Annotated in this window: 55 protein-coding genes, 1 tRNA gene and 1 pseudogene (1 of these 57 only partly in view); 20 read left to right on the forward strand and 37 right to left on the reverse strand. The window is 70.5% G+C overall.

The features are described 5' to 3' along the window. The 5 genes from istA to KHA85_RS01600 all read right to left on the reverse strand — a co-directional run. Positions 1–1,364, reverse strand: the 5' portion of a protein-coding gene (istA, locus tag KHA85_RS01580) for an IS21 family transposase (protein WP_213184551.1). 202 nt of this gene lie to the left of the window's left edge; 1,364 of the gene's 1,566 nt are visible here — the first part of the coding sequence; it begins with the start codon at positions 1,362–1,364; its stop codon lies beyond the left edge, outside the window. Positions 1,365–1,436: 72 nt separating this feature from the next. Then, positions 1,437–1,658, reverse strand: coding sequence for a VOC family protein (locus KHA85_RS01585; protein ID WP_213184552.1), 222 nt, complete (start codon positions 1,656–1,658; stop codon positions 1,437–1,439). Positions 1,659–2,205: 547 nt separating this feature from the next. Next, complete coding sequence (locus KHA85_RS01590) at positions 2,206–2,883, reverse strand: GIY-YIG nuclease family protein (protein WP_308936820.1); 678 nt, start codon at positions 2,881–2,883, stop codon at positions 2,206–2,208. A gap of 162 nt (positions 2,884–3,045) precedes the next feature. Next, complete coding sequence (locus KHA85_RS01595) at positions 3,046–4,200, reverse strand: DNA cytosine methyltransferase (protein WP_213184554.1); 1,155 nt, start codon at positions 4,198–4,200, stop codon at positions 3,046–3,048. Positions 4,201–4,271: 71 nt separating this feature from the next. Then, complete coding sequence (locus tag KHA85_RS01600) at positions 4,272–5,375, reverse strand: Rv3169 family protein (protein ID WP_213184555.1); 1,104 nt, start codon at positions 5,373–5,375, stop codon at positions 4,272–4,274. Between the two features lie 236 nt (positions 5,376–5,611). Between KHA85_RS01600 and KHA85_RS01605 the strand changes: the two genes are divergently transcribed. Both KHA85_RS01605 and KHA85_RS01610 read left to right on the forward strand, forming a co-directional pair. Further along, positions 5,612–5,797 carry a hypothetical protein gene (locus tag KHA85_RS01605; RefSeq protein WP_061914077.1) on the forward strand — a complete coding sequence of 62 codons (186 nt, stop codon included), beginning with the start codon at positions 5,612–5,614 and terminating at the stop codon, positions 5,795–5,797. Continuing rightward, positions 5,790–6,509 (forward strand): hypothetical protein, encoded by a 720-nt coding sequence (locus KHA85_RS01610; protein ID WP_213184556.1) that lies wholly within the window; start codon positions 5,790–5,792, stop codon positions 6,507–6,509. The genes KHA85_RS01605 and KHA85_RS01610 overlap by 8 nt, the downstream gene beginning before the upstream one ends. A gap of 6 nt (positions 6,510–6,515) precedes the next feature. Here KHA85_RS01610 and KHA85_RS01615 read toward each other — a convergent pair whose 3' ends face one another. Next, on the reverse strand, positions 6,516–7,724 hold the full coding sequence (locus KHA85_RS01615) for a phosphotransferase family protein (RefSeq protein WP_308936821.1): 1,209 nt from the start codon (positions 7,722–7,724) through the stop codon (positions 6,516–6,518). A gap of 257 nt (positions 7,725–7,981) precedes the next feature. On the opposite strand from KHA85_RS01615, the gene KHA85_RS01620 reads away from it, so the two are divergent. The 4 genes from KHA85_RS01620 to KHA85_RS01635 all read left to right on the forward strand — a co-directional run bounded on the left by KHA85_RS01620 (position 7,982) and on the right by KHA85_RS01635 (position 10,493). Further along, positions 7,982–8,962 carry an LLM class flavin-dependent oxidoreductase gene (locus tag KHA85_RS01620; RefSeq protein WP_213184557.1) on the forward strand — a complete coding sequence of 327 codons (981 nt, stop codon included), beginning with the start codon at positions 7,982–7,984 and terminating at the stop codon, positions 8,960–8,962. Between the two features lie 15 nt (positions 8,963–8,977). Then, positions 8,978–9,661, forward strand: a complete 684-nt coding sequence (locus tag KHA85_RS01625) for a trimeric intracellular cation channel family protein (RefSeq protein ID WP_213184558.1) — start codon at positions 8,978–8,980, stop codon at positions 9,659–9,661. 151 nt (positions 9,662–9,812) lie between these two features. Then, on the forward strand, positions 9,813–10,010 hold the full coding sequence (locus KHA85_RS01630; RefSeq protein ID WP_213184559.1) for a hypothetical protein: 198 nt from the start codon (positions 9,813–9,815) through the stop codon (positions 10,008–10,010). Positions 10,011–10,055: 45 nt separating this feature from the next. Beyond that, positions 10,056–10,493: a hypothetical protein gene (locus KHA85_RS01635; protein WP_308936823.1), complete on the forward strand. Its 438-nt coding sequence runs from the start codon at positions 10,056–10,058 to the stop codon at positions 10,491–10,493. A gap of 56 nt (positions 10,494–10,549) precedes the next feature. On the opposite strand, the gene KHA85_RS17780 is transcribed toward KHA85_RS01635, so the two are convergent. The 3 genes and pseudogenes from KHA85_RS17780 to arsB all read right to left on the reverse strand — a co-directional run bounded on the left by KHA85_RS17780 (position 10,550) and on the right by arsB (position 12,495). Beyond that, positions 10,550–10,942 carry an arsenate reductase ArsC gene (locus tag KHA85_RS17780; RefSeq protein ID WP_438802037.1) on the reverse strand — a complete coding sequence of 131 codons (393 nt, stop codon included), beginning with the start codon at positions 10,940–10,942 and terminating at the stop codon, positions 10,550–10,552. A gap of 24 nt (positions 10,943–10,966) precedes the next feature. Then, positions 10,967–11,386: pseudogene (locus tag KHA85_RS17785) on the reverse strand (arsenate-mycothiol transferase ArsC); the annotation flags it as partial. Next, positions 11,383–12,495: an ACR3 family arsenite efflux transporter gene (gene arsB, locus KHA85_RS01645; RefSeq protein WP_213184561.1), complete on the reverse strand. Its 1,113-nt coding sequence runs from the start codon at positions 12,493–12,495 to the stop codon at positions 11,383–11,385. The gene arsB and the pseudogene KHA85_RS17785, both read right to left, overlap by 4 nt. 98 nt (positions 12,496–12,593) lie before the next feature. On the opposite strand from arsB, the gene KHA85_RS01650 reads away from it, so the two are divergent. Next, complete coding sequence (locus KHA85_RS01650; protein WP_061229777.1) at positions 12,594–12,944, forward strand: ArsR/SmtB family transcription factor; 351 nt, start codon at positions 12,594–12,596, stop codon at positions 12,942–12,944. Between the two features lie 49 nt (positions 12,945–12,993). Here the strand turns inward: KHA85_RS01650 and KHA85_RS01655 are convergent, their stop codons facing one another. After that, positions 12,994–13,698 carry a Fic/DOC family protein gene (locus KHA85_RS01655; protein ID WP_213184562.1) on the reverse strand — a complete coding sequence of 235 codons (705 nt, stop codon included), beginning with the start codon at positions 13,696–13,698 and terminating at the stop codon, positions 12,994–12,996. A 16-nt stretch (positions 13,699–13,714) separates the two neighbouring features. Next, complete coding sequence (locus KHA85_RS01660) at positions 13,715–13,903, reverse strand: antitoxin VbhA family protein (protein ID WP_213184563.1); 189 nt, start codon at positions 13,901–13,903, stop codon at positions 13,715–13,717. Positions 13,904–14,180: 277 nt separating this feature from the next. Here KHA85_RS01660 and KHA85_RS01665 point away from each other — a divergent pair, with 277 nt between their 5' ends. Further along, positions 14,181–14,465, forward strand: a complete 285-nt coding sequence (locus KHA85_RS01665; protein WP_131886375.1) for a ribbon-helix-helix domain-containing protein — start codon at positions 14,181–14,183, stop codon at positions 14,463–14,465. Here KHA85_RS01665 and bioD read toward each other — a convergent pair. Genes bioD through bioB form a run of 4 tightly spaced genes read right to left on the reverse strand, consistent with a single transcriptional unit; the run spans position 14,450 to position 18,969 of the window. Next, positions 14,450–15,289: an ATP-dependent dethiobiotin synthetase BioD gene (bioD, locus tag KHA85_RS01670; RefSeq protein ID WP_213184564.1), complete on the reverse strand. Its 840-nt coding sequence runs from the start codon at positions 15,287–15,289 to the stop codon at positions 14,450–14,452. The genes KHA85_RS01665 and bioD overlap by 16 nt on opposite strands. Next, positions 15,286–16,497: an 8-amino-7-oxononanoate synthase gene (locus KHA85_RS01675; protein WP_061229773.1), complete on the reverse strand. Its 1,212-nt coding sequence runs from the start codon at positions 16,495–16,497 to the stop codon at positions 15,286–15,288. Before KHA85_RS01675 ends, bioD begins: the two co-directional genes overlap by 4 nt. Continuing rightward, complete coding sequence (locus tag KHA85_RS01680) at positions 16,494–17,861, reverse strand: adenosylmethionine--8-amino-7-oxononanoate transaminase (RefSeq protein WP_213184565.1); 1,368 nt, start codon at positions 17,859–17,861, stop codon at positions 16,494–16,496. Before KHA85_RS01680 ends, KHA85_RS01675 begins: the two co-directional genes overlap by 4 nt. Position 17,862: 1 nt before the next feature. Continuing rightward, positions 17,863–18,969, reverse strand: a complete 1,107-nt coding sequence (bioB, locus tag KHA85_RS01685; protein WP_213184566.1) for a biotin synthase BioB — start codon at positions 18,967–18,969, stop codon at positions 17,863–17,865. A gap of 106 nt (positions 18,970–19,075) precedes the next feature. On the opposite strand from bioB, the gene KHA85_RS01690 reads away from it, so the two are divergent. After that, positions 19,076–19,612, forward strand: coding sequence for a TetR family transcriptional regulator (locus KHA85_RS01690; protein ID WP_070722334.1), 537 nt, complete (start codon positions 19,076–19,078; stop codon positions 19,610–19,612). 53 nt (positions 19,613–19,665) lie between these two features. On the opposite strand, the gene KHA85_RS01695 is transcribed toward KHA85_RS01690, so the two are convergent. The 4 genes from KHA85_RS01695 to KHA85_RS01710 all read right to left on the reverse strand — a co-directional run bounded on the left by KHA85_RS01695 (position 19,666) and on the right by KHA85_RS01710 (position 23,816). Continuing rightward, entirely contained in the window at positions 19,666–20,235 is a 570-nt protein-coding gene (locus tag KHA85_RS01695; protein WP_213184567.1) for a CAP domain-containing protein, read from the reverse strand. 158 nt (positions 20,236–20,393) lie between these two features. After that, positions 20,394–21,011, reverse strand: coding sequence for a CAP domain-containing protein (locus tag KHA85_RS01700; protein ID WP_213184568.1), 618 nt, complete (start codon positions 21,009–21,011; stop codon positions 20,394–20,396). 254 nt (positions 21,012–21,265) lie between these two features. After that, entirely contained in the window at positions 21,266–21,799 is a 534-nt protein-coding gene (locus KHA85_RS01705; RefSeq protein WP_213184569.1) for a CAP domain-containing protein, read from the reverse strand. 403 nt (positions 21,800–22,202) lie between these two features. Beyond that, positions 22,203–23,816: an MFS transporter gene (locus tag KHA85_RS01710; protein WP_308936824.1), complete on the reverse strand. Its 1,614-nt coding sequence runs from the start codon at positions 23,814–23,816 to the stop codon at positions 22,203–22,205. Between the two features lie 138 nt (positions 23,817–23,954). Here KHA85_RS01710 and KHA85_RS01715 point away from each other — a divergent pair, with 138 nt between their 5' ends. Both KHA85_RS01715 and KHA85_RS01720 read left to right on the forward strand, forming a co-directional pair. Continuing rightward, complete coding sequence (locus KHA85_RS01715; protein ID WP_213184570.1) at positions 23,955–25,094, forward strand: baeRF3 domain-containing protein; 1,140 nt, start codon at positions 23,955–23,957, stop codon at positions 25,092–25,094. Between the two features lie 121 nt (positions 25,095–25,215). After that, complete coding sequence (locus KHA85_RS01720) at positions 25,216–26,010, forward strand: SurA N-terminal domain-containing protein (RefSeq protein ID WP_308936825.1); 795 nt, start codon at positions 25,216–25,218, stop codon at positions 26,008–26,010. Between the two features lie 30 nt (positions 26,011–26,040). Here KHA85_RS01720 and KHA85_RS01725 read toward each other — a convergent pair whose 3' ends face one another. Continuing rightward, a complete protein-coding gene (locus KHA85_RS01725; protein ID WP_165928484.1) occupies positions 26,041–26,193 on the reverse strand; it encodes a hypothetical protein in 153 nt (50 codons plus the stop codon). A 3-nt stretch (positions 26,194–26,196) separates the two neighbouring features. After that, complete coding sequence (locus KHA85_RS01730) at positions 26,197–27,096, reverse strand: class E sortase (protein ID WP_213184571.1); 900 nt, start codon at positions 27,094–27,096, stop codon at positions 26,197–26,199. A gap of 335 nt (positions 27,097–27,431) precedes the next feature. On the opposite strand from KHA85_RS01730, the gene KHA85_RS01735 reads away from it, so the two are divergent. Beyond that, positions 27,432–29,060 carry a hypothetical protein gene (locus tag KHA85_RS01735; RefSeq protein WP_236885003.1) on the forward strand — a complete coding sequence of 543 codons (1,629 nt, stop codon included), beginning with the start codon at positions 27,432–27,434 and terminating at the stop codon, positions 29,058–29,060. Positions 29,061–29,128: 68 nt separating this feature from the next. Here the strand turns inward: KHA85_RS01735 and KHA85_RS01740 are convergent, their stop codons facing one another. Further along, positions 29,129–29,983 carry a universal stress protein gene (locus KHA85_RS01740; RefSeq protein ID WP_213184572.1) on the reverse strand — a complete coding sequence of 285 codons (855 nt, stop codon included), beginning with the start codon at positions 29,981–29,983 and terminating at the stop codon, positions 29,129–29,131. A gap of 197 nt (positions 29,984–30,180) precedes the next feature. On the opposite strand from KHA85_RS01740, the gene KHA85_RS01745 reads away from it, so the two are divergent. The 3 genes from KHA85_RS01745 to KHA85_RS01755 all read left to right on the forward strand — a co-directional run bounded on the left by KHA85_RS01745 (position 30,181) and on the right by KHA85_RS01755 (position 32,776). Further along, positions 30,181–30,618, forward strand: a complete 438-nt coding sequence (locus KHA85_RS01745) for a Fur family transcriptional regulator (RefSeq protein ID WP_061227581.1) — start codon at positions 30,181–30,183, stop codon at positions 30,616–30,618. Positions 30,619–30,673: 55 nt separating this feature from the next. Beyond that, positions 30,674–32,200, forward strand: a complete 1,527-nt coding sequence (locus tag KHA85_RS01750; protein WP_213184573.1) for a catalase — start codon at positions 30,674–30,676, stop codon at positions 32,198–32,200. Between the two features lie 90 nt (positions 32,201–32,290). Then, complete coding sequence (locus KHA85_RS01755; RefSeq protein ID WP_236885004.1) at positions 32,291–32,776, forward strand: Dps family protein; 486 nt, start codon at positions 32,291–32,293, stop codon at positions 32,774–32,776. Positions 32,777–32,933: 157 nt separating this feature from the next. Here KHA85_RS01755 and KHA85_RS01760 read toward each other — a convergent pair whose 3' ends face one another. From KHA85_RS01760 to mbhE, 9 genes are all read right to left on the reverse strand, one after another. Continuing rightward, the gene (locus KHA85_RS01760; RefSeq protein WP_213184574.1) at positions 32,934–33,995 is read right to left on the reverse strand and encodes a phosphotransferase family protein; all 1,062 of its coding nucleotides are present in this window, start codon (positions 33,993–33,995) and stop codon (positions 32,934–32,936) included. Then, entirely contained in the window at positions 33,992–35,188 is a 1,197-nt protein-coding gene (locus KHA85_RS01765) for a TIGR03857 family LLM class F420-dependent oxidoreductase (RefSeq protein WP_236885005.1), read from the reverse strand. Before KHA85_RS01765 ends, KHA85_RS01760 begins: the two co-directional genes overlap by 4 nt. Before the next feature lie 118 nt (positions 35,189–35,306). After that, a complete protein-coding gene (gene mgtE / locus KHA85_RS01770) occupies positions 35,307–36,692 on the reverse strand; it encodes a magnesium transporter (protein ID WP_236885006.1) in 1,386 nt (461 codons plus the stop codon). A gap of 1 nt (position 36,693) precedes the next feature. Further along, positions 36,694–37,044, reverse strand: coding sequence for a cation:proton antiporter (locus KHA85_RS01775; RefSeq protein ID WP_063972202.1), 351 nt, complete (start codon positions 37,042–37,044; stop codon positions 36,694–36,696). Between the two features lie 5 nt (positions 37,045–37,049). Further along, positions 37,050–37,322, reverse strand: coding sequence for a monovalent cation/H+ antiporter complex subunit F (locus tag KHA85_RS17790; RefSeq protein ID WP_197471211.1), 273 nt, complete (start codon positions 37,320–37,322; stop codon positions 37,050–37,052). After that, positions 37,319–37,648 carry a Na+/H+ antiporter subunit E gene (locus KHA85_RS01785; protein WP_063972203.1) on the reverse strand — a complete coding sequence of 110 codons (330 nt, stop codon included), beginning with the start codon at positions 37,646–37,648 and terminating at the stop codon, positions 37,319–37,321. The genes KHA85_RS17790 and KHA85_RS01785 overlap by 4 nt, the downstream gene beginning before the upstream one ends. Further along, a complete protein-coding gene (locus tag KHA85_RS01790) occupies positions 37,648–39,159 on the reverse strand; it encodes a proton-conducting transporter transmembrane domain-containing protein (protein ID WP_213184575.1) in 1,512 nt (503 codons plus the stop codon). Before KHA85_RS01790 ends, KHA85_RS01785 begins: the two co-directional genes overlap by 1 nt. Further along, positions 39,156–39,488 (reverse strand): sodium:proton antiporter, encoded by a 333-nt coding sequence (locus tag KHA85_RS01795; RefSeq protein WP_131885802.1) that lies wholly within the window; start codon positions 39,486–39,488, stop codon positions 39,156–39,158. The genes KHA85_RS01790 and KHA85_RS01795 overlap by 4 nt, the downstream gene beginning before the upstream one ends. Continuing rightward, positions 39,485–42,592, reverse strand: coding sequence for a hydrogen gas-evolving membrane-bound hydrogenase subunit E (gene mbhE, locus KHA85_RS01800; RefSeq protein ID WP_213184576.1), 3,108 nt, complete (start codon positions 42,590–42,592; stop codon positions 39,485–39,487). Before mbhE ends, KHA85_RS01795 begins: the two co-directional genes overlap by 4 nt. A 181-nt stretch (positions 42,593–42,773) precedes the next feature. On the opposite strand from mbhE, the gene KHA85_RS01805 reads away from it, so the two are divergent. Continuing rightward, complete coding sequence (locus KHA85_RS01805) at positions 42,774–44,252, forward strand: hypothetical protein (protein ID WP_213184577.1); 1,479 nt, start codon at positions 42,774–42,776, stop codon at positions 44,250–44,252. A gap of 111 nt (positions 44,253–44,363) precedes the next feature. On the opposite strand, the gene KHA85_RS01810 is transcribed toward KHA85_RS01805, so the two are convergent. The 4 genes from KHA85_RS01810 to KHA85_RS01825 all read right to left on the reverse strand — a co-directional run bounded on the left by KHA85_RS01810 (position 44,364) and on the right by KHA85_RS01825 (position 50,139). Continuing rightward, positions 44,364–46,454, reverse strand: coding sequence for an acyl-CoA dehydrogenase family protein (locus KHA85_RS01810; protein ID WP_213184578.1), 2,091 nt, complete (start codon positions 46,452–46,454; stop codon positions 44,364–44,366). Between the two features lie 110 nt (positions 46,455–46,564). Then, positions 46,565–46,638, reverse strand: a tRNA-Pro gene (locus KHA85_RS01815). A 52-nt stretch (positions 46,639–46,690) separates the two neighbouring features. Further along, positions 46,691–47,674 (reverse strand): metallophosphoesterase, encoded by a 984-nt coding sequence (locus tag KHA85_RS01820; RefSeq protein WP_213184579.1) that lies wholly within the window; start codon positions 47,672–47,674, stop codon positions 46,691–46,693. A gap of 86 nt (positions 47,675–47,760) precedes the next feature. Beyond that, complete coding sequence (locus tag KHA85_RS01825; RefSeq protein WP_213184596.1) at positions 47,761–50,139, reverse strand: transglycosylase domain-containing protein; 2,379 nt, start codon at positions 50,137–50,139, stop codon at positions 47,761–47,763. A 268-nt stretch (positions 50,140–50,407) separates the two neighbouring features. Between KHA85_RS01825 and KHA85_RS01830 the strand changes: the two genes are divergently transcribed. Further along, positions 50,408–50,785 carry a WhiB family transcriptional regulator gene (locus tag KHA85_RS01830; RefSeq protein ID WP_061227537.1) on the forward strand — a complete coding sequence of 126 codons (378 nt, stop codon included), beginning with the start codon at positions 50,408–50,410 and terminating at the stop codon, positions 50,783–50,785. Positions 50,786–50,927: 142 nt separating this feature from the next. Here KHA85_RS01830 and bagB read toward each other — a convergent pair whose 3' ends face one another. After that, positions 50,928–52,082, reverse strand: coding sequence for an ArsA family ATPase (gene bagB / locus KHA85_RS01835; RefSeq protein WP_213184580.1), 1,155 nt, complete (start codon positions 52,080–52,082; stop codon positions 50,928–50,930). A gap of 1 nt (position 52,083) precedes the next feature. Continuing rightward, the gene (gene bagA / locus KHA85_RS01840; RefSeq protein ID WP_213184581.1) at positions 52,084–53,139 is read right to left on the reverse strand and encodes an ATPase BagA; all 1,056 of its coding nucleotides are present in this window, start codon (positions 53,137–53,139) and stop codon (positions 52,084–52,086) included. Positions 53,140–53,204: 65 nt separating this feature from the next. Here bagA and KHA85_RS01845 point away from each other — a divergent pair, with 65 nt between their 5' ends. From KHA85_RS01845 to KHA85_RS01855, 3 genes are read left to right on the forward strand one after another with little or no spacing between them, the layout of a single operon-like run. Continuing rightward, entirely contained in the window at positions 53,205–53,375 is a 171-nt protein-coding gene (locus tag KHA85_RS01845; RefSeq protein WP_007629907.1) for a DUF4177 domain-containing protein, read from the forward strand. Next, positions 53,375–53,854, forward strand: a complete 480-nt coding sequence (locus tag KHA85_RS01850; RefSeq protein ID WP_063972211.1) for a RidA family protein — start codon at positions 53,375–53,377, stop codon at positions 53,852–53,854. Before KHA85_RS01845 ends, KHA85_RS01850 begins: the two co-directional genes overlap by 1 nt. Positions 53,855–53,859: 5 nt before the next feature. Further along, positions 53,860–54,720 (forward strand): MBL fold metallo-hydrolase, encoded by an 861-nt coding sequence (locus tag KHA85_RS01855; RefSeq protein WP_213184582.1) that lies wholly within the window; start codon positions 53,860–53,862, stop codon positions 54,718–54,720. Positions 54,721–54,776 lie beyond the last annotated feature (56 nt).

The raw sequence follows: 54,776 nt of genomic DNA on the forward strand, positions 1-54,776 counted from the left end.
CGAGAAAGGCGCAGCACCGCCAGGGCGGCGTCCAGGCCCTGTTCGTCGACCGGGACGGATTCGAAGACCCGGTTGACCACAATCACCGCCGCCGGCCCCACCCGCTCGGCCCACTGGCGTACCCGAGGTGCGTCCCACTGTTGGTATCGCTCGCCAGCTGGGAGGTCGGCGTCGTTAGTGCGGTACTGCCCTGATGTCTGCTCGGGAAGCAGAAGGTGGCTGGAGATCCGCTCGGTGCCGCGGTAGATCTCCAGCGTTCGGGCGGTGATCCGCACGTCGACCTTGGTGCCGATATGCGCCAGCGGGGCGGAGTAGAAGTTGCGCTCGAACACCACGTGCCCGTTGCGGCCCACGCGGCGGCCGTAGAGCCACCGGCTGATCTCGTACGCCACCGCCGGCAGCGGCGTCAGCAGCGGCTGCTCATCCGCGGTGAACACGCCGAGTCTTGAGCCGGGACGCTTCTGGAACGGTTCGCGATTGTAGGCGTCCATCCGCTCACCGATCGCCTCCGCCAGCTCGGGCAGCGCGTGGAACGTCCGGTCCCGCAGGCCGGCGATCACCCACGTCGCCACATGCAAGACGGTGTTCTCGGCCCCAGATTTGTCCTTAGGACGCCGTATCCGGCCTGGTAAAACGGCTGCCGAGTAATGAGCGGCCATCTCCCGGTAGGCATCATTGAGCACGATCTCCCCCTCGCGGGGATGCTTGACCACCCCGGTCTTGAGGTTGTCACACACGATCCGCGGCACCGAACCACCGAAGAACTCGAACATCGCCACGTGCGCCCGCAGCCACGCGTCCTGCTGCATATCGGTCGCCGGATAGACAAAGGCGTACCGGCTAAACGGCAGGCACCCAACGAACAGGTACACCTTCCGCGTCGCCCCGGTTGCCGGGTCGGTGAGCTCCATCGTGGGGCCGGACCAGTCGACCTCGACCGTTTGGGCGGCCTTGTGGCCGACGCGGGAGGCGGCGCCGGTGACCATCACGTGCCGCTGGTAGGTCTTGCACCACCGGTCATAGCCCATCGCCGGTGCCTTCGAGGCGGCGCACTGGTCGGTGTACTCGCCGTGTAGCAGCTTCAGCGTGACCCCGACCCGCGCCATCTCCCGGTGGACCTGCTCCCAGTCCGGCTGGGCGAACACGCTCTCGTGCTCCCCGCGGCCCGGGAACAGGCGTGTATACACCTGCTCATCGCTGAGCTCGGCGACGTCGTCCCAGCTCGTCTCCGTCGCGTCGGCAGCCTCCAGCACCGCAGTGATGCTCTTGCGGGACATGCCCTGCGAGGCGGCGATCGCCCGCCCCGACAGGCCCTCGGCGCGAAGCTGCAGCACAAGCTTTGCCCTGATCTTCCGTACAGTCACGGATTGCTCCTTCCGCCACGTGCCCTCTACACGCGGCGGAAGGAGCCTAAGGACCGGTGGCCCCCACGGACGCTACTGCCGGCCCCCAAGCGCAATAATCGCGTTTCCGGACACTGGCCCCCGAAGGCAATAGCGATGGCCCCCAGTGAGACGAATATTCACGTGGGCAAGGAGTGGATCGGCGTCGCCGCAGGCACCTTCGCCCAGGTCTACGACGTCGTGGGCGAGGGTGCGCCAGCGGTCGAGGTCGGTGGTGTCGATTGTGAGGTAGCCGAGGGCCCGGATGTCGCCCACGGAGTGTCCTTTGGATGTTGCCAGCGGGAATGGCCCGCAAAGCGCGCACTGACGGCGTCAGCGCGCTGCCCTCTTGGTCGGACGCGGTGTACGGGCGCTGACTGCTACCAACCGAAAACGACGACGACGGCCTGCAGCCCGTGAGGCAGAGAGCTGCCGCTCGGTCGTGTAAGCCAGGAGGCGGCTCTCGCGATTTCGAAGCACAACTTGCGGGAACCGCCAGACTCCGTCCTATTCGGCTAGAGCCAGGCGCGAACCCCATCGTGGTAAGAACATTGTATGGCTCGGATTAGAAAATTAGCTCAGCTGACTCAGAGCATTAGGCCGCACAAGACAGAGGTTGACTGCTATCACCAAGCCCTAGCTGGAGACGACGGTGAAGTGCTACTTCATTTGTCGACTTTCGGTTCTGACGCGCGAAAGAGTCAGCCGAAGGTTAGTCAGACATTGCAGATTGACGCGCGGATTGCTGCCGAGTTGATTGACGTCATATGTGAGACGTTTCCCCACTTACGCAGCGCGGCTGAATGAGCTAGGGCGTGGACCGTTACTCATCACGAAGCGGGAGTGGCACTTCGCTAGAAGACAGGTCAGTTTCGGAGTGTGGCCACACCAAATCCGAACCGGTTTCAATCCCGGGGAGAACATTTCCTACAAGGGCGCTCACGTTGATCGCGTCCTTGCTGGGACCGGGTCTTCCCTCGACGAAGGAGAGCCGCGCAGCCGCAAGGTCGGCAAGGCGGACCGCTTGGATTACTATCACGCGACGCAAGCCGGGGGATACCTCGCCACGTTCGTGCGCTACTGCGGCGACTCGAGCAAGCGTTTCTGCTCGCCTCGCTATTCGGACATCCGGGTGCTCTCGCTCAGCCCGCATAGTCTCGGGGATTAGGTCGAAAGAGTAGGATTTCGGAAGAGTTACTATCTCCGAGACCGGAGGTATCTTCTCGTTGAGGATCGCGTTATATCTGGAGTTTGCAATCGAATCGCAATATACCGAATACTCGAGTTCGTCAACTCTCTTATTCCTCTCGCTCTTTGGCAAGCCTCTGGCCGACTCAAGAGGCCAGAGCCTCATCTCGGCGACTTCGAACGGGTCGAGGATGCGATATGCGATCGTGTCAGACCGCTGTCCTCTTAGGTGTCGTCCGATGCGGGTGCCGAAATCTTCCGTGGTTTGTCCGACATAGATCGGCTCGCCGTCATAGTCGAAGAAGGCGTACACGCCGATGCAGCGATTTAAGATCCGACCACTCTGCTCATCGGTAGTGTTCAGAGCTTCACTAAGTAGGGCCCTGAAGCCCTGAACGAAAGGCGTCGAGAGGGAGCTCTTCGACGGGACTGGCCCGGCCGGGTCGTTTGCGGACGCAATTCCTCGGCTTCCCACTTACGCCCCCTTTGCCTTTGTTAGATCAGTGCGGCCTCGGTTTAGTAGTGGGACCAGGTAGTTCTCTCCGAGCCATTCAACAGCGTCGACGCAAACGGCATCTCCGAATCCAAAAAGAATCTGCTGATCGCGCAGCCCTGAAAGGTTGTACTCTCGGGCACCCATCAAGTTCGCATACTCGCGTGGCGTCATCCACCGGACCTGCACTGATCCGTTTCCCGCTTGGACGACGGCCTGCTTGGAGGATCCGCCGCGGGCGGTCCGTAGACAGCCACTTATGTCATCCGCGCGAATTTCCCAGACGGCGATGCCTTTGCGGGTGCGGCGATAGGCTGTTCGATGGGTTGGGGAACTCCCGTTTCTTAGGATGTCGAGGCGTGCGGCTTGGGCTGGTGAGAGCGACTCGACGAATTTTGAGGTCCGGTCCTCGTTCCACCAGCGAGCATCGTCACTGGGCACAGTTTCGAGATAGCCAGATAGACCGGAGTTGAGCGGTGGAGGAAGGCTGGGTAGCTCCGCGCGATGGGTCCGCAACAGCGGATCGCCGTAGATGGTTTGGAGCCAATCCGGCCGTAACTCAGAGTTTGGTTCAACTACGTCTTCGGGAGGGTCGATTGCGCCGATGAGGAAAAGTCGTGGTCTGGACTGAGGGACGAAACGGCGGGCGTCGATGGAGATGACGTCGACGGAATAGTCGAGGCGATTTAATTCGCGGACTGCGGCGGCCAAATCTTCGCCGCCGTGGCTGCTAGCGAGCGCGGTTACATTTTCCAATGCGATGACGCTGGGCCGATCGTCTTCCATTTCCTCGAGGACTCTTGTGAACTGATAGAACGTCGATGACTGTCGCCCAATGAGTCCCACTCTGTTTCCGGCAAGGGAAAGGTCCGTGCAGGGGAACGAGGACCAAGCGAGGTCGACTATGGGGAGGTCCTTCCCACTCACCTCGCGAATATCTCCAAGGACAAATTCATGGGTGTCGGCGTCGGACTCGAACTGCTGGCGGTACATCTCGTACTTGAATTTCTCGATGTCGTTGGCCCAGGTAACGTTTACGCCGACCTTTGCTAGGCCCATGCGTGCCAACCCGACTCCTGCGAAGAATTCTGCTGCCGTGAAGAATTCTTTACTGTCGGGAACGAGGGTCAATGCCATGTTTCCAGGCTACCGCAGCCCTGCTTGATGGGCGGCATCCTGCTTCGAACGCGCATACGACCCGGGATAGGCTATCGCGCAGCCATATCGCCCCAGTCGGTGAACCCCGAGGGGTCGTGCCGGCCTAAGTTCGCGTGCTCGAACAGGCCCCAGCCTACGTCTCCGTTGCAGGTCGCCCGGGCCACGTGGTCGATGGTGTTGAACGGCAGCATCGCGACCACGTCGGGGGAGGTCATGTCGTAGGTGACGGACTCGCTCCACTCGCGGCTCATCCAGCGGCCGTGCGACCACGCCGGGTCCCCGACGTACCCTGAGCCCATGCTCAGCGGAACGCCACCGAGGGTTTCGACCTCCAGCAGCAGCGGCTCGCCGCGGGGCGTGGTGAGGTGCAGACGCGCGCAGTCGGGGTGGCGGGTCCCGCTGCGGTAGTCGACCTCCATCCGCGGCCAGCCCAGCTGCTCGATCCTCCCGTCGGCGAACACCCGGCTGGCGTGGTTCAGCGTCCGGTGCCCGTCGGGGCTCTCCTGGAGGATCACGACCATCGCGTAGTCGTCAAAGCGCAGCGGAACGTAGGTCCACCAGAAGCCCTCGCGCGGCTCGGCCGCCCACCGGCCGGCGGGGTCCGACTCGCCGCTCGGCCGGATGCCCCACGAGCGATCCCGCGTCCCCAGCCACACGTCGGGATCCACGGCGAAGTCGCGCCCGTCCACCGAGAGCGTGCCCGACCAACTGCCCACCTGCGCGAACCGGCTCGCGTCGAGCATCGCGCGCGTGCCCTCGAGCAGCACGTGCCGGTCCTCGAGCACCGCGTCGAACGACCCCTCCCACGTCATGTCCACCGACAGGTCCGGATGCTCGCACACCAGCCGCAGGGTGCGCAGCGGCTCGATCACCTCGATCCGGAACCCTCCCACTGCGGGCGCGAGCGACCGGGCGTTGAGGGCGTCGGAGAACCGCACCGACCGCTGGGTGTCGCCGTGGCGGACGGTGACGAACGCGTCCACGATCCCGAGGTTGGGATACACGCCGAACCCCGTCACGAGGAACACGTCACCGGTGCGGTCGTGCGCGTTGAAGTAGTAGCGGTCGTAGAAGTTCCGGTCGCTCGTGCCGACCTGGGCCATCGGCAGGGGCGTCTGGTGGACGGGGAACTCGTCGAGCGGCGTCGGCTTCATCGGCAGGCCTGTCGTGTCGGGTCAGGAAGGTGATTCCACTCTGGTGCAGAGAGCCGTTGAATGTCACCGCTTCGTACGTAGTCCCGGCATGGGTGCGCGGGAAGTGAGTCCGCCGTCGTCGCGCTAACAGGGGCGACATCCCGGCAGCCATCTGGGAGCAGTACGGCCGCAACCCGACTCCTGTCGTACCGGCGATGCATACTGAGGGCACGTAGGAGAGGAGGGGGAGGTAAGCCATGACCATTGTGTTCGAAAACCCAACTGAGCCGGAGCTTCGCGAGAAGGAGCGGCTCGCGCTCGCACGGGTCGGCCACAGCTACGAGGAGCTGGCCAAGCTCGCCGAACAGTACCTCTTGACCGACGAAGAGCGGGAAGTCTGGGACGAAGTCAAGACGATTCGTTTCCTCTTATGGGATGACTGACGACTCCGGAAGCGATTTCGGTGAAGACGAAAAGCGCGACGCAGACCTTCAACGCGATGTACGCGACTTCGCGGTGAAGTGCAGTAGCCGCATCGAATCGACGCTGGCCGGCGCCCGATCTGAAGAGCCGTTGAGTGTCGTCAGATCTCCCAAGGGGCCGAGGTTCTCGTTTGAGTTTCGGCGACCACTGAAAGCAGAACGAAATCCTGCCTCGATCGGATTTGTCGAGGTCCACTTCACGGTGGGGCGCGACCGGGCGGGGCGCTACATGGCCGTGTACGAGTCCGCGTTCAAACTCCTTGATATGCGCAAGCGACTGATCTTGCGGATGGAGTATCTGCGCGAGCCGGTGCACGTACCGTCTTCTCACATTCACATACACGCGCAGAGTGGGCCACTAACGCTGTTCCTTGCCAAGACGGGTCACAAGACTCCGGCTGCTGTCGAGTCTCTCCACATCCCGACCGGCGGAGAGCGCTTCCGGCCTTGCGTCGAGGACTTCTTGGAGTTCCTGATCGCCGAATGCGGCGTTGAAGGAAGTGGTGACTGGAGAGAACAGATTGACCAAGGGCGAGCTGAATGGAGGGACTATCAAGCCCGCTCGGTCATACGCGAGCGGCCAGAGGTGGCAGCAGAAGTCCTTCGAGAGCTGGGAGCGAAAGTTGAGCTTCCGGAAGACGGACTTCAGCAGTCACCGCGAAACGCCTTCTGAGTGCGGTCAGCCGGCGATCAGGCGGGCGAGCATCGGGTGGTGGAGGACGTACTCGTCCGGGTGGGAGGGCGCCTCCTGCTCACCGAAGTGGATACGACGACGAGTGATCCGCGACAGGATGATGGCCTGCCGCAGCCCGGCGTAGACGTAGTAGAACGGAAGATCCCGGACGGTGGAGCCGGTCAGCTGCTCGTACTGCTCGACGACCTCGGAGTGGTCGAACACGTCCGGGATCCCGGGGAAGCCGAAGGTTTCCGCGAGGTCCTGGAACAGGTCGTGGAAGTACAGGAACCAGCCCAGGTCCACCTCGGCCGGCGCGATGGCCGCCATCTCCCAGTCCAGGACGGCGGTCGGGGTGGTGCCCTCGTAGAGGATGTTGCCGATGCGGGCGCCGCCCCAGCTCAGCACGTCGGGACCGGTCTCGGCGGGCCATCGCTCCTCGATCCAGTCGAAGGCGCGCTCGATGAGCGGGATCCGCAGCGCATCCTCGTGGGTCGTCCACTCGTAGTAGGCGCGCTGCTCGTCGACGTGCGCTCGTAGCGCGCTCATCCCGGGCGCCGGGGCCAGCGCCGGCAGGAGGTCGGCGGGCGCGGGGATGCGGTGGATCTCCGCGAGCGCCGCCACGGACTCGCGCTGGAGCTCGGCCCGCTGCTCGGGGGTCATCTCGAGTAGCCAGCCGTCGAAGACGTACGGGGGATTGTCGACCGGCGCCTGACCGGAGGCGCGGTCCATCACCAGGAACTGCGCTCCGAGCACGGCCGGATCCTGCTCGAGCCAGCGCACCCGCGGCACCGGCAGGTCGGTGGCCTCGCCGACCACCCGCATCACGTCGAACTGCCGCTGCAGGTCGTAGGCGGGGAACACCGGGAACGCGTCGTCCAGCGGGCACATCCGGGCGACCAGCCGCGCGGTCCGCGGGGCGTCCGAGCCGACCGGCGTCCACGTGGCGTCGAAGAGCACCGAGATGTTGGACATCCCCGAGCTTTCCGGTCGGCTCACCGCCGTGACATCAACCGCGGCCGCGGCGTCGACCTCGTCGCGTTCGGCCAGCCCGGCCGTGAGGCGCTCGCGGAACGCATCGAGATCGGCCTCTCCCGAGGTGACCTGCTGGTGAAGCGGCTCATCGGAGCGTGTCTGCGCTACGTGCTCGGACCCTTCGTGCGGATCTGATGCGCGGGCGGGACTCCGCGACGAGCCCAGTGTGACCCACGACACAGGGGCGGAGGTTCGATACGCCGACGCCCGCAGGCGGCCACGGGGTGTGGGGCGGGAACCTCGTCGTCGTCGTCGTCGTCGTTCCGGTCCGGTCCTGCACGTCGCCAACGCGGTACCGGTGTGACCCACGCCCGTCACGGGGGCGGGCGCGGGTGGCGCCGATCCGTGACCCATCACCGACCTCGTCGCATCGGTAGCCTCGACACACGAGCCGCGGATGTTCGCGGCGGTAACGGTGAGCTACGAAAAGGTGTGTTGTGTCGGTCCCCTTGAGCATTCTCGACCTGGTCTCCATCTCCGAGGGGGCCACCGCGCGTGACGGCATCACCGCGTCGATGGAGTCGGCCCGCCTCGCCGACCGGCTGGGCTACTCGCGGCTGTGGTTCGCCGAACACCACAACACTCCCAACCTCGCCTCGAGCGCCACGTCGCTGCTCATCTCGCAGGCGGCATCGGTGACCGAGCGGATCCGCGTCGGCTCCGGCGGCGTCATGCTGCCCAACCATGCGCCGCTCATGGTGGCCGAGCAGTACGGCACACTCGCCAACATCCACGGCGACCGGATCGACCTCGGCCTGGGCCGCGCCCCCGGCACCGACGGCATGACCGCGCAGGCCCTGAGCCGCTCGTCGGCCGAGCCGCAGGCGTTCGCCCGCCACATCTACGACCTGCAGGGCTGGTTCGGCGAGTCCGGCACCGCCCACAGCATCCCCATCTTCTCCGCCGTCTCGCAGGGGATGGAGGTGCCGATCTGGGTGCTGGGCTCCACCGTCAACGGCGCCTCGATCGCCGGCCAGCTGGGACTGCCGTTCTCGCTGGCTTCGCACTTCGCGCCCGACCAGATCGACGACGCCATCCGCGTGTACCGCGAGACCTTCAGCACCGAGGCGCCCACCGCCCGCATCGAGAAGCCGCAGGTGATGGCCGGGATCAACGTGGTCGTCGCCGACACCGACGAGGCCGCCCAGCGCGAGTTCACCACGCTGCAGCAGATGTTCCTCGACCTGCGCGCCGGCCGCAGCCGCAAGATCCAGCCGCCCGTCGACCCCGCCCAGTTCGCCGGCGCGACCAACCCGATGCTCGACATCAGCGCCGTCGGCTCGCCTGACACGGTCAAGGCGCAGCTGGAGGAGTTCGTCGAGCGCACCGGCGCCGACGAGCTCATCACCGTCACCTACGCCTACGACCCGGCGGTGCGGAACCGTTCGATCGAGCTGCTGGCTGACCTCTGGTTCTAGTCGCGCGCCGGACCCGTGGAGTTCCTCACCGTCCTCTTCCTCATCGGTATCACCGCCGAGGCGATGACCGGTGCGCTGGCCGCCGGTCGCGAGCGCATGGACCTGTTCGGGGTGGTGATCGTCGCGTGCGTCACCGCGATCGGCGGTGGCTCGATCCGGGACGTCCTGCTGGGCCACTATCCGCTCATCTGGGTGGAGAATCCGTCCTACCTCGCACTGGTCGCGCTGGCGGCGGTCGTCACCGTGGTCGTCGCCCCGATCATGCGGCACTTCCGGGTGCTCTTCCTCGGGCTCGACGCACTCGGACTGACGGTCTTCGCGATCATCGGCGCCCGGATCGCTATCGAGATGGGACACGGCGTCATCATCGCCGTCGCCGCCGCGGTCATCACGGGCGTATTCGGAGGAGTCATGCGTGACCTGCTGTGCGACCGGGTACCACTCGTGTTCCGGCAGGAGCTGTACGCCAGTATCGCCATCCTTGCCGCGCTCGTTTTTGTGGGTCTGGTGGCTGCGGGCGTCCCGGAGAACTGGAGCGCGGCGATCACCCTGGTCGTGGGGTTCAGCCTTCGCGTGGCCGCGATCCGCTTCAAGCTCGGCCTACCGGTGTTCGACTACTACCAGGAGACCGAGCGCCCTCTACGTGGACGTCGTCGGCACCGCTGGAGTGTCCGGGGCTGGTCCAAGGACGTGGACTGACACGCCGGGCCGGGTGGTCGTGCGCCGGACGTGGCGGTTTACGTTCGTCTGACGCCAGTTGAGTGAAATGGTGGTGCCGACAATGTCACTTAAGGGGGCCTACAGTGACATTGTCCGCGGGTCCCACCTGTGGTCTGCAACGCCGATCTCTGTGATCGACCTCGCCGTTGCCCATCCGACTTTCGCGGTCCGCGACGTCGAGCAGGCGCTGGGCGTCTCCTATGGCCGGGCCAACAAGGTTGTCAGACAGCTGGGGGAGCTCGGTGTTCTCGCCTTCATCGATCCCGAAGCGTACAAGCGCCGGGTGTACGCCCCCCGCGTACACGACGTGATTCTCGGGAGGGGATAGAGACAGGTCTCGACGCCGCTCAGCCTGCCTGCGTCGACCGCGGAGGTGCGCCCGCTCCAGATTTCCGGCGCCTCGTCCGGCAGCCCCGAGCCGATCCCCGAACCCGGCACGCACGCGCAGACCGTCGAGTTCCGGCTCGGCGACGGCTCGGCCGACGTGCACCTGCTCCTGGCCGGCATGGCCGTCGCGGCCAGGCGCGGGCTCGACGACCCCGGCAGCCTGCAGCAGGCCGAGCGCCTCAACGCCGCCGACGGCGAGGACTTCGAGACCCTGCCCACCTCGTGCGCGGAGTCGGCCGACGTTCTGGAGGCCGAGCGCGAAGTATTCGAGGCCGACGGTGTGTTCCCCGCCGCGCTCATCGACTCGGTGCTCGCGGGGCTACGCGGTGATGACGACGACAACGACGACGACGAGGTGGGCGACTCCGGAAGCGGCGACGCAAACCGGGAGGAGCTCATCCGCCGCCACTGGCACGTCGGCTGAACCCGTCCGGTCGCCCGGGGTGGCCCGGGGGAGCGGGCCTGCCCCCTGCCCGTCCGCTACGACTCGGTCTCGAGCAGTTCGGAGATCAGCGCGGTGACCCGCCGCTTGATCTCGTCGCGGATGGGGCGGACGGCCTCGATTCCCTGGCCTGCCGGGTCCGCCAAGTCCCAGTCCTCGTACCGCTTGCCGGGGAAGATCGGGCACGCGTCGCCGCAGCCCATGGTGATGACCACGTCGGAGGCGCGGACGGTGTCGGTGGTGAGGATCTTCGGGGTCGCCGAGGTGATGTCGACGCCGTCCTCGGCCATCGCCTCGACTGCGACCGGGTTGATCTGATCCTTGGGTGCCGACCCGGCAGACAGGACGTCGATTCGTCCTCCGGCCAGGTGGGACAGGTAGCCGGCGGCCATCTGGGAGCGCCCGGCGTTGTGGACGCAGACGAACAGCACCCGGGGCCTGGAATCGGTCAGCTCTGCGAGCAGGGTGCGGACGCGGCGATCGATGTCGTCGCGGACCAGACGCATCCGCTCCATGCCCTCGATGCCCCGGTGCGACGGCTCGTCGGTGCGCCAGATTTCGAGCGCGCTGACCTCGTCGTCGTCGATCTCCCCGGCGGCCTCGTCGCCCAGGACGATCACCCGGTCCACCTGTCGCAGCAGGTCGGGGTCGACGGCCGTGGGGGTCTCGCCGGACATGTCGGCGCCGACCTCGGCGACCACCTCCGCGGACAGCGCGTTGACGGCCGAGCCGGGCCGGGTCCCCGCCGAGTGCACCTCGATCGCGTCACCGGCGTGCAGGCGCATGAGCGCCGCCGCCATCTGGGACTTGCCGCTGTTCTTCACGCACACGAACAGAACGCTGGGGACGTGGTGCGCCTGCTGCTCCCCGGTCATGAGCGGGTCCCGGTCACCGAACGATCGGGCAGGGTCGGGTCGCCCGGGAAGAGTTTCGGTCCCGCCCACAGGGCGACGTAGACGAGCCCGATCAGAACAGGAACCTCGATCAGCGGGCCGACCACACCCGCCAGGGCCTGGCCCGAGGCGATACCGAAGGTGCCGATCGACACCGCGATCGCGAGTTCGAAGTTGTTGCCCGACGCGGTGAAGGCGACGCTGGTCGACTTGGCGTAGTTCAGCCCCACCGCCTTGGAGACGAACCAGCTGAAGAAGAACATCAGGACGAAATACAGCAGTAGCGGCACGGCCATCCGGGCCACATCCAGCGGCTGCGAGGTGATCGCCTCGCCCTGCATCGCAAACAGCAACACGATGGTGAACAGCAACCCGTACAGCGCCCACGGACCGATCCGGGGAAGGAAGGTCTCCTCGTACCACTGGCGTCCCTTCGCCCTCTCCCCCAGCACGCGGGTGAGGAAACCGGCCAGCAGCGGGATACCGAGGAACACCAGCACCGAGAGCACGATCGCCCACACCGAGAACTCGGCCGTCGTGGTCTCCAGCCCCAGCCAGGAGGGCAGAAGCTGCAGGTAGAACCAGCCCAGGGCGCCGAACGCCACGACCTGGAACACCGAGTTGATCGCGACCAGCACCGCGGCGGCCTCCCGGTCCCCGCAGGCCAGGTCGTTCCAGATGAACACCATCGCGATGCACCGCGCCAGGCCCACGATGATCAACCCGGTACGGAACTCCGGCAGGTCGGGTAGGAAGACCCACGCGAGGGTGAACATGAACGCCGGACCGGCGATCCAGTTGAGGAACAGCGACAGCGTGAGCAGTTTCCGGTCACCGGTCACCCTGTGGGTCTCGTCGTAGCGCACCTTCGCGAGGACCGGGTACATCATCACCAACAGGCCGATGGCGATCGGGACGGAGATCCCGCCGATCTTCACCGAGTCCAGCGCCCGGTCTAGGCCGGGGATGAACCGTCCGAGCAGCAGCCCGACGGCCATCGCCATGAGAATCCAGAGGGCCAGCCAGCGGTCGAGGAACGACATCTTCTTGGCGACCGGTGCCACGCCGGGCCCGGTCATCATGGTGCTCATCCGGGGGAACGTCCTTAGATCGATGATTGTCTATGGGGGAGGCTAGACTGACACATCGGTAAGTGTCAATGTATCTTCGGGGGCAGGTGAGGTGGACGATGACAACAGTGGAACCCGGCCTGTCGGCGCCGGAGCAGGACGCGTGTTGTTCGATGTCGGCGGGGCCGGTGGACGCTTCCACCGCCGAGCGGATGTCGGCGCGACTCAAGGCGCTCGCGGACCCGATGCGGTTGCGCCTGTTGTCGCACATCGCGGCACAGGGGTGCGACTCCGTGTGCGCGTGCGACCTGCTCGAGGTCGTCGACATCAGCCAGCCCACGATCAGCCACCATCTCAAGAAGCTCGTCGAGGCCGGGTTGCTGGTCCGCGAGCAGCGCGGCAAGTGGGCGCACTACTCGGTGGTGCGCGAGTCGTTCAACGACCTGCGTAGCTTCCTCGACCTGTCCTGACCGGGCGCGACGACGCGGTGGGGAGCCCGGTGGGGAGCCCGGTCGTCGGCTACCCGGTGCGACCGTAGGGCGTGATGACCGCGGCCCTGTGGTGCTCGCGCATGGCGCGGAAGTGCGCGGAGGAGTCGAGCAGCGAGCGGTTGCCCAGGGTGGTGGCCAGGCGGCCCTCGGCGAGCTCGGAGGCCGGGTGGACGGCGCGTCTGAGCTGGTCGGCGAGGTGGTCCGGCCGCCCGTACACCGACATGTGGCGGGCTGCGTGCGCCGCTGAGGCGTCGATGCCGGCCCAGTTGACGGCCCACCCGGCGTGGCGGAACATCTGGTCGAAGAAGACTCGCTGCGTGCGGCTGTTCCCATCGCGGAACGGGTGCACGAGGGTGAGCTCGGACCAGTGCTCGGCGATGGTGTCGGTGGCCGCGTCGGGGTCGGTGGTGCTGGGCGGTCGGATGGCGATCTGCCGGAAGACCCGGTCGAGCTCGTCGGGCAGGAACTGCGGGCGGGCATGAGGGATGCCGAGGGCGCGGGTGTCGACGGTGCGGAGCTCGCCGGCCCAGTCGAAGACGTCCTGGAGGATGTAGCGGTGGATCGCGCGGAGGTGCTTGAAATCGAATCGACCCTCCAGCGGGCTGAGTTCCAGTTCCACGACCCGGAAGAAGGCCAGGTCGCGCTCGTATTCCGCCAGCTCGGCGGGGTCGGAGATGCCCAGTCGGTTACGCAGAACCCCCGAGGGTTCCTTGTACGGATCTCGGGGGTTCATGGGCGTGAGGGCAGCGTCAGGGAGCGGTGCGCTCACGCACCGCGGCGCGGATCTCGGCGAGAGCCCGGTCGCGGCTGAGGATCCCGTCGGCGAACCGGCGGGTGATCTCGAGGGCCTCGGGTGAGGGCTCCATGCCGGCCATGCGGTGGCCGGCGGCGGCTCCTGCGAGTGCCTGGTCGGTGGTCGGGCGGATGCGGGTGGCCACACAGTCTCCTTGCGTCGACGTGCAGCCGATTCTACCTGCTCAGCAGGGCGGGGACCGCGACCGGCAAGTGGACCGCCCCGCCCCGCCTCGGTCGTTCTCGTCGCCTCAAACCGTGATACAGTTTTGAATGTGAAAGCGGTGATCTACGCGTCGCCCATGTGTTCCACGCCATGCTGCTGACGGCGGCTGTGGCTCGCGAGGTCCTCGTGGCAACCGGAGGGGCGGTTGATCTGACCGATGAGGTCAGTGCCCGGCAGAGAGCGCGATTGGAGGAATGATGAGTGCTGCCAGTGAACGTGAAGCCCGCTACGAGCGTCTTGCCGACGCGGTGGAGGCCGGCGAGTACGAGATCGACGCCGGGGCTGTCGAAATACGTCCGGACTACCGGCCCGGCCGGCCGCGGACCGGTGATGTCGCAGAAGAGACCCGGCCGTTGGCTGTCCGTTTGACCGAGTCGGACCGCCGAAGGCTTGCGGACTATGCCGAGCGGACCGGGCAGCCGATGAGTGCGGTTATCCGGTCAGCGATCGACGAGTACCTCGGACGTCATCCCGCAGCCTGACAGGCCGGAGATCCGATAACCGTCGACTTCTCACCGTAGTGCGCCCGCCGATCTCCGCTTCGAAGGACGTCGAGCAGGTCGGGGACGAACCACCCCGGTGCGCGCCGCTCGAACTCGTCCCGCTCCACCGCCCCGGCACCCGCGGGCACCCGGCCGAGCACCGGAACCCCGGTCAGGCGGGGCAGATCCTCGAGGTTGCAGCGCTCGGCGAGGTCCGGATCGGCCGGCCAGGACCCGATGACGATCCCCGCGCACCGCAGACCCGCCGCCTCGATCGCGCGGACGGTGAGCTCGGTGTCCGACAGCGTGCCCAGTCCGGCCCTCGCGACCACGATGACCGGGGCGTCGAGCGACCGGGCGAGGTCGAGGACGGTGAGGCCGGTACCGAGCCGGACGAGCACGCCGCCGGCGCCCTCGACCAGATCCAGGCGCCCGCGTGCAGGTCCGGAGGCCGCCGCGGTGTCGGGCGCCGACCCGCCGGACGTGCGGAGCCACGCGCGGATCGGATCGATCAACTCGGGCAGCGTGGACTGCGGCAGGCCGGCGACGCGGGCGGCGGTCTCAGGCGCCAGCGGATCGGGCAGCCGACGGATCTCCAGCATCCGCCGCACCCTGGACAGGCGCGCGGCCTCGTGGGCGTCGCCGGGCTCGCCGGGCGCGAGGCCCGTCTGGATCGGTTTGCAGATCCCCACGTCCAGGCCCGCCGACAGGCCGTGGGCGGCCAGCGCTGCGGTGGCGATGGTCTTGCCCACGTCCGTGCCGGTGCCGGTGATGACGATCGGCGCCGGGGCGGGCGGGGATGCGGAGCCGGAAGACGCGGTCATGCGCGGGCCCCCTCGAGCCGCGCTGCCGCCCCAACCGGGTGCCCGTGCTCGGCCAACACCTGGGCCAGCACGTCGCTCGCCCGCGCGAGGTCGGCGTCGGAGAGGTCCGCCCGGGCGGTGAGGCGCAGCCGCGCGGTGCCCTCGGGAACCGACGGCGGGCGGAAGCACCCCACCCGGACGCCCAGCTCGAGGCACCTGCCGGCGGCGGAGACCGCGCGGGCGGGGTCGCCGAGGATCACCGACACCACCGCCGAGCGTGGCTGCTCGGCGCCGGTGACCGCGGCCAGGTGCTCGGCGACCTCCACCACGCGCGAGGCGAGCGAGGGGTCGCGGCGCAGGACGCCGAGGGCGGCGCGGGCCGCGCCGACCGCGGCGGGGGCGAGGCCGGTGTCGAAGATGAAGGTGCGCGCGCTGCTGATGAGGTGCTCGCGCACCCGCTCGGACGCCAGGACCACCCCGCCCTGCGACCCGAGCGCCTTGGACAGCGTCGCCGTGACCACCACGTCCTCGTGCCTGCTCAACCCCAGTTCGTCCACGAGCCCCCGCCCGCGGTCGCCGCGCACGCCGAGGCCGTGGGCCTCGTCGACCAGCAGGACCGCGCCGTGCGCGCGGCTCGCCCCGTGCAGCGCGAGCAGGGGAGCCAGCTCACCGTCGGCGCTGTACACCGAGTCGGTAACGACCAGCGCGCGCTCCTCGGTGCGCTCGGCCAGGGCGCGTGCCGCCGCCGCGACGTCACCCCGGTCGACGACGACGACACGCGCCCTCGCGAGCCGGCACGCGTCCACCAACGACGCGTGCGAGCCGCCGTCGGAGACGATGAGCGATCCCCGCCCGGACAGCGCCACCACGGCTCCGAGGTTGGCGGTGTACCCGGAGGAGAAGACCAGCGCGGCGGGCTTGCCAGTGAACTCGGCGAGCTCGTCCTCGAGCGCCAGATGCTCCTCCGTCGTGCCCGTGACCAGGCGTGATCCCGTCGCGCCCGCACCCCAACGGCGCGTCGCTGCCACGGCGGCGTCCACGACCTCGGGGTGCCGACCCAGCCCGAGGTAGTCGTTGGAGGCGAGGTCGATCACGCCGTCATCGGCCGCGCGTGGGGCCAGCACCCGCCGCACATGCCGGGCGGCCCGGTCGGCGGCGGCGTCGTCGAGCCAGTCCAGGGCGGGGGAGCGGTCGGGCGCGGGCCCGACCGGTGAGCTCGGCCCGATCATCGGCCCGCTCCCGCCGCTGCAGCCCCGGCCACCGCCGCCGCACAGATCCGATCGATCTCGTCATCCGTAGAGGTGTACGGCGGCATCGTGTAGATGAGATCCCGGAAGGGGCGCAGCCACACGCCGTGCGAGGTGATCGCTGTTGTCGTCGTCGTCATCTCCACCGGCTCGGCCAGCTGGATCACCCCGATCGCCCCGAGCACCCGCACGTCCACCACACCGGGCACGTCGAGCGCGGGCGCCAGCCCGTGGCGCAGGCCCGCCTCGATGCGCGGCACCTGCTCGCGCCACTCGCCGGCCTCGACCAGGTCCAGCGACGCGCACGCCACCGCGCACGCCAGCGGATTGCCCATGAACGTCGGCCCGTGCGCCAGGCCCCCCGCCTCGCCGGCGCTGATGACCTCGGCCACCCGGTCGGTGGTGAGCGTCGCGGCGAGGGTGAGATACCCGCCGGTCAGGGCCTTGCCCACGCACATCACGTCCGGTGCGACGCCCGCGTGGTCTGCGGCCCACAGCTCGCCGGTGCGGCCGAAGCCGGTGGCGATCTCGTCGAAGATGAGCAGCGTGCCCGTCTCGTCGGCCAACCGGCGCAGGTCACGCAGGTACCCGGGGTGGTGGAAGCGCATCCCGCCCGCGCCCTGGACCACCGGCTCGACGATGATCCCCGCCAGCTCGTCGGCGCTCCTCCGGATCACCCGCTCGAGCTCGGCGACGTAAGCGGGGTCGTAGTCGGCGGGCGGAGCGGGCGCGAAGACCTGCTCGGCCACGACGCCGCGCCACATCGCGTGCATGCCGCCCTCCGGGTCGCACACGCTCATGGGCGTCAGGGTGTCGCCGTGGTAGCCGCCGCGCCACGTCGCCAGACGGGTCCGCCCGGGGTGGCCGATCGAGCGCTGGTACTGGATCGCCATCTTCGCCGCGACCTCTACGGACACAGAGCCCGAGTCGGCGAGGAAGACCTTGTTCAGCGCGCCGGGGGCGAGGCGGGCGAGCCGCGTGGCCAGCTCGACTGCCGGTTCGTGCGTGAGCCCACCGAACATCACGTGGCTCATCGTGTCGATCTGCCGGTGCGCGGCCGCGTCGAGGTGTGGGTGCCGGTAGCCGTGTATCGCCGCCCACCACGAGCTCATGCCGTCGATGAGCTCGCGCCCGTCGGCCAGCCGCAGCCGCACACCCTCCGCCGAGACCACCGGCAGTGGCTGGGTGCTCGCGGGGAACCCGCCGTAGGGGTGCCACACGTGCTCGGCGTCGGCGGCGAGGAGCGCGCCGGTGCGCGCCTGCGCGGCGTCGGCGGCGAGGAGGGCGGAGGGGGTGTCGACGACGACGAGGCCCTCGGAGCGGGGGAGGTGGACGGAGGCCGACATGTCAGGCGTTCGCGGGCTCGCTCGTGCCGGCTCCGCGCGTGCGGATGGCCACCTTCTCCTCCCGCCTCCCGGGAGCCGCGGCCGCGGGATCGCCCTGCTCGCCGGCGTGCTCCGGCGGTGCCATCCGCAGGACCTCGAGACCGGCGTCGGCGATCATCTGCAGGTCCTGGGCGCCGGGCTGGCCCTCGCTGGTGAGGTAATCGCCCAGGAACAGCGAGTTCGCCACGTACAGGGCGATGCCCTGCAGATGGCCCAGGTGTCGCTCACGTCCGGCGGCCACGCGGATCTCGGTGTCGGGGGCGACGAAGCGGACCATGGCGAGGATGCGCAGGCAGTCGCGCGGGTTGAGCGTGTCGACGCCCTCGAGCGGGGTGCCGTCGAAGGGCAGGAGGAAGTTCACCGGGATCGAGTCGACCTCCTTCGCCCGCAGGTCGAAGGCCAGCTCCACGAGCTGTTCGGGGGTCTCGCCCATGCCGGCGATGAAGCCCGAGCACGCCGACAGGCCCGCGCCGTGCGCCTGGGCGACGGTGTGCTCGCGGTCGGCGTAGGAGTGGGTGGTGCAGATGTCCTCGTAATGGCTCTCGGCCGTGTTGAGGTTGTGGTTGTAGGCGTCGGCGCCGCTCGCGCACAGCTTCTCGGCCTGGCCGTCCTTCAGTGCGCCCAGGCAGGCGCACACCTCGACGCCCGGGGTGTCGGACTTGATGGCCTCGATGATGTCGGTGACCTTGCCGACCTCGCGGTTGCTGGGGCCGGTGCCGCTGGCGACCAGGCACACGCGCGAGGCGCCGGCCGCGATGCCCGCCTTGGCGGCGGTGACGGCCTCGTCGGTGTTCAGCCACGTGTAGCGCAGGATGCCGGCCGTGGAGTTGAGACGCTGCGAGCAGTAGAAGCAGTCCTCCGGGCACAGGCCGGACTTGAGGTTGACCAGGTAGTTGACCTTGACGGTGTTGCCGAAGTGCTCGAACCGCAGCCGGGACGCCGCGGCCACGACCTCCATGAGCTCGGAGTCCGGCGAGTCGAGGACAGCCAGGGCGTCCGCCGCGGTGACGACTCCGCCGGCGAGGACGTGGTCCGCGAGCTCGTGCCAGCGGGAGGTGGTGACGGGCATGGCTTCCTCCTGAACGCCGTTCATTGAACGGTGTTAAAGCTAGCCGAGCGTCTTCGTCTTGTACAGCGTTCAGGAGGATCGGGGTCGCGCGGTAGGATCGTCGATCATGGCCCTGACAACGACAACGGTCGTCGACACCGCGCTCGACCTGCTCCGCGAGTCCGGGCTGCCCGGGATGTCGATGCGCACGTTGGCGACGCGGTTGGGCGTCCAGCCGAGCGCGCTGTACTGGCACGTGCCGTCCAAGCAGGCGCTGCTCACCGCGGTCGCCGAGCGGATTCTCGCGGCCATGGGCTCGGTGGGCTCGGGTGCGTCTGCGGCCGCCGAGCTGCGGGAGGTGGGTGCGGTGCTGCGCGCGGCGGTCAGGGGCGTGCCGGACGGCGCGGAGATCGTCGCACTCGGCCTCGCGGCCGGTGCGGTGAACCCGGTCGCCGGCGCGGTCGAGGCCACCTGCGTCCGCCACGGCCTGGAGGGTCGGGCCGCGGGCCTGACGACGGCTCTGACCTCCTACGTGGTGGGCCTGAGCCTGGAGGAGCAGACGCACCACAACCTCACCGTCGCCGACCCCGCGACGCCGCCGGTCGAGTTCGAGGCGCGGTTCGAGCAGGGCCTGGACGCGCTGCTCGCGGGCGTGCCCGCCTGACGCTTGCCGCAGCGCGCCACGGGTGGGCCGGCGCCGTCGCGCCGCCGGCCGGATCAGTAGCGGGCGAACACCTGGGTGGCGTAGAGCTTGCCGTCCGCGGCCACGGCGGCGCCCATGCCCATCGAGGTGTGGCCCGGGTTGAGAAGGTTCGCGCGGTGGCTGGGGGAGTTCATCCATTGGTCCACCAGCTGCTGCGGCGTGGCGTGCGCATAGTTCTGCAGCACGTTCTCGCCGAAGTGGCGCCAGCCGCCGGGGATCTCGTCGCGCACGTGCGGGTTGTGGAACATGCGGTTCTGAGCGGCCTGCGTGCCGCTCCAGCGGACCGCCACGTCCGTCAACCCGCCGTGGCTCTGGAGCGGGGCGAGACCGTGCGCGCTGCGAGCGGCATTGGTGGCGTTCTCGAGCTGGGCGCGGTACTCGGCGGAGGCGGGATCCAGGGTGGGCGCACCCCCGGCGGGCGCAGGAGCGGCGAATCCGATCGTCAGGCCGGGCAGGTGGATCTGCGGCAACTGGATCTGGGGCGCCTGAGCCGACGCCTGGGGTCCGGCGCAGAGGGTGACGGTGGCGGACGCCGCGGCGACCAGGATCAGGCCGCGGCGCAGATGGTGGAGGGCTCGGGTCACGAGGGTGGGTACCTTTCGTGTGCTGCGACCCGACGGTCGGATCGCCAGCCGAGACGGTAGGGCCGACCGGTGCCCTAAGCCAGCCGTCATCACCCCGTGACCAGCCTGACCTGCACTCCGCCGGGGGCGAGCACACCCCCGCTGGACGGGTGTTCGTGTCAGTCGCGGGCGAAGTCCTGGACCACGTGCACGGTTCCGTCCTCCGCGGTGACCACTCCTACGCCGACCCGCGTGAACTCGCCGTCGAGCATGCGCTCCCGCATCCCGGTGTCGGTGAGCAGTGCGGACAGAGTGTTCTGCGGCGTCGCGCCGGCGGGCAGGGTCAGCACTGTGCGGTCGCCGGACTCCTCGCCCGCGGGAGCCTTCTCCGAGTCGGCGTCCTCACTCGCCCGGGCGTCGGCGGGAACGGGGACGTCGCCCGTGGCCGGATCGCCTGCGGCGAGTTCGGCCGCGCGCTCACGGGCCGATGCCTCCAGCACCGGGTCGGTGATCAGTCGGTCCGCGCCCACCACGAGACGGGCGTCGTTGACCGCCGCCACCACGCTGCCCTCGAACGCCATCAGCCGTACCTCCTCAGGTAGGAGATCGGCCGTGGCGGGATCGGCTGCCGCGGCGCCGCCGGGCTGGGCGCCGGCGAGCGACGACAGGCCGGGGATCGCCAGGCCGAACGGCAGGGCGAACTCCAGCGATCCCTGGGCGGCCGCGGTGCCCGTGCCGGAGACGAGCAGGAGGGCTGCGGCGCCCGTGGCGACAGCGGAGCGGAAGTGGTGACGCACGCGATGGTCCTTTCCTCGGGCCCCGGCTCGCGCCGGGCTTGCGTGGGCGAAGTGGGCTGGGCGGCGGGCTCGCCGCAAAGTCACTCCTGCAACTATCGCCACTCTAGTCACACGCGTTACAGGTGTGCGATTCGTGCGCCGGGCGTCGCCGTGACGCCGGCGTGACTCCGGCGCGTAGTCGGCTGACGACAACGGCGACGCCCCCGCGTCTGAGCAGGGGCGTCGCCGAGAGTGCGGCCGCACGGGCCGGTGGGTCAGTGCAGACTGACGAAGTTCTGCGTGGAGTACAGCTTCCGGCTGTCGGCCACGTCCGCGCCCACGCCGAGGTGCGTGTGGGCGGGATTGAGAAGGTTGACGCGGTGCGGGGTCGAGTTCATCCACTGACGCACCAGGGTCTCGCCACTGGCGCCGCACCAGTTCTGCAGCACGTTCTCGCCATAGCTGCGCCACTGTCCGGGGTAGGCCGCGGTGACCTGGTCGCGGATTCCGGGGTTGTGGTACATCCGGTCCTCGGTGGCCATCTGTTCGCTCCAGGTCTGGGCGATCCCGTCCAGGCTCTCGAGCCGCTTGACGGGGGCAACCCTCGCGGCGGCGCGCTCGCGGTTGGTGTGTTCGTGGACGTCCTCGATCACCTGCTCGAGCTCCGCGGGGGTCGCGGACTCGCAGGGGGCCGGCGTGGCCATGGTGAATTCGAGAGACTGGGCGGCGGTGACCGGGGCGGTCAGGACGGTGAATGTGGCGGCGGCGATGACGACAGCGCGTATGCGGAGCCGGGCGATAGTTCTCATGAGGGGATCCTGAGGGGATATGGGGATGTGAGGGTGGCGGAGGGGTTGCCACGACCTGAGAATAAGGTCACGTTCCGGCGGCCACGCGAGAATCCACCCCCGCCGGTCCGGGGGCCGGATCGCGAAAAGGCCAGGTCGGCACGACGAGTGTCGCTCCGTCATCTAAACGATCGTCCAAGAGCGCCGAACGCGGCCCGCCGGGTCCACGGATTGCGGCCCTGACCCGGCGCGCGGTGCCCGGGCCGGCGGGATACGGATGAGCGTTTCTCGCCGTTCACACGTTGAGATGATCACCACACGTGGTCGGATCAGCCCCGCGGCCACCCGGCCGGAGGGGGTGGGTCAATTCTCTCCGCTTGAACCGCCCATCCGCGCGGAGGCAGGGTGTCGCGGAGGCAGGGCGTCAGGCGCAGCGCTTCTCGCGGCGGCGATCCACCACGCTGAACGCCAACGCGCCCGCCGCCAGCAGCGCGATGATTCCCAGCGCCGCCCGGAACGCCAGCAGCCAGTCGCCGCGGGACTCGACGATGCCGAAGAGCACCCCGGGCACGATCGCCGTGCCGACCGCCGTGCCCATGCGCTGGCCGAGCGAGATGATGCTGCCCGCGACGCCGCCGTAGGCCGGGTCCACCGCCCGCAGCGTGAGGGTCTGGTTGGGCGAGATGGTCATGCCCTGCGCGATGCCGACGAACGCCGCCGGGACCATGAACACCAGGTAGTGCAGCGCGCCGGATTCGACGAAGCCGGCCAGCACCATGAACGTCACCAGTGCGGTGATCGTGATGGAGAAGCCGGTGATGACCATCCGCCGCCCCAGGCGCAGGACGAACCGCCCCGCGACCTGCGCGGAGATCGCCGCGCAGACCGACGCCGGGAGGCTGATGAACGCCGAGTCGATGGGTGCGTACCCCAGGTGGAACTGTAGGTACAGCGGCATGATGACCCACAGGCTGGTGCCGCCCACGAAGTAGATGGACACGATGATCATGCCGTTGCGGAAGCCCGCGTCGCGGAAGATGTCCGGGTTGACCAGCGGCGGCCGCCCGAGCCGCTCGTAGCGCCGCTCCCACCACGCGAACACCCCGAGCAGGGCCAGCCCGGCGGGCACGAGCGCCCAGTACGCCGGATGCAGGTCGCGGCCGAGGAACGGCAGCATCACCGCGAGCACGGCCACACCGAGCAGCGCGATGCCGATGGGGTCCAGATCGAGCCGCCGACGCCCCGGGGCCGGCCCGGTCGCAGACGGCCCTCGCATGCCCGGGGCGTCCGCTCCAGTGGCGGAGCCGGCGGCGTTGTCGTCGTCGTTGTCGTCGTCACCTAGTCGGGCGGTGGCCCGCTCCGAGCGCGCCATCTCCGCCGCACGGGCCCTCGACCCACCCACGTCCGGACCCTCGTCGGCGGCACGGGGAAGGGCGCGGTCGTCGGCGAGCCAGCGCTGCCCCAGCACCAACGCCAGCACACCCAACGGCACGTTGACCAGGAACATCGCCCGCCAACCCAGGTTCTCACCGAGCGCCTCGATGAGCAACCCGCCCACCAGCGGCCCCGACGCGGTGGCGATCGAGACGGTGGTGGCCATGGTCGCGAAGGCGCGGGCGCGCGCCTCCTTGCGGAAGTACTTCTGGATGAGTCCGAACGTCTGCGGGTTGAGCATCCCCGAACCGACGCCCTGCACCAGGCGCGCGAGGTTGAGCATCTCGATCGACTGCGCGAAGCCCGCGATCAGCGCGCCGACGATGAACACGGTGACGCCGGCCAGGAAGATCCGCTTGCGGCCGGTCGCGTCACCGAGGCGCCCCGACGGCACCAGGAGCAGGCCGAACGCCAGCGCATAGCCCGAGATCACCCACTGCAGGCTGCTGGAGTCGGCCCCGAACGTCGTGCCGATCACCGGCAGGGCCACGTTGATCACCGACAGCGCCAGCAGCGCCATGAACAACGGCACCATCAGCGGCGTGAGGATCCTCGCCGTGCTCACCGGCCGGGGGGTCGCGGTCTCCACACGTTGATCGGTCACTCCCGCGATGGTAACCGCGGCGTGGACGCACACCCCGGGGCCGGACCCGGCACCCGCTGGCGCGCACCGATTGTCACAGCCCCACAACAACCCGGTCACAGCCTTCTCCCGTACAGGCGTCGTCGGTAACGTCAGGTCATGGCTGATCCAATGCGCACCGCAGAAGCAGATCCCATCCCGTACGCCGACCTCACCGAGCTGGGCGGCACCACCGGCCGGGCCGTGTCCATCTTCCTGCCCACGGCCCGCGGGGGCGCGGAGGTCCGGGAGAACCCCATCCGCGCCAAGTCGCTCATCAAGGAGGCCGAGGCCCAGCTCCGCGCCCACGGCGCCTCGGAGGAGGAGACCGGCGAGATCCTCGGGCCGCTGGTCACGCTCCTCGAGGACGACCCCTACTGGAATTCCATGGCCGACGGTCTCGCGCTGTTCGCCGCCAAAGGCATCTGGCGCGCGTACCGCCTGACCACCGACCTGCCGGAGGCGGTCCACGTGAGCGACCGGTTCGCGCTCCGGCCGATCGTGCCCGCAGCGGTCGGCGACCGCACGTTCCTGGTGGTCGCGGTGAGCCAGAACAAGGTCCGGCTCCTCGAGGGAACCGCGTCGACGATTCGCGAGCTCGACCTGGGCTCGATCCCCTCGTCGGTCGACGACATGGCGGGTGACACGCAGCCGCCGCCGCACCAGCAGCAGCGCTTCAGCGCCGGGGCCGGCGCCGGACACGCGGGCAGCACCGCGGGTGGGGGAATCGTGCACAGTCACGGCACCGGCGCCGAGGTCGGCGACGTGCAACTGGAGAAGTTCCTGCGCCAGGTCGCGCACGGGGTCGAGGAGGTGCTCGAGCCCAACGATCGCCGCCTCGTCGTGTTGGCGTCCGTCGCCGAGTACATGCCGCGGTTCCGCGAGTTCCTGAACTACGAGAACCTGGTGGACGAGGTCGCGGCCGGCAACCCCGATGCGCTGTCGCCCGGGGACCTGCACGAGCGGGCCTGGAAGGTCGTGCAGCCCGCGTTCGGCCGTCTCGCCGAGCGCGACGCCGAGCGCTTCGGGGACGCGATCGGCGCCGGCCGGGCGATCGCCGGCGGCGGCTCGGATATCCTCCGCGCCGCGCAGGAGGCCCGGGTCGAGCGGCTCATCCTCACCCGCCGCCGCTGCGCCGCCGACCACGGCCCCGACGACTTGGACTCGGCGATCGGCCAGGTCCTGGCCACGTCGGGGTCGGTGATGGTGGTGGACTCGCTGCCGCAGGACGTGTCGGAGGGCGCGATCCTGCGGTTCTGACGCACCAGGTGGCGGGCGGCGCGGGTGAGGCCCCGCGCCGCCCGCCGCGCGCACAGTTCCTGCTCAACTCGGATGTGTAGCGTCGGCGTCTTCACGCACACGAACAACGTGAGGAGATCGAGTGCGCTCGAGGACATGGCGGGCGGCCGTCGCCGCCGCGGGACTCGCACTGGTGGTCGCGGGGTGCGGCGCCGGGGGCGACGACGACGAGGGCGGCGCCACGGCCGCGCCCGCAGCAGCCGAGCAGTCCGGACAGGCGGCCGGGCCGGAGCAGGGCGGCGAGCAGTCGCCCGACGGGCCCGATACGTCGGACATCCCGGACCCGGTGGCCGAGGTGAACGGGACGGAGATTTCGCGCGACGAGTTCCTGTCGGTGTTCGAGAACCGGTACAAGCAGATGGGCATGCAGGCGCAGATGACGGGCCAGCCCGTCGACGAGGCGCAGCTCAAGAAGCTGACCACCGACGGGCTGGTCGGCACCGAGCTGCTGACCCAGGAGGCCGAGAAGCGGGGCATCGAGGTCTCCGACGAGGAGATTCAGGCGGAGCTCGAGGAGTTCGCCGAGACGAACCAGGTCAGCCCCGACGAGTTCATCGCGGCGATGGGGGAGCAGGGCCTCGACCGCGACGCGGTGATGGAGCAGATCGACAAGCAGCTGCGTGTCGAGAAGCTCATCACGTCCGAGTTCGGCGAGTTCGAGGTGACTGACGCGGAGATCGAGGCCGCCTACGAGCAGATCGGTCAGCAGCAGGCGATGGCCGGCGGCGGCGGTGCGGCCGGTGGTGGCGGACTGCCGCCGCTGGAGCAGGTGCGCGGCGAGGTCTCCGAGCAGGTGCGGGTCCAGAAGGAGGCCGGCGCGATGGAGGAGCTGTCGCAGAAGCTGCGCGCAGGCGCGGACGTGACCGTCCACCTCTGATCGCCCGGCGGCGTGCCCGGCGAGTTGCGCCTATACCGTCACGTCGTTGTGCGGCAGCTGCTGCGAAACCCACGGGAACACCACTTCCATGAGCAGCAGGAAGACCGCCACCAGCAGGGCAAGCGCGATCAGCGCCTTCACCGGCCGCGGGCCGGGCAGGAATCGCCACAGGTAGGCATACATCGGTCAGTCCTCCAACGCGGCCGGGCGGCCGTCGGCCTTGGCGGTGGTCTCGGTGAGCACGGCGTGCACGATCAGCCTCTCGGCGTTCGAGTACATCGGGTGGCAGGTGGTCAGGGTGAGCAGCCGCTCGAGCGCTGCCCCGTCGGCGCCACCTGTCGCGCCGGTCTCCTCCGCCGCACCCGCCGCGCCGGCCCCGCCTTTGTGTCCGGGCACGGGCGCGATCACCTCCACCGCCTCCGGTGTGGTGATGTGCGCGCCCCGGACGTCGGCGTAGTCGCCGGTCGCGATCCGCTCCGACTGCTGCGGCGTGAGGCAGTCCTGCGCAGCGGCCAGGCGTTCGGCGCCGCCGGCCTCTACTGGCAGGAGCCGGTACGTCAGCCACTGCGTGGCGGTCTCGATGACGATCGGTTCGCACGAGGTCAACCGGTCGAGGCGCTCGAACACGGCGCCTGAACCGTTGCGGTGACCGGCCAGCGCCGCGTTGCCCGCCTCGCCCGGCATCTGGGTCCCGGGATAGTGTCCCGGCCCTGTGCGCAGGTCCTCGGCCCGGACGCCCTCGACCACCGCGTAGACCGCGTCGTCACCGAGCGTCGGCAGGTGGATGCGGGCGAACGCCTCGCCCAACGGTGGAGCGGCCAGCGGTACCGGTTCGCCACCGGGCGCGCGAGTTGCCGGGCCCGCGGACTCGTCGGCGATCCCCGCGGCGTCAGCGGCGGCTTCTGAGACCGGGCCGCTCGACCATCGCTGCTCGAGTCCGGCGGTCGCCTCGTTCTGCAGGCGCCGTGAGTCGAGATTGCTCCAGAACGCCTCGTAGAACAGGAAGAGCAGCAGCACCGCGCCCACCGTGAGCAGCAGTTCGCCGACGATCCGGGTGGCGCCGAGCCGGCCGGTTTGTGCGCTCATCGATATCCCCCGTCGTCCTTCTGGTCTGCGTGGCCCGTAGCGCCCGGGCTCGTGTCTGCCCACCCCCTGATCAGTGCCGCTCCGGCGTCCGCGTCGGACCGGAGCCGGCGCGCGCCCGTCCAGCGTCTGCTTTCGCATCGTCCACCGTTGGTGAGATCGTCTCACGACGACTCCCCGGGCCCCCGCACCCCGATGGTCGTACTCATGGCGGAAATGGACGTAGCCATGGCGGCGTCCGGCCCGATTTACCGCCATGGTTACGTCCAAATCGGGGGAGCAAAGTCGGGCGAGCCAACTCGCAGCGGCGGGACCGCCCCGAGTGGTGGAATCTCGGCATGGACGCGTCGCCCCGGACTCTCGCAGTCTTCCTTTCCTCTGCGGTGGTCGCCGCGGGCATCAGCGCGGCGCTGCCCTCTGCGGCCGCCGCTCAGCCGGCTACGCCGCCCGCCCTCGGCCCCGCCGGCACAGCCACCGTCCACGGCGACGCCGCCTCCACCGACACGCTGCCCGGCCGCGGCCCCGGCGCGCACCCCGCGATCGCCTCGGGCCTCACCGGAGCGACCTGCTCCACCGTGTTCGTCGGCACCGACGGCATGCCCGTCGCCCTGTGCACCGCCTACCTGGGACTCACCCCGCCCACCCCGCTCGCGCCGACGGTCAAGCTCTTCCATCCCGACACTGCGGCGGTGCTGGCGGAGGTGCAGCTGACCAAGGGCGCGCTGCTCGGCTGGGTCTACGGGTACCTCGACGCGCAGGACCGGGTGGTGGTCGCGGACGGGGACCGACGGCTCCTCGCCGTCGGGCATCATCGCGCGCCGGACGGCTCCTGGCGCATGACGGTCGACGTCCTGGCCGACCTCGCCCCGGCCGTCCCCGACGGGGACGCGATCACCGGCCTCATGCCCGCCTTCGACGGCCGCGTGTGGTTCGCGACGTCCGGCGGGGTGGTGGGAACCGTGCGGCCCCGCGGCGCGAGTGGCGGCGGTGACGCCGGCGGCCCGGCGACGGTCGGCGCGGAGGAGGGTGCCGGTGTCGACGACGACGAGCTCCGCTACCTCGCCCTGCCCGCAGGGGAGAAGATCTCGAACGGGCTGACCGTCCGGCCGGGAGGCGCGTCGGTGATCACCACCCGCGCGCTCTACGAGATCGACACCTCGGTCGACGGGACGCCGACCGTGCGCTGGCGGCGCGGCTACGAGGTGGGGCCCGCGCGGAAACCGGGCCTGCTGGCCCACGGGTCGGGGACGACGCCCACTTACTTCGGGCCCGATGACTCGCTGGTGGCGATCACCGACGACGCCGAGCACCCCGATCTGATCGTCCTGCGTCGGGACGACGGGTCCGAGGTCTGCCGGATGCCCGCGTTCGCCACCACGGTGCGGCCGGACTCGGTGGCCGCCGACGGTGTCCTCATCGACGGGCCCGCCGCCACGGCGAACTCGATCATCGCGTCCGGGGACGCGTTGGTGCTGGTCAACACTTATGGCTTCGAGTACCCGCCGTTCGCCGTGGACGGCCCCGCGGCGCCGGCGTCGGCGCCGTACACGGGCGGAATGACCCAGATCGACGTGCGGCCCGACGGGCCGGGGGACCCGGGCCCGAGCTGCTCGCGCGCGTGGACCTCGACCGCACGCACCGCGTCCCTGCCCAAGCTGACGACGGGTGACGGGCTCATCCACGCGCTGGCGTACGGTCCGCGACGCGACGGGGGACCGGACGCGCTCGGCCCGGCGGCCGGCTCGGCGGGGCTGCCGCTCGATCAGGGGCCGGCGCAGAAGGTCGGCCCGGTCGATGTCACCTCGACGGATGTGGAGACCGGCCGCGAGGTCGCCCGGACCTTCGTCGGCCACGCCCCCTTCGACGAGCCGATGGAGCTGACCGGCACGATCGCCTCCCGCGGCGACGCCCCGGGCATCATGTGGCAGCCCGCGCTCACCCGCATGCTGCGCATCGGGCCGGCCTGAGTTCCGATCTCGTGCAGGACCAGCCGGACCCGATGTCGCGGAGGGCATGGGGTCGGACGCGCGAAGGGTCAGTCGGCGGGGCGGACGACCGCGACCGGGCACGGCGCCGTCTGTAGCAGCCGCCGGCTGACCGAGCCCAGCAGCAGGCCGGCGAAGCCGCCGTGGCCCCGTGAGCCGGTGACCAGCAGCGACGCGCCCGCGGCTTCGTCAGCGATCGTGACGGCGGGCTCGCCGACGACGAGGATGAGCTCGACCTCCACGCCCGGATGGCGGGCCTCGTGCGGGGCGAGGGAGTCGAGGACCTCTTTCTCATCCTCGGCGATCACGCTCTCGGCCAGCCGATCGAGGTCGAACAGCGACGCCCCCGGGAGCCGGGGCACCTCCACTGAGTGGACCGCCCGCAGGGTGGTCGCGCGGCGCTCGGCCTCGGCGAACGCGTACGCGACGGCCGCGCTGCTGGCCTCCGAGCCGTCGGCGGCCAGCACGACCGGGCCCCCGGTGGGGTCAGCGGGCGCGTGCGGAGTGATGACGATGACCGGGCAGGTCGCGTGCTCGACGACCCCGGCGGACGTGGAGCCCATCGCGAAGTCCTCACGCACGGTGAGTCCGCGGCTCCCCACGACGATCGCCGACGCGTTGCGGCCGGCCTCGACCAGTGCCCCGACTGGGCTGTCGGCGATCACCCGGTACGTGGTGGGGACCTCGGCGACGAGATCGGCGAGCTGGTCGCGCATCGCGCCCTCGACGTTCGCGCGGGCGGTGTCGTCGAAGGCGACCACGCGACCGACGGCGCGGTCGGCCGAGATCACCTCGAGCGGTGTGCCCAGCTCGCGGGCCCGGGCGGCGGCCCAGGTCACGGCTCGACGGGAGTCCTGCGAGCCGTCGTAGCCGCACACGATCGGTCCGGTGGCGGTCTCCGTCATGGCGTCCTCCTGCGCGTTCTCGGGTCACCCGTCAGCCTAGTCGTCCGCCGCCCGGCCCCGGCCCACTCCTCGGGCGCGCGGCTCCGGCCCACTCGTCTGACCGCCCGCCCCCCGTCGGTCGTTCGATACGAGGACCTCACTTAAGGGAGGAGTTCTGTTTCTGGACTAGTTCCAGAAAGTGGGCTATGGTGGGTGCGATGACGACAGCAGAGGAACAGGGAGCACTGCTCCGACAAGCCGGATTGAGGGTCACCTCGCCGCGCCTTGCGGTCCTCGACGTCGTCGCCGGTCGTCCCCATATCGCGGCGGAGGACGTCGCCTCCCTCGTCCGGGAACGACTGGGCGCGGTGTCCACGCAGACCGTCTACGACGCGCTGCGGGTGTGCACCGAGGTCGGTCTCATGCGCCGTATCGAACCCGCCGGCTCGCCGGCGCGGTACGAGCGACGCACGGGGGACAACCACCACCACCTCGTGTGCCGGCACTGCGGGCGCATCGAGGACGTCGAATGCGCGGTCGGGCACGCACCCTGCCTCTCCGCCGACAGTGACCACGGCTTCCGGATCGACGAAGCAGAGGTCAACTACTGGGGCACATGTCCCGAATGTCGGGCGAAGCAGTCCGCGCTCGTCTAAGACTGAGACCCAGATCACATCCACTCCACACCACTCATCCGAGGAGCATCACGACGTGACCGTTCACCCCGCCGACCGCGGCGTTCGCGAATTCCAGCCCGGCTCGCACACCACCACCGACAGCGGCCAGCCCGTCCCCAGCGACGAGTTCAGCGCCCAGGTCGGCAAGAGCGGCCCGCAGGCGCTGCACGACTTCTACCTCATCGAGAAGCTCGCCCACTTCAACCGCGAGAACATCCCGGAGCGTCTGCCCCACGCCAAGGGCTCGGGCGCGTTCGGCGTCTTCGAGACCACCGAGGACGTCTCGGACATCACCTGCGCCGGCCTGTTCCAGAAGGGCGTCAAGACGCCGATGCTGGCCCGCTTCTCCACCGTCGCCGGTGAGAAGGGCAGCCCGGACACCTGGCGCGACCCGCGTGGCTTCGCCCTGAAGTTCTACACCGAGGAGGGCAACTACGACCTCGTCGGCAACAACACCCCGATCTTCTTCATCCGCGACGCCATCAAGTTCCCGGACTTCATCCACTCGCAGCGCCGGAAGAACGCCTCGGGCCTGCGCAACCACGCCATGCAGTGGGACTTCTGGACCCTGAGCCCCGAGTCCACGCACCAGGTCACCTGGCTCATGGGCGACCGCGGCATCCCCGCCACCTGGCGTCACATGGACGGCTTCGGCTCGCACACCTACCAGTTCATCAACGCCGAGGGCGTGCGCCACTGGGTCAAGTTCCACTTCAAGACCAACCAGGGCATCAAGAACCTCACCCAGGCCGAGGCCGACAAGTTGGCCGGCGAGAACGCCGACTACCACCGTGAGGACCTCTACGAGGCCATCAAGAACGGTGACTACCCGTCCTGGGACCTGCACGTCCAGGTCATGCCGGTCGCCGAGGCGGCCACCTACCGGTACAACCCGTTCGACCTGACCAAGACGTGGTCGCAGCGCGACTACCCGCTGCGCAAGGTCGGCACCATGACGCTGAACCGCAACCCGCAGAACCACCACGCGCAGATCGAGCAGGCCGCGTTCGCGCCGACCAACATCGTCAAGGGCATCGGCTTCTCGCCTGACAAGATGCTGCTCGGTCGCGTCTTCGCCTACCCGGACATCCAGCGCTACCGCATCGGTGCCAACTACCAGCAGGTCCCGGTCAACCGGCCGCTCTCGGAGGTGAACTCCTACTCCAAGGAGGGCGCCATGCAGTTCGAGTTCCCGCACCCCGCGCAGGCCGAGTACCACCCCAACTCGCTCGGCGGGCCGGCGGCCGATCCGGCCAAGGCCTACGACCTCGGCGCCTGGGACGCCGAGGGCACCGAGATCTTCCGCGGTGACCTCACCCCCCATGCCGATGACACGGACCAGGTCCAGGCGACGATCCTGTACCGCGAGGTGATGAACGACGAGGAGCGCGAGCGACTGGCGGCCAACATCGCCGGCCACGTGTCCGCGATCCACCCGGACGAGACCGAGCTGCTCGATCGCGTCTACGCCTACTGGGCCGCCGTCGACGAGGGCCTGTGCCAGGCCGTCAAGGCCGGCGTCGAGGCCGGCCCGCGCGGCAACCACCGGCTGCAGGACTGACGGCAGTCAACAGAACGGGCATACTGGGAACGTCCAGTGCACGATCCGATTCACTTCCACGACCCGGAGAAACCGGGTCAGAAGGGAGCCATGATGGCTGCTGATTCGAATGCTCTGTTCACCTCGTTCGTCCCCGCCGAGGCTCAGGAGGCGGTGACGAACGCCCTGCAGGAGTCGCTGGTCGACCTGATCGACCTGTCGCTCGTCGCCAAGCAGGCGCACTGGTCCGTCGTCGGCCCGCGCTTCCGGAGCATCCACCTCGCGCTCGACGAGGTCGTGACGGACGCCCGCGCCTTCGTCGACGAGGTCGCCGAGCGGGCCACCGCCGTCGGCGTCAGCCCGGACGGCCGCTCCGCGACGGTCGCGGCCAACAGCGCGCTGGACGAGGTCTCGGCCGAGTTCACCTCAGACGACAAGGTCGTGCTGGTCATGACCGAGGCCCTCGAGGCGGCCATCAAGCGCCTTCGGGCCAACATCGGCAAGGTCGGCGACGACCCGGTGACCGAGGACCTGCTCATCGGCATCAGCGCCCGGCTCGAGCAGTTGCACTGGATGTGGCAGGCCCAGTCGGTCTGATCGGCTCGGCCTGACCCTCCCGCCCACGAGATCCGCTACTCCGCCTACGGATCCGCGCCCCTCACACGGGTAGCGGATCCCGCGGCGGGGTAGCGTATTTCGTCATTTCGGCCGGGGACGACGACGAGGTGGACTCGTACCCCGGCGGCGCCCGGGGTCAGCCGGACCGGGCCACCGCCAGCGCGTCGTGGTCGGCGATCGCGCGGCACGACCGGCGCATGAGCACGGTGAACATCTCGTCCCCGCGGGGCGTGCGCGTGCCGTACATCCACCCGAAGATCCCCAGCACCGGCGTCTGCAACAGCCCGTACACGTAGTCGTTCCAGCACTCGTCCGCCGAGTACCCGGTGACCCCGTGGCCCGACAGCGCACGGTGGTACTCCGCGACGATCTCGCGCTCCGCGGACCGCCGGTCGCCCACCGTGAGGCTCGAGCCGAGGAAGCCGCCCAGGTCCCGACCGGGCAGGCCCACCGCCAGCGTCTGCCAGTCGCACGCCAGCGAGGGACGGCTCCCGACCGGGTCGACCAGCATGTTGTCGGCCCGGTAATCCGCGTGCAGGAGAGCGAACCGCTCGGCCCGCCCACTGGCCCACTGTGCGATCAGCGGGGCGATCCCGGCCATGATGCGGCGCTCGTCGTCGTCGAGCCCTCCCCCGAGCTCGGAGAGGAACGCCTCCACCGCCGGCCCGCCGAGCTCCTGCAGCGTGACGTTGTCCTCGACCGTCGGCACCGACAGGCCCTCGACGCGTCGCAGCTCGGGGTCGCACCACCGCGGCCCGTGCAGGCCCGCGAGGTTGGTCGCGCAGTCCACGGCCTGTTCGATGGACAGGCCGGTGAGCTGGTCGCCCTGCACCAGCGGTGAGACGTCGTCCAGGACCAGCGTGAACTCGCCCTCCCGCTCGCCGAGCTGCGCGAACCGAGCCCGCGGCACGCGGACGGCGACGGTCGGCGCGAGGTCACGGTAGAACAGCACCTCGCTCCGGTACACGCCGTGCAGCAGCGGGCGCATGCCCTCGTCGGGATTCGGCAGCTTGACGAAGAGCGTCGGTGGCAGCCCGTCGCCGTCGACGTGGGCGCGCACGCAGCAGCCGATCTGGCCCGTGCCCACAAGCTCTGTGCGCACCGACCGGACCTCGGTGCCGAGCGCCTCCGACAGCCACGGCGCCGTCACCTCCTCCGGCGTGCAGGCCACCCGGGGGTTCGACGCGACGCTGGTCATGACGGCAGGTCCTCTCGTGGGCGGGCGGTGTCCGGTCGCTCAGCGGCCTCTGCTGCGTTCGCTGCCGTGTCCGCTGCGCTGGCGTCTCGGCGCGACCGGATCCGGCCAGGGTTGGCGTCGAGATGGGCGAAGCGATCGGGGTCCCGTCGACGCCGCCACTCGGCGAGCACCGGGGCGAGCTCGTCGGGCGTGGCGCCTTGCAGCACCACCGAGTCCGCGCCCAGCGCGAGCTGCCCGTCGATCCGGTCCGCGCAGTGTGCGGCGCTGCCCACCGCGGCGGTGGCGAGCCACTCGTCGGGCAGGACGTCGGACGCGTGGCGCAGCAGGTCGAGGTCGTCGGTCGCGTCGAGCGCACCGGAGTGTGCTGACAGTCGTTCGTCGGCGCGGAATCGCTCGAGCCCCGCCGGGTCCCAGTCGTTGACGCGGACCAGGACGTCGCCGTAGCCGGTGAGGTAGGTGGCCAGCCGCCCGACGAGCTTGCGCAGTCGCGCCGCCTCGTCGAGCGAGTCCTCGATCGTCGCCATCACGGACCAGACGCGGACGCCGGCGGGATCGCGACCGGCCCGCTCGGCCGACTCGCGCACCAGACGCACGCAGCGCTCGACCGCCGCATCGGACATGAAGGTGTGGAGCACGACCCCGTCGGCGATCCGCCCGGCCAGCCGCAGCTGGTTGTCGCCCATCGCCATGAGCAGCACGGGGATGTCCTCGGCGAACGCGGAGTCCTGCACCAGGTACGGGTAGCTGCCGGCGGGTCCGTCGTGGCCGACCACCGCGCCGCCCGCCCACAGCGTCCGGTAGAGGCCGATCGCGTCCTCGAGCTGCGCGGAGGTCACGTGCGGCAGGCCCATGATGTCGAACAGCATCGGGATCCCGCGCCCCAGCCCGAGCGCGTAGCGGCCGCCGGACATGCGGTGCAGCGTGGCGGCCATCGTGGCGGTGACCAGCGGGTGGCGGGTGTTGTGGTTGGTAGCGGCGGTGCCCACGCCGATGCGGCTGGTCGCGGCCACGGCGGCGCCGGCCATCACCGCCGCGCCCTTGAGCGCGAACCGCTCCGAGAGCAGGATCGAGCCGAGCCCCAGCTCCTCGGCGCGGGCGGCCTCGGCGAGGAGGTCCGCGGGCGCGGCGCTGTGCCCGGCCAGGCCGTAGCAGGCGAGTTCGGGCATGAGATTGTCGGTGGCATCGTGCGGCATGGGCACCCTCTGGCGGCGGACCGTCACCCGGGGTCTGGTGATGAGGGTCACACTAGCGGCCGGGCGGACCTCGCGGTCGGTTCCCGTCGCTGACCGTGGGGAGCCGGTCAGTTCACCGCTACAGGCCCAGCACCGCCCGCGCGATGAGGAAGTACACGACGAGCCCCGTGGCGTCGACGAAGGTCGTGATGAACGGATTGGAGAATACGGCCGGGTCCGCTCGGACGGCCTGGGCGAGCAGCGGCATGAGCCCGCCGACGGTCGCCGCGATCGTGCACAGCGCCAGTAGCGTGAGCCCGATGACCAGGCCGAGGTCGGCGTCGTAGACGAGCCCGGTGACCGCGGAGCCCACGGCGCCGAGGATGACGCCCAGCGTGAACCCGGCCCGGATCTCCTGGCTGAGCACCCGCAGGGCGTCGCGTGGGCGCACGTCGCCGAGCGCGAGCGCACGGGTGACGGTGGTGGCGGCCTGGTTGCCGGTGTTGCCGCCGGTGCCGATGATGAGCGGGACGAACAACGACAGCGCCACCACCTGCTCGATGGTCGCCTCGAACACCTCGAGGACCTGCACCGTCAGCGCGGCGCCGAACGCCAGCACGAGGAGCCACACGACGCGGGAACGCACCAGCGTCCGCACGGGCGTGGCGAGGTAGGGGCGCCGGAGAGGTTCGGAGCCACCTGCGCGGGCGGTGTCCTCGGTCTCGGCGTCCTCGAGGATGCGCAGCGCGTCGTCGAAGGTGAGGATCCCGACCAGGCGGTGCTCGTCGTCGACGACCGGCAGGACGATGAGGCGCTCGTCGGCGGAGCGGCGGGCGGCGGCCTCCGCGGACTCGCTGGCGCGGGCGGTGATCGCCTCGTTCATGAGCTCCCGCACGGGCGTGCCCGGCTCCGCACGCATGATCGCGCGCAGTCCTACGATCCCCACTAGTCGCCGTTGGTCGTCGGTGACGGGGATCGCGTAGATCGTCTCCGCCTGGTCGATCCGTCGCCGGACCCGCTCGAGGGTCTCGCCGGCGGTGAGGTCGGGGTGGGTGGAGACGAACTCCGGGCTCATCCGCCGGCCCACCGAGCCGGTGGGGTAGTCGAGCACCGCGGCGGTGAGCGCCTGCTCGGCGTGGTCGAGCTCCCGCAGGAGCCGCGTGGCGACGTGGGCGGGGAGCTCGTCGACGAGCCCGGCGCGGTCGTCGGGGTCGAGGTCGGTGAAGAGCTGGTTGACCCGCTCCGCGTGCAGGTCCCGGATCAGCTCGGATTGCAGCGGCGGGTCGAGCGCCTCGAAGACCACCAGGGCCGTGCCCTTGGGCAGGAGCCGGAAGACGACGGCCCGGTCCCTCGCGCCGCTGCGCTCGAGGACGTCCACGACCAGTGACGGCGGCAGGGCCTCCACCATGGCCGCCGCGGCGTGCAGGTCACCTGCGCCGACGAGTGAATCCAGCCGTCGTGCGGCTTCGGCCGGGTCGCGGTCGGACATCGCCCACGACGAGCGCGCATCCTCCGGCCCGGTCATATCAATCCTCGTCGGCGATGTCGTCGTAGGCGGTCAGCGGGTCGAGTCGGCCGTCGGCGCGGTAGGCGGCGCGCGCGAGGGTGATGGAGGCGACCGTGGTGACGACCACCGTCGCGCCGAGCGCCACCAGTGCCATGAGAGTCGCCATCCAGGTGAACCCGGTGGTCAGCTCGTGAACGTACGCGGACAGGATGAACAGCATCATGCCCAGGCCGGTCGCCACGGACAGGATGTTGATCCGGGTGAGCGCGTCGCCGGCACGGGACATGGTCACCGCGGCCACCAGGAAGCACAGTGATCCGAGCAGCGCCAGGACGCCGATCAGCAGGTCCGTGAGCATCGAGGTGTCCATCGCCGTCACCGCTGTCCCCGTGAGAGCAACCGCGCGAGCGCGACGGTCGAGAGGATCCCGATGAGAGAGCCGAGCATCACGACGTCCAGCGCCACCGCGGATCCCTGGCGGATCACGAACAGCACGAACAGCGCCACCGCGCAGAAGTAGCTCAGATCGGCCATGACGGCGCGGTTGGCGTCTCCGGGCCCACGCACGGCCCGGACGACCGCGACCACCATGCTCGCGACGACGATCACGGTCGACACCGCCAGGAGAATCGTCAGGAGCGGACTCACGCGTCATCACCTCGCAGGACGGACAGCACCCGGTTCTCCGTCTGACCGAGCAACTCGATCATCTCCTCCCGTGGACCGCCCAGCACCACGTGGACCCACATCTCGTCGTCGCCGATGACCGTCACGAGCGTCCCCGGCGTGACGGTGATGGCCCACGCCAGCGCGGTGATCTCCACGTCGGTGCGGCAGCGCATGGGGTACCGCACCAGCACCGGGGTGCCGATGGGGCCGGGGGTGACGGCCTCCTTGGCCAGCGCCCACGACGACAGGACGACGTTCCACAACAGCCAGGCCAGGACCACCGGGGCCCGCAGCACGCGACGCATCACGGGCGGCCCCCGATCGTCGACTCCGTCATCGCGTCCGGCCCGCCGAGAACCGCCGCGACGTACGCGTCGGTGTCCACGAGGCCGGCGACCGCTCGGTCCACCTCGGGCGCGACCGCCCCGTAGCCGAGGAACAGCGCCACCGAGACGGCGGCGAGTGCGCCACCGGGCACGAGCAGCCTCGTCGGAACGCGGCGGGCCGGGCGCGCCTCGTCGTGGTCACTCCCGCCCCACATTGTGCCGCGCCACAGCCGGAGCATGGCGATCAGGCCGATGAGCGAGGCGACCAGGACGACGACGACGGTGACGACGCCCCACGCCCCGCCCGCCCCGAGGGCGGCGTCGATGACCTCGAGCTTGCCGATCAGTCCCGAGGTGGGGGGCAGTCCGACGAGGGCCGCGATCGCGAGCACGAGCAGAACCGCCAGCGGCCGCTCGCGGTACCAGAGGCCGGAGAGCCCGCCGAGCTGCCCGCTGCGGTACACGTGCTCGGCGGCGCCCAGCAGCATCACGAGGGCGCCGATGGTGACCATGTGGTGGATCATGTAGACGATCGCGCCGCCGGGGGCCTGGGCGACGGCGAGGGCGGCGAGGATGACACCGACGCCGGAGACCATCTGCCAGGCGAGGATCTCCCTGGCACCGGCCGGGGAGGCGGACGCGACGGCTCCCCACATGGTGGTCACCAGAGCCACCACCAGCAGCACCCTGCCCCAGGCCGGGTCGAGATCGAACGCGGTCGACCAGATGCGGATGATCGCGTACAGGGCGACCTTGGTGTGCAGCGCGGAGAACAGCGCCATGACCCCGGACGAGGTGCCCGGGTAGGCGCGGGGCAGCCACCCGTGGACGGGGACCGCGCCGGCCTTGATGCACAGCGCCATGAGCACGACGCCCAGCGCGGCGCCGACCCGGCCGTCCTCGCGTGCCGCTCCGGCGAGCACGGCGAGGTTGACGCTGCCCGCGGACGCGTAGACGAAGCCGACGCCGACGAGCAGGAGCGTGGAGGTCAGCAGGTTGATCACCACGAACAGGCGGCCCACGCCGAGCCGGCGCCAGGTGCCCGTCATGGCGATGAGCGCGTACGAGGGCAGCAGCATGACCTCGACGAAGACGAAGAGGTTGAACAGGTCGCCGGTGAGCAGTGCGCCGTTGGCGCCCGCCAGCAGCAGCAGGGCGAGCGGCGCGAAGTAGCGGCTGCGGCCGAACTCGCCGGTGAGATCGCAGAAGATCAGCGACGCCAGCGCGACCACGCCCGTGGTGACCAGCATGAGCGCCGTGAAGGAGTCGGAGACGAAGGGGATCGCCACGCCGGGGACGAATCCGCCGACCGAGCCGGCGACGACGGGCTCGGACCGGTGCTGCACAAGGAGCGCGACACCCGCGACCGCGGTGGCCGCAGGGACGGCCAGGGCCACGAGTCGCCCGGCCGTGCGCGACGGCAGGATCGCGGTCACGGCGGCGGCCATCACCGGGATGGCGGCCAGCAGCGGCAGCAGCAGGGCGGTCACGGCGCGGGCTCCTCACCGGTTGGCGGGACGTTGTGGGTGTCGTCGTCACGACTCACCACGGCGAGGGAGAGCATGAACACCGTCACCGCGAGGGTGATGACGATCGCGGTGAGGACAAAGGCCTGGGGGAGTGGGTCGGCGGATACATCGAGTCCGTTGACGCCCTCCAGCGGCTCGGCGCGCCACGCGGCGACCCCGGCGCTGAGCAGGGTGAGGTTGACGGCGTGGCTGATGAGCGCGAGCCCGAAGACGACGCGGACCATCCCGCGCTGCATCATCAGGTAGACGCCGCCCGCGGTGAGGACGCCGATCATGATCGCGATCGTCACGGGGTGACCTCCTCGGCGCCGTGGCCGGCGTCGTCGTCAGCGTCGCGGCTCTCACGGCGATCCCCATCGACGTCCGCGCCGACGCCCGCGCCGACCCCCGCCTTTCGCCGGGCCCGCCGCCCGCGCGCGCCCGAACGCCGACCGGTGTCCGGCTCGTCCGGGCCTGGTACGACCTCGATGGGCGCACGCCCGGCGCCGAGCGTGTTGAAGGCGGTCATGACCAGGCCGAGGACGCCGGCGAAGACACCGAGGTCGAAGATGAGGGCGCTCGACAGGTGCTGCCCGGCCACGTACCAGTGGGCGGGCTGCAGGAACTGCCCGAGCGCGTACCCGCCGATGCCGGTGAGGCCCGCGATCACGAGTCCGCCGCCGATGAGCGCGACCGGGGTGGACGGCCGGCTCACCGGGCGGTCCGACTCGCGGGCGAGGTAGATCAGCGCGAACGCGCACGCGGCGACGAGGGCCGCGATGAATCCGCCGCCGGGCTCGTTGTGGCCGCGCCACAGCAGCATCACGGAGACCACGCCGAGGATCGGCGTCACGCCGCGGGCGAGCAACTTCAGCGGCACGGTGTTGCGGGTGGCGTCCTCCAGCGCCTCCGCCGCGGTCCCGGTGCTCTGCACGGTGCCCGGTAGCGGGTCGGCGGCGGGCGGCGGGTCGATGGCCAGGGCGGTGGCCCGCACCGAGCCGAGGACCCCGAGGATCGCGATGCCGGCGACGCCGAGCACGGCGACCTCGCCGAAGGTGTCGAGCGCACGGAACTCCACCAGGATGGTGTTGACGACGTTGCTCCCGCCGGTGATCTCCGGCCCGTTCTCGAGCAGGTACATGCCGACGGGGGACCGCTCGCGGCGCCCGGTGAAGACGAGGACACCGATGGTGGCCGTGACACCGGTGAGCACGGCCAGGATGATGGCAGCGGTGTTCCGGGGGCGGGAGGCGGCGATGAAATCGCGGGGCAGGCGCCGAAGGACCAGCACGAACATGATGACGGTGAGGGCCTCGACCAGGAGTTGGGTCATGCCGACATCGGGTGCCCCGAGTCCGAAGATCTGGATGGTCACGGCGATGCCGACCGCGGACAGCAGCACGGCCGCGGCGAGCCGGGAGTGGGCGGCGCACAGTCCGAGGACGCCGACGATCACGACGATGAGCAGGACGACGTCGATCGACCTGTCGAGTCCCCCGACGCGCGGGGGGATCGTCGTGCCGGTGGCCAGTGCCCATCCGCCGATCCCGACCGCGTAGACGGTGAGGACGGCCAGCAGCGCGCCGGCGTGACGGGCGGGCGAATCCGACGCGGTGGGCCGGACGAGGGCGCGCCCGGCGCGGGTGACGGCGGAGGTCAGGGACTCCAGCACGGAGGCGCCGGTGAACGGCAGCAGCTCTCGGTCCAGCAGGCGGTCGACCGCGCGGCGGCGCCACACCAGCAAAGCGCCGACCACGAGGATCAGAGCGGTGAGCCCGACCTCGAGGGTGAGCCCGTGCCACAGGACGAAGTGGGCCTCGTGGGTGAGATCGTCGATCGTCCCGGCGGGCGGGGTGCCATAGACGACGCCGACGCCCGGCTCGTGTGGCGGCCAGCCGAACGGCCCGGCCGCGGCCTCCGCCACCGCGGACATCGGTACGTCGAAGACCCACACCACCAGTGACAGTGGCAGCCCGATCGCCGCGGGCAGGGCCGCGGGAAGCCATAACCGAACCGGTGCCTCGTGGACCTCGTCCACGTCCTTCGCGGGACGGGAGGGGTCGCGGTAGGCGCCGAGGAAGCCGCCCAGGACGATCCGCGCGCAGTAGAGGAAGGTGAGGATCGCCCCGATCACCGCGGCGGTGAGCAGCGCGGTCACCGCGACGGGCTGCCCGCCGGCGACGTCGCCGAACGCGATGAGCATGGACTCCTTGGACACGAAGCCCAGGGTCGGCGGGACGGCGGCCATGGCGGCCGCGCCGAGCACGGTGGCGCCGAACGCCCACGGCATGCGCCGCCACAGGGGGCCCAGGTCGCGGATGTCGCGCGCGCCGGCCTCGTGGTCGATCACGCCGACCAGCATGAACAGGCCGGACTTGAACAGGGCGTGGGCGACGGTGTGCAGCGCGGCGGCGGCGAGCGACTCCTGGGTCCCTACGCCGATCGCCGCGGTGATCCAGCCCAGCTGGCTCACGGTGGAGTACGCCATGAGCTGCTTGAGGTCGGTCTTCTGCAGTGCGAACACCGCCGCCATCACGGCCGTGCCCATGCCGACGGACACGAGCAGGGCGTTCCAGACGGGGACGTCGTGGAAGGCGGGGGAGAACCGCATGAACAGGAAGATGCCGGCCTTCACGACCGCGGCCGCGTGCAGGTACGCGCTCACGGGGGTCGCGGCGGCCATGGCGTCGGGCAGCCAGAAGTGGAACGGGAACTGCGCGGACTTGGTGAACGCGGCCACCGCCACGGCCGCGGCGACGGCCGCGGTGAACCCGGGGTCGGTGTACCAGACGTCGTGGGACAGGGCCTCGGAGATCGAGGTGGTGCCGGTACGGATCCATATGGCCACGAGCGCGCCCAGCAGCACGAGACCGCCGACGACCGTCACCGTGAGCGTGCGGAAGGCCGAGGAGTACGCGGGCCGGCCCGAGTTGGCGATCAGCGCGAACGACGCCAGCGAGGTGAGCTCCCAGCACACGTATAGCAGCACCATGGAGTCGGTGAGCACGAGTCCCAGCATCGAGACCGTGAACAGCGTCATGAGCTGGAAGAAGCCGTAGTGCTGTGGGCCGCGCGTCCGTGCCCGGCCGTCGCCGCTCGCCTCACCACCGGACAGGTACGACGACGAATAGATCAACACCACCGCGCCGATCACCAGCGCGAGCATCGCGAAGAGCAGTCCGGTGGGATCGGCGAACAGGTCCAGGGTCCAGTGGCGGGCCGGCACCCAGGGGATCCGCACCACCTCGGTGGGCATCCCCGACAGGGCCAGCGAGAGCGGCGACAGGAGGGCGAACGCGCCCAGGAGGTAGAGCGCTGCGAGCGGCCATCCCGCACCGCGCCCGAGCCACCTCGTGAGCGGCCACGCGAGAAGCGTAGCCAGGCCGGCCGAGGCGATCGCGAGGACGGGGCTCATGGCTCCTTCCTGCGCGGCGCGGTAGAGGTCGCTGTGCGGTGGCGTGCGGCGATGCGGGCGAACGAGTGCCCGGATCGGGGGTGCGGGACAGGGCAGAGTCTAACAACCCCCTCGGACACCGATACGGGGGCATGCCGAGTGACCTGCGGGAACCCGCGCGCCACCGGATTACGATCCGGCCATGACCACCTCGGATTCCCCCTCCGGCCCCTCAGCGGACACCGACGTCCTCCCCCCGGTCGGTGACCCCCCGTCCGCCGACGGGCGCGGGCCGGGCGGCGCCGCCGAGCCCGAGGCCGTACCCGCCCCCGCGCCCGCGACCGGGCCTGCGCGCGGGCCGGGTCCGTTCCGCCGGCTCGCGGGCCTGGTGCTCGTCATCGCACCACTGGTGCTCGCGGCGCTGTGGGCGGTGGTCGGCCCGACGCCCCAGCAGAAGGAGGCAGCCCCCGGGGCCGGCGGGCCCCTGCGCTCCGCGCTGTCCGAGGCGTCGGCCAACTCGTCCTTCACCGTCGCCGGGGCCGAGCAGCTCCGCTCCGGATCGGCCGAGCTCGCCGCCGGGGCCGGGCAGCTCCGCGACGGCTCGGCCGAGCTCGCCGCCGGGATGGAGCAGTTGCAGGCCGGCATGGGCCAGGCCGGCACGGGCGCCGACGAGGTGGCCGGCGGGGTCCGGCAGGTCGTCGGCGCCGTCCGAGGGGTCGCCGTGATCCAGGGTCAGGTCTCCACCGCCATCGAGGACGCCCTGACCCGACTCGAGGGCGACGCCCCCGAGGTCGTACAGGCCCGCAACGCGCTCATCGGCCTGCGCGACCAGCTCTCCGCCCAGGGTCTCGACCAGAACACCCTGAGCAACCTCGACCGTCTCGACTCCGGCGCCGCCGAACTCGCCCGCCAGCTCTCCCAGCCGGGCGCCGACCTGCGCGACGGCGTCTACCAGGCCACGCGCGGCGCCCGTGAACTCGCCACCGGGGCGGGCGAGCTCTCCACCGGCGCCGACGCGCTGCGCGACGGTGCGGCGAGCGTCGCCGACTCCGCCGGCCGCACCCAGGACGCCATCGGCAGGACCGGGCGCGCGCTGGCCGCCGAACAGGGCGAGGCCGCACCGGCGGCAGCCGCGGCCGCCGACGACGCCCAGCGGCGCACCTCCGCCGGGATCCTCGGCGTCGCCGCCGCCGCGGTCCTCGGGGCCCTGCTCGTCCAGCTCGTCCGCCGGCCCGGCTCGTCGCGCGCCGAATCCGTCCTGGCCCTGACCCTGCTCACGGCGGGCCTGTCCGCGTGGGCGCTGGCCACCGCGGACGGCCTCTCCGCGGCCGGGGTGGCCGCGGTCGTGGCGGTGGTCGCCCTCGTCGTCGTCGCCTCCTCCGCCCTGTGGCGCGCACTGGTCGCGGTGCTCGGCGCGTGGCCCGGACGGATCGTGGCGACCCTTCTCGCCGCCGCGGCGGCCGGCGCGGCGTGGTGGGTGTGGGTCGCCGGCGGCGCGCCCTCCGCGCTCGTCACCGCGACCTCCGCCACCACCACGGGGCAGGCCACCGCCGCGCTCGACGCGCTGCTGCTGGCCGGCCCCGCGTCAGTGGCGTGGACCGGCGCGGCTGTCCTGGCGGCCGTCGCGGTGTGCTCGCTGCTGGCGGTGCGCCTCGCCGGACGGCCCCGGGACCGCCGGTAGGTCCCGCGCCGCTGCGGCCCCGGGCCCGCCGCAACGAGAAGAGCGTTCCGCACACCTTCCTCTCGGGAAACGTGTGCGGAACGCTCTTCTCGATGAAGGGGTCGCGCGAGGTCAGTCGGCCAGGCCCGCGACCTCGTGCTCGTCCGCCGGCTCATCGGTCAGCGTGTCGACCCCGCCGTCGGTGAGCATGGGGACCTCGAACACGAACTCGGGGATCGCGAACGCGTCGACCAGCGTGCGCGCCCGACCGGCGAGCTTCGTGCACAGGCGGTTGCGCGCCGCGGTGGCGGCCTTGGTGCGCTCGGTGGTGAGACGGTTGTGCTCGAGGAACCAGCCCTTGTCGGCGTCGACGATGTCCAACACGTACAGGTCGCACAGCATCCCCAGGACCTCCTTGGCCTCCGGGTCCTCGCACGCGTCCACGGCCTCGGCGAAGCGGGCGAACACCCAGCTGTCCATGTGCGCGCGGCCGGCCTGCAGCAGGTGGTCCTGCGCCGAGTTGAACACCTTGAACGCCGCCGAGCCGTCCTCGCCCTGCGCCTTGCGCAGCCGGCGGGCGACCGTCTCCAGCAGGTGCTCCTCGCGGTCGACGAGCAGCTCGAGCTGGTTGCCGCGGTCGAGCAGGTCGGTGTGCTCGCGGTCGGTCACCGCGTCGACGAGCTTCTGCCACAGGGTCGAGGCGCGGGCCTTCTCCTGCACCACGTCCACGGCTGTGCCCAGCGCGAACGCCACCGTCTCGCGCTGGTCCATGTTCCCGAACTCGGACGCGTAGGCGGTGAGCAGCTCCTTGCCGACGAGCTGCGTGAGCACCACGTTGTCGCCCTCGAAGGTCGAGAAGACGTCGCAGTCCTTGCGCAGCTCGGTGATGCGGTTCTCGGCCATGTACCCCGCGCCGCCACAGGCGAGACGGGCCTCGACGATGGTGTCGTTGGCGAACGCGGTGACCGTGGCCTTGATGCCCGCGGCGTGGGTCTCCATCTCACGCCGCTTGACCTCGTCGAACGCCTCAGGGTTCCGCTCGAACTCGTCGAGCTCGGCGATGATCGCGTTCTGTGCGCACGCGTAGGCAAACGCCCGCGCCACCCGCGGCATCAGCCGACGCTGATGCTCGCGGTACTCCAGCAGCGGGATCCCCTTGCCGGTCTCCGGATGATCGAACTGACGGCGGACCAGCGAGTACCGCACGGCCATCGCCAACGCGGTCCGGGCCGCCGCGCCGGAGGCCGCCCCCACGGAGACGCGGCCGCGGATGAGCGTGCCCAGCATGGTGAAGAACCGGGCCCCCACCGAGTCGATGGGGGAGGAGTACCTTCCGCTGGCGTCGACGGCGCCGAAGCGGTCGAGCAGCGCCTCGCGGGGCACGCGCACATCGTCGAACCAGATGCGGCCGTTGTCCACACCCTGCAGGCCGCCCTTGTGGCCGTGGTCGGTGGTCCTCACGCCCGGCAGGTCGTTGCCCGACTCGTCCCGGATCGGCACGAGCAGGCAGTGCACGCCGTGGCGTAGCTCCTCGCCGTCCTCGTGGGTGATGAGCTGCGCGAAGACCGCCGCCATCCGGCCGTCGCGGGCCGCGTTGCCGATGTACGCCTTCTCGGCGCTGGGGGTGGGGGTGTTGACGACGAACTCGCCGGTCTCGCGGTCGTACGTCGCCGTGGTCTCGAGGTTCTGCACGTCCGAGCCGCCACCGATCTCGGTCATGGCGAAACAACCCAGGAGGTCCAGCGACATGACGTCCGGCAGGTACTTCTTACGCGTCTCGGCGTTGCCCAGGTTGGCGATCGCGCCACCGAACAGGCCCCACTGGACGCCGGCCTTGACCATCAGCGACAGATCGAGGTGCCCGAGCATCTCGAACGACGTCAACGCGCCGCCGGTGTCACCCGTGCCGCCGTCCTCCTCGCGGAAGCCGAGCTTGGGCATCCCCGAGTCCGCCAGCCGCTGGAGCTGGGCGAGGACGTGGTCGCGGTGCTCCTCCATGGTCAGCCCGATCGGATTGAGCATGTCCGGGGTCATGGAGTCGCGGGTGAACTCGCGCGCGTCCGCCCAGGTCCCGTCGAGGACCTTCTGCAGTGCGGCGGCGAGGGTCGGGTCCCCGGCACCGGTGGTGGTGATGCGGCCGAAATCGGGGTGCACCGGCGCGCCGTTCTCGGGCGCGGAATCCCCGGAAGTGGCGGCGTTCTGGACGTCGGTCTCTGAGGTCATGCCACGAGAATACGGAGTGTCGTCCGCCCTGTGCACCGGTAGACCGCCGCCGCGCGGCCGGAAATGAGCGGAGGGCCCGGACCACTGACGTGATCCGGGCCCTCCCATTGTCGGGGTGGCGGGATTTGAACCCACGGCCTCTTCGTCCCGAACGAAGCGCGCTACCAAGCTGCGCCACACCCCGGTCGACAACGAGGATTACTGTAGCGCCCCGTGGCCGGAATCGCGAAACCGGGTCAGGCGGGCAGGGGCACCTTCTCCCGCTGCGGGGTCACCGGGACCTCGGATCCGCCGTCCCCACCCCCGGGGACGGCGACCAGTTCGAGCAGCGTGGCCTCCGGTCGGCAGAACGTGCGGATCGGCACATACGGCGAGGTGCCGAGGCCGGCGGACACATGCAGGACCAGGTCCCGGCCCCACGCGGAGAGGCCCTGGGCCCGCGAGCGGTCGATGCCGCAGTTGGTGATGATCGCGCCGGTGGGCAGGCAGAGCTGGCCACCGTGGGTGTGTCCGGCCATCGCCAGGTCGTACCCGTCGGCGTCGAACCGGTCCAGCACGCGCGGCTCGGGCGAGTGGAGCAGCCCGAGCCGCAGATCGAACGCCGGCCCGGCGGGTCCGGCGATCTCGTCGTAGCGGTCGCGGCCGATGTGGGGGTCGTCGACGCCGGCCACCAGCACGCGCCGCCCGTCCACCGCGATCTCGGCGCGGCGGTGGGTGGCGTCGACCCAGCCGCGCTCGGTGAAGGCGGCCTTGAGGTCACGCCACGGCAGGGGCACGGCGGAGTGCTTCTTGGCGCCGAGTCCGATGTAGGACAGCGGGTTCTTGGGTACGGGCGCGAAGTAGTCGTTGGAGCCGAACACGAAGGCGCCGGGTCGGTCGAGCAGCGGGCCGAGGGCCTGGACCACCGAGGGCACGGCGCGGTCACTGGAGAGGTTGTCGCCGGTGTTGACCACCATGTCCGGCCGCAGCTCGGCCAGCGAGGAGACGAACTGCTGCTTACGCCTCTGGCCCGGCATCATGTGCAGGTCCGAGATGTGGAGGATGGACAGTGGCTCGGAGCCCGGGGCGAGCAGGGGCAGGGTGTGGCGGCGCAGCGTGAAGGCGTTGCGCTCCCAGCCGCTGGCGTAGACGGTCCCGGCCACGGCCGCGCCGGCGAGGACGGCGGCCGCACGGGCGGGGGAGGTCGGCGAAGCCTGGTTTTTCCGTGGGGGACGACGCATCTTCCCAGACTACCGACGCCACGCGGGGTCGCCGCCGGGAGCGAGCCCGCGTGTGGCCGCCGGGAGCGAGCCCGCGTGTGGCGCGGCTACCGCGGCGGCGAGATGGTGATGGGTGCCAGGCCGGGCACGTTGAGGACCAGGGGCTGGTCGCCGACCGCGGCGCCGGGTCCGGTGGCACCCTGTCCCGAGGCGCCGGAGGTCCCGCCGCCCCCGCCCGATCCGTCGGACACGCGCAGGGTCACCTGGGAGCCGGGGATGCCGGTGCCGCCGTCGAGGCCGATGACCGTGCCGTACGGGCGGCCGGTGCCGGAGACGAACTGGGTGTTGACGGTGAAGCCCGCGTTGGTGAGCAGGGAGGTGGCGGCGGACTGGCTCATGCCCTCCACGTCCGGGGTGCTCTCGCCACTGGTCCCGGCCTCGTAGGCGGGGTCGGGCGCGGGCAACCGGACCGGGCCGTAGATGTCCGCGATCGGGGAGAAGGCCGAGAACCAGGTCTGCGCCGGCTCGAGGCCGCCGAAGAGGTTGCCGTACGAGCACTGCCGCAGGGGGCTGGTGCACAGCTCGGTGGTGGTGGTGCCGTCGTTGAAGGCGTAGACGGCCGCCGCGTAGTTGTTGGTGAAGCCGAGGAACGCGGACGAGCGGTTGGCCTCGGTGGTACCGGTCTTGCCCGACATGGGCCGGTTCCAGCCCGCGCCCGCCGCGGCACCGGCCGCCGTGCCGGCGCCCACGTGGTCCTTGGACATGGCGACGGCGAGGGTGTTCGCGAGCCCCTCCTCGACCACCTGCTCGCACTCCGGCTCGTTCAGCTCGACAGGTTTCCCGGTCCGGTCGGTGATCGACTCGATGGGGCTGGGAGGGCACCAGACGCCGCCGGACGCGAGGGTGGCACCGACGTTGGACAGTTCCAGCGCGTTGACGGCGGTGGGACCGAGGGTGAACGACCCGAGGTTGTTCTTCTTGATGAAGCCGCTGATCGAGTCGCCGCCGGCCGCGGTGCCCTTGCGATCGTAGGAGCGCATGCCCAACCGGACGGCCATGTCGACCGTCGGGGCCACGCCGACGTCCTTGATGAGGTTCACGAAGGTCGTGTTGGGGGACTGGGCGAGCGCGTCGGGTACCGGCAACGACCCGGGGTACGAGCCGGCGTTCTCCACGCAGTACTGACCGGGCGGACAGCCGGCGGCGCCGCCGGAGCCGAGTCCCGCCACCTGGACGCGGCGTGGCACCGGCAGGGAGGTGGAGGTACCCATGCCCTTCTCCATCGCCGCGGCGACCGTGAAGACCTTGAAGACCGAGCCCGCACCGTCGCCGACCAGTGAGAACGGCTGAGGTTGGACGGTCTGGCTGTCGCCCAGCTCGAGACCGTACTGGCGGCTGGAGGCCATGGCGACGACCTTGTGGGCGTCCTTGCCGGGCCGGACGACGCTCATCACCTCGGCCACGCCCTGGGCGGTGGGGTTGCCGTAGGTGTCGACGGCGCGCTGGACGTTGTCCTGCACGGTCGAGTCCAGCGTCGTGCGGATGGTGTACCCGCCCTGCTCGACCATCTCGCGGCTGAGCCCGTTCTCGTCGAGGTACTGCAGCACGTAGTCGCAGAAGAAACCGCTGTCGCCTGCGGTGATGCACCCACGGGGCAGGGAGTTGGGCCGCTCGAGCACCCCGAGCGGCTCGGCCATGTACTGCGCGCCCTCGGCGGGGGTGATCGCCCCGGTCTGGACCATCGTGTCGATCACCGTGTCGCGACGCTGCTTCGTGTCCTCCGGATTGGTGAACGGGTTGAAGCGGCTGGTGGACTGCACCATGCCCGCGAGCATCGCCGCCTGCGGGACCGTCAGGTCCGCGGCGTCGACCCCGAAGTACGTCTGGGCGGCCGTCTGGACGCCGAACGCGCCGTTGCCGAACGAGACCAGATTGAGGTACTTGGTGAGGATCTCGTCCTTGCTCAGCTCCCCGTCGAGGGTCAGCGCCATCCGGATCTCTTTGATCTTGCGGGCGGGGGTGGTCTCCACGGCGGCACGACGTTCCGCGTCGTTCTCGGCGGAGACGAGAAACTGGTAGTTCTTGACCAACTGCTGGTCGATGGTCGACGCGCCCTGCTCGACCTCACCGGAGGTGGCGTTGGTCAGGGCCGCCCGGATGGTGCCCCGCCAGTCGACGCCGTTGTGGTCCGCGAATCGTCGGTCCTCGATGGCGATGATCGCGAGCTTCATCTGCGGCGAGATCTCCTCGCTGGGCACCAACACACGCTGCTGGTCGTAGAGCCACGCGATGGGCTGCCCGCCGGCGTCCGTGACCGTCGAGATCGAGGGCAGGTCGCCCTTGATGAGATCGGCGGACGTCCCGGCCAGGGAGTCGGCCATCTTGTTGGACGCGAGACCGGCCGCGCCCGCGATGGGGAACAGCGAGCCCGCCGCCACCACCCCGGCCGCCACACAGGTCGCGACCAGCTTTCCCAGCGAACTCATAGCCGACACGCGCCCAGAGTACGTGACAGACATCGCCGGACCACCCCGTGAGCGGGGTTCCGGTGTCAACTCTTTACTTCTGTTGTGTGACTGCGGTAACAATATGGGGGAACGCGGGACGTTCCGGACCGAGATGGGGTCGCACTCCTCCGACCCCGGTGCGGGCGCATCGCGTACACAGTGGGCCCGCCGCGCCGGGCGGGCTCAGAAGGCCGGAGGCGTGTGCGGTGAACCCGCCCACGCCTTCACACAGACTAGGGGTTTTTCGATGACGGCTACCCTCCCCGGGACCACCCGCTCCTCCGGTAACGGGGTCCGCCCCGGCTCAAGCAATCCCCTCGGTTCCGAGGAGGTCATCATCGGGGAAGGGCGCCAGGAATGGGTCGCCCAGGCCCGCTGCAAGGACATCGATCCCGACGAGCTGTTCGTCCGCGGGGCCGCTCAGCGCAAGGCCGCCTCCATCTGCCGCCACTGCCCCGTACTCCTGCAGTGCCGGGCGGACGCGCTGGACAACCGCGTCGAGTTCGGCGTGTGGGGCGGGATGACCGAGCGTCAGCGGCGTGCCCTGCTCAAGCAGCATCCCGAGGTGCGGTCCTGGGCCGATTTCTTCGCCCAGCAGATCGAGCGGCACTCCGCCGCCTACTGAGTCAGCTCGGCCCGGGCTTCGACGCCCCCTCGCGTCGTCGCCCGTAAGACCCCGACCGGCTTCCCGACGCGGCCCGCGGCATCCGCCTGCGGGCCGCGTTCGCACATCCCGGCCGGAGCCGATCGGTCCGCCCGGCGACGCCTCAGCCGCAGAGCTGGTCGCCCACCGAGCGCAGCGCCTCGAGGTTGGAGATCTCGAACGGCAGCGACGGCACGCCGACGATCCGTACGTCCGGATGCGTGTCGGTGAACGACTCGAGCAGCCGCAGCTCCTGCTTGGCGGTGCCGGCTCGGTCGGCGTGGATGCGCAGGACCGCCTCGGCCTCCGCGTTCCGGCCGCTCAGCCGGTCGGCGGCCGCGCAGGCCTGCTCGGCGCTCAGGTCGGTCAGCCGCGGGTGGGTCCGGTTCACCACGACTCCCGCGAGCGGCATGCGTTCCTCGGCCAGGCGCTCGGCGAAGTAGGCGGCCTCGCGCAGCGCGGGGCGCTCAGCAGAGGAGACCACGAGGAACTCGGTGCCCTTGCGACGCAGGATCGCCTGGGTGCGGGCCGCGCGCGTGGTGAAGCCGCCGAACGTGGAGTCCAGTGCCACCACGACCTCGGAGGCGTCCTTGAGCATCGATGAGCCCACCACGGCCGACACCCCGCGCATGGCGGTGCTCATCGCGCCGGAGACGAGGCGCCCCACCCCGCGCCCGGGAGTCGAGAGCAGGCGCATGAGTCGGCTGTCGAGGAACGCGCCGAGCCGGCGCGGGGCGTCGAGGAAGTCGAGGGCGTTGCGCGAGGGAGGGGTGTCGACGACGACGAGGTCCCACGCCGAGTCGTCGAGCAGTTGCCCGAGCTTCTCCATGGCCATGTACTCCTGGGTCCCCGCGAACGAGGTGACCATGGTCTTGTAGAAGCGGTTGTCGAGGATGGCGCGCGCGTTCTCCTCGGAGGTGTTGGCCACGACCAGCTCGTCGAACGTGCGCCGCATGTCGAGCATCATCGCGTGGAGCGAGCCGCTGCCGGCCGACGCACTGCCGGCCGGCCCGCTTCCGGCCGCCCCTGCGCCACCGGCCCCGGAGCCGCCCAGTTCGACGGGCGCGGGCTCGTTGGAGAGCTCGTCGATCCCGAGGGCCTGCGCGAGGCGGCGGGCCGGGTCGATCGTCAGCACGACCGTGTCGCGGCCGAGTTCGGCGGCCCGCAGCGCGACCGCGGCGGCGGTGGTGGTCTTGCCCACGCCGCCGGCGCCGGTGCACACCACAACGCGGGTGGCGGGGTCGGTGAGCATGGCCGTGATGTCGAGACGACGTGTCATGTCAGTGCACTCCCTGGTCGACGAGGGCGGAGGCGAGGTCGTACAGGTCGGCGACCTCCACCCCGTGGGGCAGGGCCGGCAGGACGAGGGTGGGGCAGGCTGCCGACGTCAGCGTCTCGCCCGCCCGGAGCTGCCCGCGGGCGACGCGGGCGTGCTCGATGGCCTGCACCAGCAGCCCCTCGAAGCCCTCGTCGTCGACCTCCACCGCGGTCTCGGAGAGGCCGGCGCGCACCGCCTCGGCGTCGATGTCCTCCTCGGCGATCCGCCCGAGCGCCTCGTCGTCCAGGTGCCGCGTCTCGGCGCGGTTGATGATCACCTGGCCGACACGCAGGCTGTGGCTCTTGAGCTCATCGATCGCCTCGAGCGTCTCCTGCACGGGCAGGGGCTCCAGCAGCGTCACCAGGTGCACGACCGTCCTCGGCGAGTGCACCAGTTCGGACACGGCCTCGGCCTGGCGCCGGATGGGCCCGCCCCCGCCGGCGAGGTCGGCCATCGCGGTGGTGACGTCGAGGAACTTGCCGATCCGGCCGGTGGGCGGCGCGTCCACGACCACCGCGTCGTAGACGACCTCGCGCTTGGCGTGCTCGCGCGTGACGACCTCGTAGATCTTGCCGGTGAGCAACACGTCCTTGAGGCCGGGCGCGATCGTGGTGGCGAACTCGATGGCGCCCACCGACTTCATCACCTTGCCCACAACGCCGAGGCGGTAGAAGGTGTCGAGGTAGTCGAGCATCGCCGCTTCGATGTCGATGGCCAGCGCGAACACCTTGCCGCCTCCGTCGACCCGCGCGACGAGCTCCTCGCTGTACGGCAGCGGTTCGCGGTCGAAGGTCCGGGCGATCCCCTGGCGCTCCTCGACCTCCACCAACAGGACGCGCTTGCCGGTCGAGGCGAGCGCCAGCGCGAGCGAGGTGGCGACCGTCGTCTTACCCGTCCCGCCCTTCCCGGACACGTAGTGCAACTCGGCCCGCTCGGACCTGTCCGACCATCCGGTGGACAGCGCATCGGCGATGGTCGCCCGTGTCGACCGCGTACCTGGGTTCTCAGTGGACGGCATGGCCCCACACTAAGCGCTCACACCACCGCGCGCGGGACGCTCGTCACTTACCTAGAGTGGGGCCCATGAGCGAATCCACCGGAACCGACCGGTTCGAATACGTCACCGTGCCGCTGCTGACGCACGCCACCAAGCAGATCCTCGACCAGTGGGGGAGCGACGGCTGGGAGCTGGTCTCCGTGCTGCCCGGCCCGACGGGTGAGCAGCATGTCGCCTACATGAAGCGACGGCTCTGATGCCCGAGGCCGAGTCCGGGGGCTACTGGAGCCGCAAGCTCGAGCAGCTCGGCGTGGAGCTGCCGACGGTCGTCCCGCCGGTCGCCAACTACGTCCCCGCCGTCCGGGCGGGCACGTTCGTCTACACCTCGGGCCAGCTGCCCATGGTCGACGGCACGCTGGCCGCCACCGGCAAGGTGGGGGCCGAGGTCGACCCCGAGCAGGCCGCCGACCTGGCCCGGACGTGCGCACTCAACGCGCTGGCCGCCGTCGACGCGCTCGTGGGCATCGACGCCGTGGTGAAGATCGTCAAGGTCGTCGGCTTCGTCGCCTCGGCGCCCGGCTTCCACGGGCAGCCCGCGGTGGTCAACGGTGCGTCCGACGTCCTCGGTGAGCTCTTCGGCGACGCCGGCGTCCACGCCCGCTCCGCCGTCGGCGTCTCCGAGCTGCCGCTCGACGCGCCCGTCGAGGTCGAGCTGGTCGTCGAGGTCGAGGTCTAGCCGCCATGACAGCAGGACTGACCCCGATCAGCTTCCCGGCGTACGAGACGCTCCGGCCCGTCACGGACCTGTCCGGGGTCATCCTCTGCGACAACCCCTCCGAGATGACCTTCGAGGGGACCAACACGGTCGTCCTGCGGGCCCCCGGGTCGCCCACCTGCGTGGTGGTGGATCCCGGGCCCGACGACCGCGCGCACGCCGAGCGGATCGCGGCGATCGTGGGGGAGATCGAGCTCGTCGTCGTCACCCATCGCCACGGTGACCACACCGACGGCATCGATCACCTGCGCGCCTTCACCACCGCCCCCGTACGGGCCGTCGATGAACGGTTCTGTCGCGACGCCGCACCGTTGGTGACGGACGGCGACGACGACGAGGTGATCCACGCCGCCGGACTGGACATCACCGTGTTGGGCACGCCGGGGCACACGGCCGATTCGGTCAGCCTCGAGGTGCGGCCCGCCGGCGCCGGGTTCACGGCCCGGCCGGACTGCGTGGTCCTCGGTGACACGATCCTCGGCAGGGATTCGACCGTGCTCGACTCGACCGACGGCGATCTCGGCGACTACCTGGGCAGCATGGACCTGCTCGCCGCGCGGGCCGACGGTGTGATCGGCATCCCCGGCCACGGGCCCGACGTCGAGAACACCGGCCGCGCCGCGCAGGTCCTCGGGCAGCACCGGCGCGACCGGCTCGAGCAGATCGTCGCCGCGCGGGCCGAGCTGGGCCGCGACGCCTCCGCCGAGGCGATCACGCAGCACATCTACCGCGACGTGACGCCGTTCCTGCTCAAGGTGGCCGAGCAGTCGACCACGGTGGCGCTGCGCTACCTCGATCGCCTCGACCGCCCTGACGCGGAGGCCTGAGCCGGGCCGGCCTGCCCGGGGCGCCGGCCCGGCCTGCCCCACCCCCTCCCGGATCC

This window comes from Dietzia massiliensis (assembly GCF_018390595.1).
Classification (GTDB): domain Bacteria; phylum Actinomycetota; class Actinomycetes; order Mycobacteriales; family Mycobacteriaceae; genus Dietzia; species Dietzia massiliensis.

Excerpts from the sequence above, each read along its gene's own strand:
- KHA85_RS01595 (WP_213184554.1), bottom strand. The coding sequence starts at position 4,200 with ATGGCATTGACCCTCGTTCCCGACAGTAAAGAATTCTTCACGGCAGCA.
- KHA85_RS01600 (WP_213184555.1), bottom strand. The coding sequence starts at position 5,375 with ATGAAGCCGACGCCGCTCGACGAGTTCCCCGTCCACCAGACGCCCCTG.
- KHA85_RS01605 (WP_061914077.1), top strand. The coding sequence starts at position 5,612 with ATGACCATTGTGTTCGAAAACCCAACTGAGCCGGAGCTTCGCGAGAAG.
- KHA85_RS01610 (WP_213184556.1), top strand. The coding sequence starts at position 5,790 with ATGACTGACGACTCCGGAAGCGATTTCGGTGAAGACGAAAAGCGCGAC.
- arsB (WP_213184561.1), bottom strand. The coding sequence starts at position 12,495 with ATGAGCACCATGATGACCGGGCCCGGCGTGGCACCGGTCGCCAAGAAG.
- KHA85_RS01650 (WP_061229777.1), top strand. The coding sequence starts at position 12,594 with ATGACAACAGTGGAACCCGGCCTGTCGGCGCCGGAGCAGGACGCGTGT.
- KHA85_RS01655 (WP_213184562.1), bottom strand. The coding sequence starts at position 13,698 with ATGAACCCCCGAGATCCGTACAAGGAACCCTCGGGGGTTCTGCGTAAC.
- KHA85_RS01665 (WP_131886375.1), top strand. The coding sequence starts at position 14,181 with ATGAGTGCTGCCAGTGAACGTGAAGCCCGCTACGAGCGTCTTGCCGAC.
- bioD (WP_213184564.1), bottom strand. The coding sequence starts at position 15,289 with ATGACCGCGTCTTCCGGCTCCGCATCCCCGCCCGCCCCGGCGCCGATC.
- KHA85_RS01675 (WP_061229773.1), bottom strand. The coding sequence starts at position 16,497 with ATGATCGGGCCGAGCTCACCGGTCGGGCCCGCGCCCGACCGCTCCCCC.
- KHA85_RS01680 (WP_213184565.1), bottom strand. The coding sequence starts at position 17,861 with ATGTCGGCCTCCGTCCACCTCCCCCGCTCCGAGGGCCTCGTCGTCGTC.
- bioB (WP_213184566.1), bottom strand. The coding sequence starts at position 18,969 with ATGCCCGTCACCACCTCCCGCTGGCACGAGCTCGCGGACCACGTCCTC.
- KHA85_RS01690 (WP_070722334.1), top strand. The coding sequence starts at position 19,076 with ATGGCCCTGACAACGACAACGGTCGTCGACACCGCGCTCGACCTGCTC.
- KHA85_RS01705 (WP_213184569.1), bottom strand. The coding sequence starts at position 21,799 with ATGAGAACTATCGCCCGGCTCCGCATACGCGCTGTCGTCATCGCCGCC.
- KHA85_RS01715 (WP_213184570.1), top strand. The coding sequence starts at position 23,955 with ATGGCTGATCCAATGCGCACCGCAGAAGCAGATCCCATCCCGTACGCC.
- KHA85_RS01725 (WP_165928484.1), bottom strand. The coding sequence starts at position 26,193 with ATGTATGCCTACCTGTGGCGATTCCTGCCCGGCCCGCGGCCGGTGAAG.
- KHA85_RS01730 (WP_213184571.1), bottom strand. The coding sequence starts at position 27,096 with ATGAGCGCACAAACCGGCCGGCTCGGCGCCACCCGGATCGTCGGCGAA.
- KHA85_RS01735 (WP_236885003.1), top strand. The coding sequence starts at position 27,432 with ATGGACGCGTCGCCCCGGACTCTCGCAGTCTTCCTTTCCTCTGCGGTG.
- KHA85_RS01740 (WP_213184572.1), bottom strand. The coding sequence starts at position 29,983 with ATGACGGAGACCGCCACCGGACCGATCGTGTGCGGCTACGACGGCTCG.
- KHA85_RS01745 (WP_061227581.1), top strand. The coding sequence starts at position 30,181 with ATGACGACAGCAGAGGAACAGGGAGCACTGCTCCGACAAGCCGGATTG.
- KHA85_RS01755 (WP_236885004.1), top strand. The coding sequence starts at position 32,291 with ATGATGGCTGCTGATTCGAATGCTCTGTTCACCTCGTTCGTCCCCGCC.
- KHA85_RS01760 (WP_213184574.1), bottom strand. The coding sequence starts at position 33,995 with ATGACCAGCGTCGCGTCGAACCCCCGGGTGGCCTGCACGCCGGAGGAG.
- KHA85_RS01765 (WP_236885005.1), bottom strand. The coding sequence starts at position 35,188 with ATGCCGCACGATGCCACCGACAATCTCATGCCCGAACTCGCCTGCTAC.
- mgtE (WP_236885006.1), bottom strand. The coding sequence starts at position 36,692 with ATGACCGGGCCGGAGGATGCGCGCTCGTCGTGGGCGATGTCCGACCGC.
- KHA85_RS01775 (WP_063972202.1), bottom strand. The coding sequence starts at position 37,044 with ATGGACACCTCGATGCTCACGGACCTGCTGATCGGCGTCCTGGCGCTG.
- KHA85_RS01785 (WP_063972203.1), bottom strand. The coding sequence starts at position 37,648 with ATGCGTCGCGTGCTGCGGGCCCCGGTGGTCCTGGCCTGGCTGTTGTGG.
- mbhE (WP_213184576.1), bottom strand. The coding sequence starts at position 42,592 with ATGAGCCCCGTCCTCGCGATCGCCTCGGCCGGCCTGGCTACGCTTCTC.
- KHA85_RS01805 (WP_213184577.1), top strand. The coding sequence starts at position 42,774 with ATGACCACCTCGGATTCCCCCTCCGGCCCCTCAGCGGACACCGACGTC.
- KHA85_RS01810 (WP_213184578.1), bottom strand. The coding sequence starts at position 46,454 with ATGACCTCAGAGACCGACGTCCAGAACGCCGCCACTTCCGGGGATTCC.
- KHA85_RS01820 (WP_213184579.1), bottom strand. The coding sequence starts at position 47,674 with ATGCGTCGTCCCCCACGGAAAAACCAGGCTTCGCCGACCTCCCCCGCC.
- KHA85_RS01825 (WP_213184596.1), bottom strand. The coding sequence starts at position 50,139 with ATGAGTTCGCTGGGAAAGCTGGTCGCGACCTGTGTGGCGGCCGGGGTG.
- KHA85_RS01830 (WP_061227537.1), top strand. The coding sequence starts at position 50,408 with ATGACGGCTACCCTCCCCGGGACCACCCGCTCCTCCGGTAACGGGGTC.
- bagB (WP_213184580.1), bottom strand. The coding sequence starts at position 52,082 with ATGACACGTCGTCTCGACATCACGGCCATGCTCACCGACCCCGCCACC.
- bagA (WP_213184581.1), bottom strand. The coding sequence starts at position 53,139 with ATGCCGTCCACTGAGAACCCAGGTACGCGGTCGACACGGGCGACCATC.
- KHA85_RS01845 (WP_007629907.1), top strand. The coding sequence starts at position 53,205 with ATGAGCGAATCCACCGGAACCGACCGGTTCGAATACGTCACCGTGCCG.
- KHA85_RS01850 (WP_063972211.1), top strand. The coding sequence starts at position 53,375 with ATGCCCGAGGCCGAGTCCGGGGGCTACTGGAGCCGCAAGCTCGAGCAG.
- KHA85_RS01855 (WP_213184582.1), top strand. The coding sequence starts at position 53,860 with ATGACAGCAGGACTGACCCCGATCAGCTTCCCGGCGTACGAGACGCTC.